A 57,400-nucleotide genomic window follows, 5' to 3' on the forward strand; every position below is an offset into this window, starting at 1 on the left:
CAAAGGGGCACGAAATAACCCCCCCCCCCCCTTGGCGGCCCCGACCCGCAATGGGGGGGGCCCGCCACCCGGCCCCCCCCGCACACCCGCCCCCCCCAATCCGGCGTCGATGCGTTGGATGGTTCAACGGAGGGCACAATGGTAAAGGGAGTCAAAAACACCTTGATCCGCCCCTCGGCCGTGCCATGAAGTGTTTCAATCACGCTTTCCGCACCCGCAAGCATCTGTTCAAAATCCACCGCATGACGCTGCGGTCGTCCACTCTCCCACCGCGTCACCGTTTGCGGCCAGGGCAGGCCTGCAGGACCGACGCAGATGATCTCGCGCAGCCCGAGCTCCGAATAGGCACGCGCATGATTGATGGCAAATTGCGGATCATCGCTGCGCGGCATCGAACTGATGATGCTCGCCGCAGTCGTGACCCCGGCACAAAGCCGCTCAAGACCGGAAACCAGGCCGTCCGCATACCAATAGTCTCGAGTGACATAATGATAATAAGTCGGCGTAACAATCTTCATCCACAACGCATTGGTATCGGCGCCAATGCTGCGGATCAAGGCATGACCCGCATGGCCATGCGCATCGATGAGACCGGGAATGATCAGCTTGCCCGTGCAGTCGATAATCTGTTTGTCCGAATGCCGGGCTGCCATATCCGCTGCCTTGCCGATATCAACGATCCGGTCGCCGTCAATCGCCAGCCCCCCATCCTCGATAATGCGTCGATCGGCATCGACAGTCACGATCGTCCCGTGAAGCAGCAGTAACCCTTGCATCGCGTCCCCCTTTTCTCTGGTTCGGCCCGCTCTGACGTGGTGGGTCGAACATTTCCCTCTGTTGATGTTTTAGATCATAATTGCCAACAATATCGTTGACAATACATAAGAGGATTATGATAGTGCGACAAAATCCGGTGCAACGGATCGATCGTCATTCATGAAGGGAAGAGCATGACGCGTTTCAACAGGTTTCTCATCGCCGCACTCAGCGCCGTGGCCATCGCAGCCCCGCTTGCGGTCTCCTCCGCCGATGCTGCAACCTTGCGCTGGGGAAGCAGGGCCGATATCTATTCTCTCGATCCCGACTCCGTCCCCTCTACCTCGAACCTTGCATTTCTCAACCATATTTATGAGGGACTGATCCGCTACGGACCCAATTTCGAGATCGAGCCGGCCCTTGCTGTGGAATGGAAACTGGTCGACAATAAATTCTGGCGTTTCAGCCTGCGCAAGGGTGTGAAGTTCCACAATGGTGCCGATTTCACCGCCGATGATGTGGTTGCATCGATGAACCGCGTTGCTGACCCGACCTCGCCATTGCGCGGCAATATTCCGCTTTATGTCGGCGTCAAGAAGGTTGATGATTTCACGGTGGATATCGAGGTCTCGGCGCCAACCGCGCTCTTCCTCAATGATATGACCAATATTTTCATGTTCAATGCGCAGTGGCTCACCGACAACAAGGCCGAAAAGCCAACCGATATTGCGTCCAAGACGGAGAATTACGCCACCCACAACACCAATGGCACCGGCCCGTTCAAACTCGATAGCCGCGTACCCGATGCCAAGACGGTGCTTGTCGCCAACCCGCAATGGTGGGATGAAAAGAAGCACAATCTCGACCGCATCGAATATGTGCCAATCTCTTCAGCTGCCACCCGTGTGGCGGCATTGCTGTCGGGCGAAATCGATCTGGTCGATTCCGCGCCGGTCCAGGATCTGCCGCGGCTTGAATCCTCACCTGGCATCAAGGTCGCCAAGCGCACCGAATTGCGCACCGTCTTCATTGGTTTCAACGGCAAGGAAAAGCTCGAGGATGGACGCCCAAACCCGTTTCTGGACGCGCGCGTGCGTCAGGCGGTCGAAGCAAGCATCGATCGCGACCTCATCAACAAGAAGATCATGCGTGGCCTGGCTCGCCCGTCCGGTTCGCTGATTGCACCAGAAATCGCCGGCTATGCCGAGGCACTGGATGTCTATCAGCCGGCTGATCCAAAACGCGCGCAGACATTGCTCGAAGAAGCAAACCAGAAGGGCCTGGCCTTCACCTATCTGTGCATGAATGACGAAAGCATCAATGAAGAGGATATTTGTTCAGGCATTGCAAACATGCTCAAGCGGGCGGGTTTCGAACCCACCATCGATATGGGGCCGCGTGCCGTTCAGCAGCCAAAGCGCACCAATGGCAAGGCCGACATGTTCAATCTGAGCTGGGCCAATGAGCCAACGCTTGATGCCTATTCCCTGCTCTCGCAGGTGCTGTCCACCCGCAGTGGCTCAACCGGTGTTTCCAACTATGGCGGCTGGTCTTATCCAGAACTCGATGAGCTGGTCAAAAAGGCCGCCGAAGAGCCTGACACCGTAAAACGGCTGGCGCTGGAAGAACAGGCACTCAAGATTGCCAAGGATCAGGCAATCCTGATCCCGCTGCATCAGCAACCCATCGCCTGGGGCATGCTGGAAAAAGTTGAGAGCGTGGATTTCCGCGCTGATAACAAGCCGCGCCACTGGCACACGAAAATGGCGGAATAGACCGGCCCGCCGCAGTCACCAAAAAAGAGCGTCTCCCCGCGGGGAGACGCTCTTTTCACATCAAGTGCCAAGGATAACTCTTATGCAAACCTTATCCGACCCGCCGTCCGCGGCCGCGCAATTGCAGCTGGGGCAGCGACCGAAAGGCAAAACACTTTTGACCGCCGAATGGCTGCTCGGCTACCGCGACGGCAGCCATTGCCTGCTGCATAACGGCGAGATCGTCTTCGAACACAATCAAATCGTCTATCTCGGTCCGGCTTTTCAAGGCCAGGTGGACCGCCGCATCGACTTTGGTAAGGCATTGATCAGCCCCGGACTGATCGATCTCGATGCCCTTTCCGATCTCGATACCTATCTGCTGGTGCAGGACAACCAGCCCGGCTGGGCGAGAGGCCGTGTCTGGCCGCGCTCCTATCTTGAACGCGGACCCTATGAAATGTATTCCGAAGAGGAGCTGGCCTTTCAAAAGCGTTTCAGCTTCGGTCTTCTTCTGCTGAACGGGATTACCAGCGCCGCGCCTGTCGCCTCACTCTATTATCGCAAATGGGCGGAAACGGTCACCGAATTCGAAGCGGCAGCTGCGGCTGCCGGCGAACTGGGATTGCGGGTCTTCCTCAGTCCGGCCTATCGCTCCGGCGGCATGGTTCTCGAAGCGCCCGGGCGGATTGAACCGATATTTGATGAGGCGCGCGGCTTTGCAGGCCTGCGCGATGCTATCGGCTTCATCGAGCGCAATCACGGCGGTTTCGGCGGATTGATCAATGGTCTGCTGGCCCCCGATCGGATCGAAACCTGCACGTTGCCCTTGCTTGACCGCACCATGGCGGCGGCACGCGATCTTGACTGCCGGGTGCGGATCCATATGGCCCAGGGGCAGCTTGAGCGTGACACCATGCAGCGCCTTCACAACATGTCGGCGCCGCAATGGCTAGCCAGACATCGCTTGTTGAGCGAGCGGCTTTACGCGCCACATGCTACCCATGCCTCTGGGGACGATCTCAATCTCTATGCCGAGCATGGCGTTTCAATCGCCCATTCACCGCTGGTCTCCGCCCGGATGGGCAGCATGCTTCATTCCTTCGCCGCTTGCCGCGCGCGCGGCATCAATATCGGCATGGCAACCGACACAGCACCCCCCGACATGCTGATGAACCTGCTCGTCGGCCTGATCGCCTGCCGGATTGCAGAAAAGGCGTCGGATGCCGCCTTCTCCCGAGATCTGTTCGATGCGGCCACGCTCGGCGGCGCTCAGGCGCTGGGGCGCACTGACATCGGAGCACTTAAGAGGGGCGCAAAAGCCGACATAGCGGTGTTTCGCCTCGATGATATCTACATGACCCCCAGCGTCGACCCCATCACCACCCTGGTCACCGGTGGTTCGGGCAAAGTGACAGAGGCCGTTTTCGTCGATGGCCGCCTCTCGATGCTGTCGGGTGCGGTCGCCGGCATCGATATGCGTGGCAAGGATAAGAGCACAAAGCCAATATGAGGGGCTGATCCGCAAATATCCCGATCGCAGCTGGCAGCACAAACCGGTCGAAGACATCTTCCAACCCAGCTATCCTTTCTGGACTGATTGATCAGTCGCCAATCCTGCCGCAATTTTTGTCGACATATACGACGCGCAAACCTGCAAATATTGTCAACAATCACGTTGACAACTTTTTGCTAATAGACTTATGTTGGCCTTGGTCCGCAAGCAAAGCCACAAAGGCAGGACCATTGGTGAGGGAGGAAATCACATTCGATAAAAGCCGTGCATGCGGCAAGCGAACGAAACGTCGCCGCACCAATCATGGTGTGGAGATAAAGGAAGAATAGATCCCCGCAAAGGGGGCGCAAATTTCCAGAAGCGGAGCAATCAATGTTGAACAGACTGGGCCTCGCGGCCGTGGTGCTGGCGAGCCTGACTTTGTCGGGCCATGCCGAAACACTGAAATGGGGGGCGTCGCGCGATATCTACTCGCTTGATCCCTATTCCTACGGGGATAGTTACACGCTGTCCTTTCTCAATCATGTCTATGAAGGGCTGGTTCGCTACGACGCCGATCTGAAGATCGAACCAGCGCTGGCAGAATCCTTTGAAAATATCTCCGACACCACCTGGCGCTTTCATTTGCGCAAGGGCGTCACATTTCACGACGGTGCCCAGTTTACCGCAGATGATGTGCTCGCATCCCTCAAGCGGGTCAGTGATCCGGTCTCGCCGCTGCGCGGAAATCTGCCCTCCTATAAATCGGCAAGCAAGGTCGATGATCATACCGTCGATATCCAATTGAGCGGTCCCTATCCGCTGCTTCTCAACGATCTGACCAATATCCACATCTTCGATGCCGATTGGCTGAAGAACAACAATTCCGAAAAGCCCACCGATGTCGGTGCCAAGATCGAGGGCTATGCCACCTACAACACCAATGGCACCGGACCCTTCAAGCTTGAAAGCCGTGTGCCCGATTCAAAAACCGTGCTTGTGAAGAATCCGGCCTGGTGGGACAAGTCGCAATCCAATATCGATCGCATTGAATTCACGCCGATCACCTCTGCCGCAACACGGGTCGCGGCACTGCTTTCGGGCGAAATCAACTTCACGGAAAACGCGCCTTCCCAGGACTTGCCCCGCCTGCAGGCCCAGCCCGAACTCAATGTGCTCGAGCGCACCGATCTTCGCACGGTCATGATCGGCTTCAACCGCAAGCCCGCACTTGCCGACGGCTCCACAAACAAGTTCAATGACCTGCGCGTCAGACAGGCTTTCGCGCATGCGCTCGATCGCGATCTCATCCAGAAGCGGATCATGCGCGGCAAGTCGCGGACAGCCGGCGCGGTGATCGCCCCGGAAATCCCAGGCTACACACCGGAACTCGACACGACGCTTTCCTATGATCCGGCGCTTTCCAAAAAGCTTCTCGCCGAGGCGGGGGCGGAAGACTTTCCCTTCACGCTGGTCTGCACCACCGATGCCTATGTCAACGAGGAGGAATTGTGCCAGGGCATGGTCAATATGCTGAGCCGTGGCGGCTTCAAACCGCAGCTCGACATCGCGCCGACCGCGGCCCAGGCACCCAAGCGGACCGGCGGCAAGGCCGATGTCTATCTGATTGGCTGGGCAACCGAACCGATGCTCGACAGCTATTCCATCCTGTTGCAGATGATCGCCACCAAGTCAGCCAATGCCGGGGTCTTCAACTGGGGTGGCTGGAGCTATCCGGAGATTGACAAGCTGATCAATGCAGCATCCACCGACATGGATCGCGAAAACCGGTTGTCCGTTCAGACAAAGGCGCTTGAAATGGCCAAGGACGAAATTGTGATGCTGCCACTGCACCAGCAGCCGATGGCATGGGTCATGTCGAAGAAAATCGACAGGATCGTGCAATTGCCCGACAACAAGCCGCGTCACTGGCTGACGCATTTTGCCCCATAATCCAATTGTGATGCGCCGGGGGGATGCCTCCCGGCGTACCCCGCTTTTACCGAGGGAATTTTATGCTGGTTTTTATCATTAAGCGCCTGGCAAACGCTGTCATGGTGATGTTGGCTGTCGCCTTGCTCGCCTTCCTGATCTTCCGGCTGGCCGGCGACCCTGTCGAAATGATGGCCAATGAGCAAATGACGCAGGCAGACCGCGATAATCTGCGCGAGCGCCTGGGCCTTAACGATGGCCTGCTGACGCAATATAGCCGCTTTGTGGTCAATGCCGCCCAAGGCAATTTCGGTATTTCCTACCGCAACGGCCAGGACGTGCTGAGCCTGATCGCCGAGCGTTTTCCGGCAACACTGGAACTGGTGTTCGTAGCAACGCTGATCTCCTTGCTGCTCGGCTTGCCGCTGGGCGTTCTCACCGCCATCAAGCGCGGGAAATGGTATACGGAGGGCCTGCAGTTTCTGTCGATTGTCGGGGTCTCCCTGCCAAGCTTCGTGGTCGGCATTCTGCTTATCCTGGTATTCTCGGTCTCGCTTGGCTGGTTTCCAGCCTTCGGGCGCGGCGATGTCATTCAGATCGGCGGCTGGTCCACCGGTCTTCTCACCCCCTCGGGCCGCCTGGCGATCCTGTTGCCCGCCATTGCCCTGTCGCTTTATCAGGTCACGCTGGTCATGCGTCTTGTGCGCGCCGAAATGCTGGAAGTGCTGCGATCCGACTATGTCAAATTCGCGCGTGCGCGCGGCATTCCGCGCTGGCGGATCTATTTCAGCCATGCCCTGCGCAACTGTCTGATGCCGGTGGTCACGATGACCGCGATGAATATCGGCTCGCTGATTGCCTTCGCGCTGATTACCGAAACAGTCTTCCAATGGCCGGGCATGGGCATGTTGTTCATCCAGGCCGTCACATTCCTCGATATTCCGGTGATGGCGGCCTATCTGTGCATCATTTCCTTCATTTTCGTCGTGCTCAACACCCTGGTTGATGTCGCCTATGCAGTCATCGATCCGCGCCTGCGCACCGCTCGCTGATCAAACGGGAGACCAATGTCATGAGCACCTCACAAGCCAATCCCGTCGCGCGCGCCTCGCTGTTGAGCCGTATCCGCAAAAGTGACCTCTGGTGGTCGTTTACCCACAGCAAGACGGCAATGGTCAGTGCAGCCCTGCTGGCAGTGCTGATCCTGACCGCAGTCTTCGCCCCCTTGATCGCGCCGCAAAATCCCTATGATGGGGCAGCGCTCGATATGTGGAAGGCGGAATTGCCGCCGCTCTGGGAGGAGGGCGGTGAATGGCCGTTCCTGCTGGGCACCGACACCCAGGGACGCGACATGCTGTCGGCCATTCTCTATGGAACGCGGATTTCGATCGTCATCGGTATCGCATCGGTTATCCTCTCGCTGATCATCGGGCTGACCGCTGGCCTCATCTCCGGCTATTTCGGTGGCTTCATCGACAATCTGCTGATGCGCTTTGGCGATATCACCTTGTCGATTCCAACCATTCTGGTCGCCATTCTGGTGTCGACGGTTGTCCGTCAGATGTTGCCGGTCAGCCTGCGCGAGATTGGTGCCTCCGCCGTGCTGATCCTGGCCATCTCGCTATCGGCCTGGGTGCAATATGCGCGAACCGTGCGCGCCCAGGCGATCGTCGAAGCCGGCAAGGATTACGTTTCGGCAGCGCGGCTGATCGGGGTGCCGGCACGGCGCATCATGGCCCAGCATATCCTGCCCAATACACTCACACCCATCATGGTCGCCGCGACGCTGAATTTCGGGATGGCGATCCTGACCGAGGCGACACTTTCCTTCCTGGGCATCGGCATGCCACCAAGCCAGCCGTCACTGGGAACCCTGATCCGGATCGGCAATCAGTTCCTGTTTTCCGGCTCCTGGTGGATCGTGGTGTTTCCCGTCATTCAGCTCTGCCTGCTCGTCGTTGCCGTCAATATGCTCGGTGACTGGCTGCGCGACGCTCTTAATCCAAAACTGAGGTAAGCCATATGCACGATCTTTTGCTCCGCAACATCCGCCCGATGGCAGGTGAAAGCTGCGACATGCTGGTCAGGGACGGCAAAATCGCCGGTTTCGGCCAGTTTGAGGCAGAAGCCGGTATGGCGGTCGAAGACGGCGGCAACGCCATCGTTGCACCGGGGCTGATCGACGCCCATACCCATCTCGACAAGACAACCTGGGGCATGCCCTGGCACGTCAACAACCGCGCCGCCGTCCTGCGCGAGCGGATCGATTTTGAACGGGACAATCGCCTTGAAATCGGCCTTGATCCGCACCGACAGTCGATGCGCCATGCCATCGGTCTCGCTGCGCATGGCGCTACCCATATCCGCAGTCACGTCGATATCGACCCCACCCATGGCCTGTCGCTGGTGGAAGGGGTGTGGGAAACCCGTGAGAAACTCAAAGACATCATCGATATCGAGATCGTCGCCTTCCCACAATCTGGCCTGATGGTGATGCCGGGCACAAAGGACTTGCTCGACGAAGCCCTGCGCCAGGGCTGCGAAGTGCTCGGCGGCATCGATCCGTGCGGGATCGACCGTGATCCGAAGGGCCAGCTCGATATCCTGTTCGCCCTCGCCACAAAACATGGGGTACCCATCGATATTCATCTGCATGAAACCGGTGATCTGGGCGCCTTTACCATGGAGCTGATTTTCGAGCGCATCCGCGCGCATGGCATGCAAGGCAAGGTGGCGATCAGTCATGCCTTCGCTCTCGGCATGAACGACTATCTGCGGGTCGGTCAGCTCATCGAACAACTCGCTCTGCTCGATGTTGCCATCCTGACCACCGGCGCCCCGTCGGCCACCGTGCCATCGATCAGGCGGCTCAAGGAGGCAGGTGTGCGCATTGGTGGTGGTTGTGATGGCATTCGCGACACGTGGGGGCCGTGGGGACAGCCCGACATGCTTGATCGTGCCCGGATCATCGGCATGAAGAATGGCGTGCGCTCCGATCATGAGCTGGAACATCTCCTCCACATCGTCTCTGAGGGCGGGGCCGATGTCATGCGGCTAGAAAATTACGGTCTCACCGTCGGTTGCAACGCCGATTTCACTCTGTTGACCGGTGAAACACTGGCGCATGCCGTGGTCGATGTCGCGCCACGTCCGCTGGTGGTCAAGAAAGGTCGCGTAAGCGCACGCAACGGTGTCGCCGTGGTGGAGATGCCATGATGACCCAGGATTTGCAGGCGCTGGTGCTCGGCGAAAGACCAAAAGGGCGCACATGGATCACCGCCGACTGGGTGGTTGGTCACAAGGATGGCGGGCATCGGCTGCTCAGGCGGGGCGAGGTGGTCTTTGAAAACGGGGAAATCCTGTTTGTCGGCCACAATTTTACCGGAGAGGTGGCTCGCCGGATCGATTTTGGCCAGGCTCTGATCAGCCCCGGGCTGATCGACCTCGACGCGCTGTCGGATCTCGATACCACTATTCTTGGTATCGATCATCATCCGGGCTGGGCCAAGGGGCGGGTATGGCCACGCAGCTACGTCGATGCTGGTCCCTATGAAATGTATAGCGAGATGCAACTGGCATTCCAGAAACGCTTCGCCTTCGCGCAACTGCTGTTAAACGGGATCACCACCGCAGCGCCGATCGCCTCGCTGTTTTATCGGCAATGGGGAGAGACGGTCGCAGAATTCGACGCTGCAGCCGATGCTGCCGGCGAACTGGGCCTGCGTGTCTATCTCAGCCCCGCCTACCGCTCCGGTGGCATGGTGCTGGAAGCCCCGGGCCGGATCGTTCCGGTGTTTGATGAACAACGCGGCTTTCAGGGCTTGACCGCCGCAATCGCCTATATCGAGCGCCAGAGCGGCCGGCATGGGGATCTGATCCGCGGCATGCTCGCCCCCGATCGGGTGGAAACCTCGACGCTTGAACTGCTCAAGCGCACCGATGCGGCCGCGCGTGATCTGGGATGCAAGTTTCGCCTTCATATGGCGCAAGGCGCGATGGAAGTGGAGACGGTGCAGCAGCTACATGGTTCAACCGCACCGGTGTGGCTGTCAGAACACCGCTTGTTGAGCGAGCGTCTCATCGCTCCCCATGCGACCAACGCAACCGATCGAGATCTTGATCTTTATGCCGAAAACAGCGTTTCCATCGTCCATTGCCCGCTGGTTTCGGGGCGCGGCGGGTCGATCCTGAAATCCTTCTCCGATTGCCGCAGCCGTGGCATCAACATCGCGATGGGGACCGATACAACCCCGCCCGATATGCTGATGAACCTTCTGGCGGGTCTCATCACCGGACGGGTGGCCGATCAGGCGCCGGATCGTCTGCGCTGCGCAGATCTGTTCGATGCCGCGACGCTGGGCGGTGCAAAGGCTCTGGGGCGGACGGATCTGGGACATTTGTCGCAAGGCGCACGGGCTGATATCGCCGTCTTCCGTCTCGATGACTGTTTCATGGCACCCTCCATCGATCCAATTACCACCATCATCACCGGCGGATCGGGCAAGATCACAAAGGCGGTGTTTGTCGATGGCCGCCTCTCGATGCTCGATCGCAAGCTCGCAGGCTTTGATCTGGTTGCCGCGCGGGAGATCGCGCAAGCGCAATTCGACAGCCTGATTGCCAAATATCCCGAGCGCAGCTTTGGCAATCCGCCCGTCGCCGACATCTTTCCACCCAGCTATCCGCTCGAGGGAAATTCCCATGATTGAGACACAGCAAGCCGTCGTCGAAGTCCGTAATCTTCAAGTTGATTTTCCCGGTCGACGTGGCACCGTGACCGCGCTCTCCGATGTCAGCCTGTCCATTCGCCCCGGTGAGATCCTCGGTGTGGTGGGTGAGTCAGGTGCCGGAAAGTCCATGACCGGTCTGGCGATCCAGGGCCTGCTTGAGCGACCCGGCCATATTGCCGGCGGCGAGGTCTGGCTCGGCCAGCAGCGCATTGATACGCTTGACGACCGCGCCATGGAAAAAATTCGCGGTCGCGAGATCGGCGCTATCTTCCAGGATCCGCTCACCTCGCTCAATCCTCTGTTTACCGTCGGCGCGCAGCTCGTTGAAACCATCCGCAGGCATCTTGGTCTGAACAAGGCGCAAGCCCGCGAACGCGCCGTGCACCTTTTGCGTGATGTCGGCATTCCCTCTCCCGAGGAGCGCGTCAATCATTATCCGCATCAGTTTTCTGGCGGCATGCGCCAGCGTGTGGTGATCGCGCTTGCGCTTGCGGCATCGCCGAAACTGGTCATTGCTGACGAGCCGACCACCGCTCTTGATGTGTCGATCCAGGCGCAGATCATCTCGTTGTTGCGCAAACTCTGCAAGGAAAAGCAGACCGCCGTCATGCTGGTGACCCACGATATGGGCGTGATTGCGGAAGCCGCCGACCGCATCGCGGTCATGTATGCCGGACGGCTCATCGAAGTAGGGCCTGTTGAACAGGTGCTGCACCAGCCGCGTCATCCCTATACCCAGGGATTGATGGCCTCGATCCCGTCACTGGGCGCGCGGGTCGAGAAACTCAACCAGATCGATGGCTCGATGCCGCGGCTGGATGCGATTCCACAGGGTTGCGCCTTTAATCCACGCTGCAAAAGTGCCGGACCACGCTGCCATCGCGAAAGACCGGAACTGATATTTTCTGAAGCGAGCGCCAGCGCATGCTGGCTCAATGCAGGAGGTACCGCATGACGATCCATGCAAAAAATCAACCGGCGCTCACGGTCGAGCGGCTCGTCAAGACTTTCGATGTGTCGGCTCCCTGGCTCAACCGCCTTGTGGAACGCAAGCCCAAGCAATATCTCAAGGCCGTCAATGATATCAGCTTCACGGTGCCGGCGGGCGGCTGTCTAAGTATTGTGGGGGAAAGCGGTTGCGGCAAGTCGACGGTGGCGCGCCTGGTCACCGGCCTTTATCCTGCAACCAGCGGCGGCATGCGTTTTGCACCCGGAAAAAGTGGCAAGCCGCTATCGGCGCAGATGATTTTCCAGGATCCCTACGCCTCGCTCAATCCGCGCTGGCGTGTCAAGAATATCATTGCCGAACCCCTGCGTGAACTCAAGCTGCGCGCAACAGCCTCCGCAATCACCGCACGGGTCGAGGAACTCCTCACCCTTGTCGGGCTCTCGGTTTCCGACGGCGAGAAATTCCCGCATGAATTCTCAGGCGGCCAGCGTCAGCGCATTTCGATCGCCCGCGCCCTGGCCAGCGAGCCGGAGTTTCTGGTCTGCGATGAACCAACCTCTGCGCTCGACGTGTCGGTGCAGGCGCAGGTGCTCAATCTGATGCGCCGCCTGCAGGATGAACTGGGTCTGACCTATCTGTTCATCAGCCATGACATGAGCGTTGTCCGCCACATGTCGGACCGGATTGCCGTGATGTATCTTGGACGCATCGTCGAGGAGGGTGAGACGGAAGAATTGTTTGCCGAGCCGCGTCATCCCTATACCAGGCTTTTGCTGCAGACGATCCCCAATATCGCAGAGCCCAACCGCAATCGTGAGCCGACCACGGGCGAAGTGCCGAGCCCGCTCAAACCACCATCCGGCTGCACCTTCCATCCGCGCTGCCCCTTTGCCATCGAACGCTGCGCCCGGGAAGCGCCGGCAATGCAGCTTCTCCCCAACAAGACCCGCGTGGCCTGCCACCTGGTGGAAATGGAGATTTGAGCGCCCGTCAATCGGGGCCGGCAAAACCGGCTCCGGACCCTTTACGCCAGCGCCGTGCGCAGATCGTAGGACAATTCCCGGATCTCGCTCAGATCAAGCTCGGATTCCACATGCTCAAGATGATGGGCCATCAGATGAACCGCTTTCTCCACCGCCTTGGCAGAAATTGCCTTGACGATTTCAGCATGCTCGTCCGGACCGCAATTGAAACGGTCGGTGTTGCGATAGATCGCGGTGATCAGAGAACTGCGGGAAATCAGATCCCGCATGGTGGCAAACAGGAAGTCGGATCCGGTCAGTTCAGCCAGCAGAAGATGAAAGCCGCCGGACAGCTTGATAATGTCGGTGGTGCTGTCTTCGGCATTGGCAATCCGCTCCAATTCGACATGCGCGCGCAACCGCTTGACACTGTCCTTGAGCTGCGAGCCGCACAGCCGCTCGATAATGCAGCGCTCCACCGCCTGTCGCACCGAAAACACGTCACGGGCTTCCTGCACGGTCGGTTTGCTGACAAAGGCGCCGCGATTGGGAATCATCGTCACAAGCCCATCGCGTTCAAGCACCGTCAGCGCCTGGCGGATGCGGGCGCGACTGACATTGAAGATGGCGGCGAGCTGTTCTTCCTTGAGCTGGATGCCAGGACGCAATCGCCGTTCGGCGATCGAAAGCCAGACTTTCTCAACGATCTGTTCGATCGACATGGCCGTTGCTGCATTCATTAAGACTTCTCCGTGTTGGAATCGACAATCGTCATGTGCGGGAAAAAGTCAACTCGCACATTTAAACAGTTGCTTTATTGTCGACAATAAAAGATAGTTTTGTAGATGATTTTACCACAGTCTGGGCTGCCCATGGAATTTGACTTCGAGACAATAGACCCGCAAAGCCGCTATCGTCTGCTGACCAACTTCATTGGTCCGCGTCCGATCGCGCTGGTCACCACACGCTCGTCTGCCGGACATAACAACGCCGCGCCCATGAGTTTCTTCAACGTTTTCTCGCACGATCCGGCGATTGTCGTGCTGGGCATCCAGCCGCGGCTATCGGGTGAGGAAAAGGACACCATGGCCAATATTCGCCGTTCTGGCGCTTTCGCCGTCAGCATGGTCGACATGGCACTATCGCAACAAATGCTGATCTGCGGTCTGGGGTTTGACACCGAGGTCGATGAACTCAAAATGGCAGGGTTGACCGCGCAGCCCTGCAGCAAGATCGACGCCGCCTATCCGCTGGAAGCGCCCTGCGTCTTTGAATGTCGTGTCGAGCGCCTGATTGATTATCCCCGGCGCACACTGGTTCTGGGCGAGGTGGTGCAGATGCATGTCCGCCGCAATTGCCTGGATGCCGAAGGCCATTATGTCGATCCCCAATTCTACCAGCCGATCGCCCGACTGCACGCCGATAATTACCTCACCTCCGACCGTCAATTTGTTTTGAAAGCCCCGCCGATCGGCAATTTCAGCAAGCCGGACCAATAGACCCGCAGCCAGGCAGCAGAGAATTTCAGCATGCATATTCACTTGATCAATCCCAATTCGACCGCTTCCATGACAAAACAGGCGCTTGACAGCGCCTTGCTGGTCAAGCAGAGCCAGACCCGGATTTCCGCCACCAATCCTTTGGATACGCCGGCCAGTATCGAAGGGGGGGCGGATGAAGCTCTCGCCGTACCCTCCCTGCTTGCGGAAATTCGCAAGGGCGAGAGCCAGGGCGTCGATGCCTATGTCATTGCCTGTTTCGATGATCCGGGCCTTAACGCCGCGCGCGAAGTGGCGACCGGCCCGGTGATCGGTATTTGTCAGGCGGCCATCCAGGTCGCCATGACCATCAGCCGGCGCTTTTCGGTCATCACCACATTGCCCCGATCGGTCGCCATCATCGAGGATCTGGTCACTGCTTATGGCGCCGAGCGGCACTGTCGCAAGGTGCGGGCGATCGATCTGCCGGTTCTTGCCTTGGAAGAGGAGCGCGAGCGGGCCGAGCAATTGCTGATTTCGGAGATCAAACGCGCCAGGGATGAGGATGGCGCCGAAGCCATCGTGCTGGGCTGTGCCGGCATGTCGTCGCTGTGCGCGCGCCTTAAGCACGCCACCGGTGTTCCAGTCATTGACGGTGTAACGGCAGCAATCAAGATGGCCGAAGCCCTGGTCGGAGCCGGCTATGCCACATCAAAAGTCAACAGCTATGACTATCCACTCAGCAAAGGTTCTGCCTTGACCAAACGCATCGCATAGGCGGAAATCACAGCTTTATTGTAGACAATTTTGTCCCCTTTAGCTTGCCATGATGGTTGACTTTTTCTTCTGCAGCGCGCTTGTTGATGCAGAAGGGGAGGAGGGCTCATGGCAGGGCAGAGGGACGCGTCAACACAGCATATTGTCGAGAAAGTCTGGCTGTCGATCGCCGAGCGGCGCCTGCGCCCCGGCGTCCAGCTCAAGGAAGAGGAAATGGCGACCATTTTCAAGGTCAGCCGTGCCCGCATCCGCCAGGCACTCGCTGCCTTAAAACGCGAGGGACTGGTTGATATTCTGCCAAATCGCGGCGCCTTCGTCTGCAAGCCGACCGTTCGGGAAGCGCGCGACGTGTTCTTCGTGCGGCGCACGGTGGAGCGCTGTGTCGTCGAACATCTCTGCCGATCGGCGACCCGCGCCGATATCAAGCGGCTCCAGGAGCATGTTGCCAAGGAACGGCTGGCCAATAGCCGCAATATCACCACCGACATCATCAAATTATCCGGTGGCTTCCATCTGCTGCTGGCCGAACTTGCACACTCCAATTTTCTGTCGCCGATGATGCGCGACCTGGTTTCGCGAACCTCGCTGATCACCGCCGTCTATCGCAACACCGACCAGTTCAACTGCGGACCCAATGAACATGCAGAAATTGTCGAAGCGATCGCCAGCCAGCAACGAGACAAAGCCGTCCACCTGATGTCGCATCATCTCGATCATGTCGAATCCGAACTGGATCTGCGTGATGGCAATGACCAAGCCCATGATCTCAGCGCGCTGCTCGCCTGAAAAGGGCATGGCCCGATCTTCACGCTCAAAGCCATTGTTTCTTCCCGCGAGCCTGATGGCGCTCTGCAGCTAGGACGACGGGATTTGCACCGCATCCAGCAAGCAGGACAGAACCCGGTGTCCTTACACGCAGCACTGAAAAATCCTCCCCCCTGCAAATTGCGGTCGGCAACTTACTACCCCCTCACTTTCAGGGAAGACAAGCACCGGCAAATCGAATAGCTTACCGCTCGAACTGTGGACGCGACAGTTCAGGGCGTAGTAACCCTTCATAGCTAGGCTGGTGCCACCAAATTGGCACTGACTCCTTGACCTTAGGGTCGGGGAGCCTGTGGCGTATGCAACAGGCTCTCTGAGCTAAAGGCCATAGGGCCGCGCTATGCGGTTACTAACTCCCCGATCACCAGGGATCAATGAGCATGCATTCGCGGGGGCGTACCGCCAATGCTCAGGGAGTAAGGACATGACAGAATCCGTGGAACGACTTTATCGTATTACCCATGATCCAGCCGATGACTGGTCCGGGATATTCTTCAGCAATGATCTGGAAGCCGAACGGGCATTCCGGATCATGACCGATGGACTGACCCTTTGTAATCGCCGTCTGTCGCTGAACCTGGAACAGGTCGCCATCGTGCTGCCGAAGTCCAGGAGCGGCTTGGTCGACCTGCTCAATGCCGGGCCACAATCGATCATGCGGGCGCGTCAGACCCTTGAGACGGTTAATCTCAATCTGTGAAGATCGGCGCGGCACTGCGCGCTCGTGATGAGGTGGGGCAGCGATAACAGCCCCACCACAGGCCTGCTGGGCGCGATTGTTGAACTGCTTATATTTTCCCCACCGACTTGCGATTGGCAGCGCTCGCCCGACATGGTTCACTATCAAGGCGTCGGGCTTTCCTCGCAGTTTCCCCCTGACGCAGCACTCTGAACTGAGCGACCGCTTTCATTTGGTTCGGAGTGCTTCTAGCAGGGCCATTGACAGGATGCTTTGTCAACTAATCGGGCCGAAGAGTTTTTGCGTTCAGGAGGCAGCTTTGGTTCGAGGCGATCTGGTGGATTGGGAATGGCAGATCATTGCGCCACTGCTTCCCGCCGAGCGGGGCAGACGCTCCCGCCCTTCTTATGACAATCGCCGCTACTTCAATGGAATGCTCTATGTGCTGCGCTCGGGCTGCCCCTGGCGTGATATGGACCAGCGCTACGGCAAGTGGAATTCGGTTTACGTGCGTTTTCGCCGCTGGGCCGAAGCTGGATTGTGGGATAGCCTGCTTGAAACCTGCGTGGAACTCGGTCTGACAGACGACTGGAAGCCTATCAAATATAGCAGGCGACGGTCCGGCTCCAAAGGTGGATATCTGCGCAAACTGCTGATCAATCAGGCCGCCATGCTCAGACAAAGCGCAGCACCCACAAACTCCATCAAAGACAGCCTTCTCGCTCTCGCCTGAATGGATGTGGATTGCGCATTCCTGCAACAATTGAAAACAGAGCCTCTTGGTAAAAAGCGCAGCTTGTGATCTGGAACCTTTTTGCAAGCCGCTCGTTTTGCGCAATATTTCCAATTCATGGTCTTGCAAGCAGGAGCGCGGCATGCAACCCAATACGGGTAACGGCTTGTCAGACCGGTCACTGGTGGCCCTGGCGGTTCTCAACTTCTTTCTCGCCGATGCGCGCGATGGGCTTGGTCCATTTCTCGACGGATTCCTGGCAACGAAGGGCTGGTCGCCGATGACATTGGGTATCGTTGCCACTTTGGGCGGTGTGCTGGGGATGATCGCCACCCCGCTGTTCGGCGCGTGGGTGGACGCCTCACATCGCAAGCGCACCCTGATCATCATCCCGGTCATTCTGGTCACATTCGCGGCATTATGGACGCTGGCCAGTCCCGGCAATGCTTCGGTATTTGGCGGACAATCAGCAACAGCGATCGTTGGCGCTGTCATTGGTCCTGCTCTGATGGGCCTGACCCTGGGACTGGTGGGGGAGGCGCGTTTTTCCCGGCAGGTCGCGCGCAACGAATTCTGGAATCACGCCGGCAATGTTGTATCGCTTGCGGCGATCTATTTCGCAACGGCCGCCTTTGGTACCAAAGGCATTATCGGACTGATGCTCTTGACGGCGACGGCAACGATTGTCTCAGTGCTCGCGATCAATCCGAAAAACATCGATCATGATGTCGCCCGCGGACTGGCCCATGATGACGGCACGCCTGGTCCGTCCGGCATCACGGTTTTGTTCAGTCGCAAGGGCCTGCTGCTGCTGGCGAGCGTGTTGATGATCTTTCATTTCGGCAATGCACCAATGAGCCGGCTGATCGCCCAGGATTTCTCCATCCAACTCGACACACCGTTTCGCACCACCGCGATTATCACCGGTGTTTCGCAGCTTTCCATGATCGCAATGGCTCTTGCTGCGCCCTTTCTCATCCGCCGCTTCTCCCTTGCCACCGTTTTCATCATCGCCCTGCTCGCCTTGCCTGTCCGTGGCGCGATTGCTGGCTGGTTCAGTTCCTATCCGGTGATCTTCCCGGTGCAGATCCTCGACGGTATTGGCGCGGGCTTGATTGGCATCGCAACACCGGTCGCAGCCGAACAGATCCTGGCAGGCACAGGGCGGTTCAATGTCGGGCTGGCTGCAGTCATGACGGTTCAGGGCATCGGTGCTTCTTTGAGCAATGTCGTCGCTGGCTGGCTGACAAATCATGGCGGTTACGCTCTCGCCTATTGGGTTCACGGGGCGGTTGCGCTGTTCGCCCTGGCGCTTTTTCTGATTGGTCGCAAAGAGATCGCTCCGGTTCGTCAAAGCTAGCAATCAGCCTGGCGCTCCCGCGTTCGCACGCGGATCATGACCTTGAGCTTGGCTTTGATATCAGCCCTGCTCGTATCCGGTCCGACCGATCGCCGTCGCGATCGCAGCTGAACGGCGGTCACAGTCGCATCCGCCGCCGTCACGGCGGGTCTGTGATCCTAAGCCCTTCTCCCTGTAATCTTGACTTGGACCGTGATCCAAACGCCAAGACGAATAAGGAACGCTGATGATCTTCCATGATGATCAAGGATCTAATCTGTAATCTTTCGACCAAAGACCGTTCATTGCGATTGATTAATTATATTTAATGAAGAATCTTTCGCAAAAAAATCGCTTATATTGTAGTGACTTGAAATATAACCCGATTGTAGCGCAATCAATACGATCCAAATGATTGATTTCGATCAAGGGTTATCAAGATCGGATAATTTATATTACCAAACAAGCCTGCTCGTGGCCAATTGTGCCGGGGCATTGACGAAAACCCGATTGAGAACGACCGACTGGCTCATTCAAGCCACAGTTGTTTGGCGCCGACATTCCGCTTATATCCTCTCTGGGCGCTGCATATTTCAATCGTTTGGCCTCTCGGTCGAAAGAGAGCCAAATTAGGCAAAGTGTGCATCGATGAAACATCTAGTCGAAAACGCCGTCGAGACGGCAGCTTTTCCTGATCGCGGGGAAAAATTCCCCATTCTGGGCAAGGACACCTCCCTTTTTGTCACCAGGGAAGTCAAAACCATCCGCAGCAGCCAGAGACATGGCTGGCAGGATCTTTTTGCAGCCCATACGCTCGAACATCCCCATGAATGTCTGCATCATTCGGTGCCATTTTTCTGGCTGAGCATGGGTCTGCGTGAGACCGAGGTTCATCGCAGTATCAACGGTCATGATGAGCTCGCCGTGCTTCCAGCCTATTCCATCAGCATGGCTGAACCGCTGACTGCGGTCGATTGCCTGATCGGAAACCCCACCGAGGCGGTTCATGTCTTTCTGAGGCCAGAACTTCTGCAGGAGACTGCCTATGAGCTTTTTGAGATAGAGCCTGATCGTGTCTCGCTGCTTCCGGTATTCGGACGCACCAGCACCAGTCTGAGCTGGTTGTTGCGCGCCATAAAGCAATCGCTGGCGGAGCCGGCTAATCTTTCCCAATTGAAGATAGACTATCTTGCACGTGCGCTCTGTGCCGACCTGCTGGCGAAATATTCGATTGTCGCGCCCACAGCAATCAAGCCCGAGCAATATGGCGGTCTCACGTCAAGACAGCTGCGGCGGATCGATGACTATATCACCGAACATCTCAGCCGCGATATTCACATCGGCGAGCTGGCATCGCTGTCCGGCATGGGGCGGACGAGCTTTCATCAACGTTTCAAGGCGGCGATGCATATCACGCCGCATCAATACGTCATGCGCGTGCGGGTTCAAAAAGCCAAAGAGATGCTCGGCAGTTCAGTCCTGCCGCTTGCTGAAATAGGCTTCGCCTGCGGTTTTTCGGACCAGGCGCATTTCGCGACGCTGTTCAAGCGGATCGCAGGCACCACACCCGCCTCGTTCCGGCGCAGCGTTGCCTGAACCAGGAAGGCCGCTCAGCGGCCTTTCAATTTCGGAACTCGCTCATTTGCTGCGCAGTCACCCTCTCACGCCCGGCGCCTCGTCAGGCGCGGTTGCAAGTCTATTCACACAGAGCATCCATCCTCCCCATTTCGTTCGAAAACTGCGTGGTCTTCATCCGCTGGAAAGATCGTCACGCTCATATTTTGCCGCAATGAGAATGATTTGCTCAATTAGCGGTCTTTTATAAAAACCACTGAAGTTTTACGCAATTCTCCTGCATCCAGATTGAATACATAGCGGCAGAAATCAAAAAGCAGCTTGCCGCACGCATCGCTTTTTATGCCAATGACCTGACAGGACTGGGGCCCGCCTGCAATTGATTGCAGGCGCGTGCGGTCTTGTTTGGTCTTCTGCATGATCGCAGACATGCCGTGTTTGAGGCAGGTTCTGTGGGCGACGGCGGCTTTCCACCAAGGATGGCCCTTATGTTGTCTCTAAAGCATCGTATTGAATTTTCCGGTTTAAACCGCCACCGGCTGGCATGCCTGTTGGGCGTTTCATCACTGGCGATGGGCCTCGTTCTGACGCCGGCCAATGCCCAGCAGATCAGAGTTGGATCCGGTCAGGAAAGCGTGATCGACAACGGGGAAGCTCATGCGCATACAACCGGTGTCGCGGGTCAGCTTGATGCCGCAGCAGTGTGGGTCACCAATGGAACACTTACTGTCACCAATTCCGATGTCGATTTCCTCAGTGAAGGTCGTGCGGCGGAAGCCTTGCGGGTGGAAAGCTACAGTTCTGCTGCGCCCAGCGTCGTGCGGATCGTCGGTGCGCCCGGCAAGACCGCACGGCTGGTGGCAACCGGCGTCGCAGGCAACGTCGTCAATCTGTCCGGCGACCGCTCTTCGCTTTATCTCGAGAATGTGGAAATCGTCGGAACCGGTGCAGGTCGCCGCGGCATTCTGACGATGGGCGAAAGCCAGCTTTCGCTGATCGGCAGCAGCATAGTTGCAGACGATATCGGCATTTCGATGCAGGGAAAATACGGTTCGACCGCTGCGTCGACACGGGTGGAGAACACCAGCATCACCAGCTTTAATGGTGCCGGAATTTCTGCCATGAGCGGACAGCTCACAGCCAATCATTTCGATATACGCGCAGGCTTCAACACGCTCACCAACACAACGACCACCAGTCGCGGCGCCTATGGGGTCAACGCCAATTCAAACAGCAATGTTATCTTGACCAACGGCCGGATCGAAACCTTTGGCGATTACGGCAACGGCATCTTTGCTGCCAATGACTCAAGTGACACCAGTCAGGTCAGATTGCAGGTGGATAATGTTGATATCATTACCCATGGCATCAACGCGACCGGGATCGAGAACATCCATGTTCGCTCTGTCATCAATGGCGGCTCTATCCACACCTACGGACTGGGTGGGCATGGTGTGGGTTCCAGCAATGGCGGCGTTGCCGCTTGGGCACCTTCGCATGTCACACTCACCGGCACGAGAATTACCACCGAAGGTGAGAGCGCCTACGGCCTTGTCGCGACCACCAAATCGACAATTGACGGGCGCGGATTGATCATTTCGACCAGTGGCGACAGTGCGATCGGAGCCCGCAGCCATGGTACCGGCATGGTGACCCTTTCTCAAGGCACCACGATAACGACCACAGGCGACTACGCCCATGGCGCTGCCGTCACTTTCGGCTCGCAGATGGATATCTCTGACACCACGATTGCGACAACAGGTGAGAATGCGGCCGGTATCTATCTTGTCGGTTACAACACACCGGAAAATGTCACCCCAGTCACCAAGCATGTCAATCGCGTGAACGTCGCAGGTTCAACAATCACAGCGGCGAAAGGGCCGGCCTTGCGGGTGGGTGGCGGTGCCACAAGCACGTTCAATCTCCAAAACAGTCACGTGCGCGGCACAGGCGACGATGCCCTGTTGTTCTCCAGTGCGGATTATATCTATGATGATGGCACCAATGTCATTCCAATGCCGGTCGGTACCGCAAGCGTGAATGCGCAAGGCTCGTTGATGGAAGGCGATATTGTCGCCGGCAGCGGTGTCGTTGATTTCAATCTGCGCGACAAGAGCCTGCTCAAAGGCGCTGCGCGGGTGAGCGACACCGGTGGTATTCTTGATCGTTTGGTGATTGACGCCACCAGCGGTTGGGAGATCACCGGCGCCTCGACTATAAACGATCTGCAAAGTGCTGGTACGATTTCATTTGCCGCCCCCGGTTCGGCAGGTTTCAAGACCCTGACGGTCAGGGGTGACTTCACCTCGACCGACGGCCTGTTTGTGCTCAACAGCAAGCTTGGCGATGATGGCTCGGAAACCGATCGACTGATCTTTGAAGGCAATGTCAGCGGGACAAGTTCCGTCAGTGTCAACAATGCGGGAGGCCTTGGAGCGCTCACCGTCGGCGACGGCATCATGATTGTGGATGCCGCAAAGGCCAGCAATGACGCCTTTGTCCAGCAGGGGCGCATCGCAGCCGGCGCTTATGATTACACGCTGTTTGCCGAGGACCGCTCCGGCAATTTCGATGGTAAATGGTATCTTCGCTCAAGCTACAATCCTGCTCCGACGCCCGATCCCGATCCCAACCCGGAACCAGACCCAAATCCAAATCCTGGCCCCGATCCCAAGCCGGAGCCTGAATTGCCCAATTATCGGCCTGAAGTTCCACTCGATATGGTCGCACCCGTTCTGGCAAACCGTTTCGGACTGGCGATGCTCGGCACCTATCACGACAGGCGCGACACGCTTGATCCCAACCTTTCAGCCTTCTGGTTGCGCGGCTTTGGCGAACACGGTCACGCGGGATCAGCCTCCGGTAATGCGCAGGACTATCTCAATGATTTTTATCGGGATGGGCCGTCCTATGACTTCACCCTTGGTGGGTTTCAGGGGGGAGTTGACCTCTATCGCCGTGAACAGGAAAACGGATCGCGCGATCTGGCGGGCCTGTTTATCGGGGCAGGGCGGGCTGAAGCCAATGTCGATCGGGTCTATGGCGGCAATGCCGGTCAACTGACGATGAACGGCTATAGTTTTGGTGGTTACTGGACGCATCTCGACCAGGCAGGCTTTTATACGGATGCCGTCATCCAGGGTACCCGCTATGACCGGGTCGAAAGCAGTTCTGCCGACCAGATTGCCATGCGCACAGCAGGCTGGGGCTTCATATCCTCGCTCGAAGGCGGTTACCGTCATGGGCTGGGCAATGGCTGGACGGTCGAACCGCAGGCGCAACTGATTTATCAGCACCTCTCGCTCGACAACACATCGGATCGGTTTGGACGGATCGCGTTTTCCGACACCGACACGGTCTATGGCCGGGTCGGAGCGAAGATTGGCCGCCAATGGCAGGCCGAAAGCGGGCGTCGCTACGCGGCATGGGTACGGTTAAATCTCTGGCACACAATCGGTGGGGAGGCGAAGACCAGTTTCTCCAATCTCCAAGGTGAAAACCGCGTCTCGCTCGCAAGTGATGCGCAAGGCAGCTGGGGGCAATTCGGTCTCGGTTTCTCCGGTCAATTGACCGAAACAGTCTCGCTGTTTGCCAGCGGCGATTACAGCCACAGCCTTGGACATAACGGGGTCAAGAACGACAGTCTGGCCGGTCGTGTCGGTTTGAAGATGAAGTGGTAAATCCACCTATTCCTGCATCCAGCAGCGCCCCCGCAAGGGATGCAGGGATCGTCTCCTTCGCGCAAATGGCGAAGGAGACGCCTTTTTGAGGATCATATTTGTGAACCTGTTCAGAAAAACACTGATCACCATGGGTACAGGTCTTGTTTTGACCATGTCGGCGCAAGTGGGATTACTGTTTGCGGCCGGGCTGCCGCGCGAGGAAATCGCAATCGTTTCGGGAATTCTGCCCCTCGTCTGCGCAGCTGCAGCGTGGCTGTGGTTTGCGGATGATGTTTCATTCAGACGCAAATTGTCGGCGGCTCTGAAGAACCGTGAACTGGAAGTCCATTACCAGCCATTTGTTAGGTTGCGTGATCACAGGATCATGGGCGCCGAGGCTTTGCTGCGCTGGCCAGGCTGCAAGACCAGCATTGAAAGGCTCGTCGCGCGGGCTGAGGAAACCGGCATGATTGGGGTCCTCACCGATTACGTGATTGCGCGCGTTGCCGCTGACTGGCCATCTTTTCAGGCAATGGACCGTGATTTTCGCATTAGTATCAATATTTCCGCACCGGATCTTGCAGCTGGCGCGCTTTGCGATCGGTTGAAGCGGCTTGCTTTGACGATGCCTGCGCACGCACTGGCATTGGAAATAACCGAAAGGCAGTCCGCATCGCTCGAAGCGGTCGCGTTGCATCTCTCGGAGCTGCGGAACCTGGGCTACCAAATCTATTTCGATGATTTTGGCACCGGCTTTTCCAGCATGACACGCTTGCTGCACTTGTCCGTCGATGGCTGTAAACTTGATGCATCATTCCTTAAAATGCATGCCGCCGCCGCTGCGATCAGCGCAATGCAGATATTTGCGCAGGCAAGCGGCGTTGAACTCGTCGTTGAAGGCGTGGAAACCGTGGCACAGCAAAACATGCTGGCAGAAATCAATCCTGACTTGATTGTTCAGGGCTGGCTATTCGGGCGAGCCGCAAAAAAGTCGGAGCTGATCGAACGGCTAAAAAATCAGCAGCGGACCTTGAACTCGTCTTTGCGCGCCTCTTCAATAATCCGGTTTGTCGGCGGCCGGGCATAATCGTTCGCTAAAACTGCACGCCGACCAAGCGATATCGTAATCCGCGGCGAGGTTGCAAGGCGCTCTGCGGCAGACCAAATTGTGTAGTGGGCCTCCTGTCGCAGTCCTTGTGAAACGCCAACGATCAGTGACAGCGCGGTGGTTACCGTTGCACCGGTCTCAGACCCTTTTGCTGTGTTCTCCAATTTACGGTCGACGCTCTGCATGTCTCTGGGTCGCAGGCATGTTGGATGTATGTTTGGGTGGCGCTGGCTGCACCGCACTTTTGCCAGACGCCATGGCAATGCCTCCGGGTCAGGAATGTTTAAGGTTTTGCTGCCATCGCCAACACCATAGCAACCGCCGATCACGTTAACGAGCCGTGCGAAGGCCGTGCGAGAAACAGCCTGACCCTTACAATAGATGCAGTCAGGCGGCACGATAGGAGCGGCAACCGCAAAAATCAGACCGGCAGGAATGCTCTGAGTTTGGGTCGGGTTGAACATGAACCAGCCGCCTGCATTGTCAGCAAGTGCTGAGCAATAAACGAAGTCGTAAATGCCGCCCGCCTGTATCTGAACCGCTTCCTCGTTAGGTTAAGAGAACACACCTATGCAGCTATTGCATCAATCGCGTGGCTTCCCGATCAGGAAGTTTTGCAGTTCAGAACTGCACACCCTCCCAATCGGTAAGTTTTTCTGAAATTCACAGTTCTCTTCCTGTACGGTAAGCTGGATAATACGGAGGATTCCACATGATCCGATCTGCCGCGGAATTCGGGGCGCTGATCCGGGAACGCCGCAAGACACTGGGCTGGACCCAGATTCAGCTAGCCGAGCGATGCGGAACTGGTGAGCGCTTCATTGTCGACCTGGAGAACGGCAAGCCTAGCTGCCACCTGGAAAAATCGCTGATCGCCGCTCGCATGGTCGGCATCGATCTCGGTGACGTGAAATCCGCGACGCTCTCACCGGCCCCGGGGGCCGACGACGATCTCGGTTACCTGCCACGCTTTTCCTGATCGGGTGCCGCCGTGACGACGATCTACTACGAGTACTGGCCCGTCGCCCGCCTGGCAGATCAGAATGGTCTGTCTGTCACCTATGACGCCGCATGGGAGAAGCGTGCCTCCGCCTTCCCGCTTTCGCTCACCATGCCCCTGCGTGCCGGAAGCCACGGCCCCGAGCAGGTTATGCCATGGCTCGCCAACCTCTTGCCGGAAACCCACCTCTCGGAGATCGGCCAGCAGGTCCTGTCCTACCCGGCTTCGAACCGGGAATTCGGCTCCAGCCTCGCCTTTCTCGTGAAGAAGCGGTGCCGGCGGATAGAGCGGCAGATCGCGGGCTGAACCCAGCAGTCCGGGACCGATTGATGCACGTTATTAGTGTTCCATTTTTGGGCGTGGGAAAAAGGTTTCTGGAAATTCCAGTCCTTGAAAATATTGGTGGAATCGCAGAAAAAACCGCGAAAGCGCAATTTATAAATATATATCAATTATTTAGTTAAAGCGATTGTAATGCGTTTTCTAAACTCATGTCATTATTATCTCACGTTCGCTTATGAAGGCCGGATGAAAATAGCGACAGGAGGCATACAGTAGCGTCTGCTCCATGCAGTTGGAATACAGACTTAGCGAGGTCAATACCAATTATTGCGGCGCTTTCCATCAACACGTCTCCTGTGCCAGATAGCCCGCAACCGCAGTATGCCTGATCTGCCTACGATCGGGGAAGGGTATCCACACCATCCGTGTTCGAACTGCTTACGTCTGGCGACCGTGTCCGGCCGGTGCAAGATGCTGATTTCCGGCGGAAATTGACGCCCGTGAAGGCGCCTGGCTTGACGTGGGAGTCGTTTGGCACGGCGCTCAGGCAGTTATTTCCAAAGCCGTTCTTTGCAACCATCAGCGGAATACACAAACTGATAGATCGTTTCATGACCGACAGAGAATGGATGGCGTTCTAACCGCATTCTCCCGGCAATCTGTTGCGGCGACCGCCCATCACTGATGTGCTGGATCACGGACCTGCAACCCGCGGCGCAATGTCGGGGTTCATGCCGCGATGATATGCGGCCTACCTGATGTATTGTTCAATCGGGATCATTCTTTCTCCATGAAAGAATCCGCCTCAATAGAGGGCGATATGTAATTTTTATTTGACATCCGCTTCAGTGTAATATAAACATTACACATGATCGAAGTTCGCCAAACGGATCAATTCAAGTCGTGGTTCGAAGACCTTAAAGATGTGCGCGCAAAAGCACGGGTTCAAACTCGCATCGACCGCTTGTCTCTTGGCCTGTTTGGCGATGCGAAGTATTTCGACGGAATAGGCGAAGTGCGTATCGACTACGGCCCCGGCTATCGGCTTTATTTCGTGAAGCGCGGCAACACGGTGGTTGTCCTGTTATGTGGAGGCGACAAGTCTACGCAGAAGAAAGATATCAAACACTCCATTGAAATATCGAAGGGAGTTTAAAATGACCACTAAAACCTCTCCATGGGATGCAGCAGACTATCTGCATAACGACGAAGCCATTGAAGCATACCTTGAAGCCGCTTTCGAAGATGGCGACACGAAAGTCATTGCTGTTGCACTCGGTAATATTGCGAGAGCCAAGGGCATGACCAGCATTGCAAAAGAAGCTGGCATTACCCGTGAGGCACTTTACATATCTCTCAGTGAAAAGGGCGACCCGAAGCTCTCCACACTTCTCGGAGTGATGAAAGCTCTCGGCCTGCAACTCACTGTGCAAACCGAAAAACACGCAGCTTAATTACCCAGCTCCTAGCGATACCTATTAGGAGTGCGAAGACATACATTCCAGCCTTTCATTAAACGACCATGGTTCGAATAAACGATGAGTAGTGACGACAATGATATTACGACGATTGGTTGGAACGCAGATCGACTTATAATCAGTTAAAATGCGGCCTAGACAAGATTGATGATCGTCTGCGGGATATTTACGAAGCCGTATATTTCAGCTTGCGCGTCTCTCACGATAACAGGTGTAGATTTATCAACCGAGGGTTTCTCGCCAGTTCCAACAATGCTCCCAAATTGTCGTTGTTGATGAGATCAATGCTTTCAACACTTCGAATATGAATGGCTTTATTGCTGATAATCTCGATTAAAATCACCATTCTTTGATCGGCATACAATCGCACTACTTTCTAGCTACACTAATTAGCGACAGCAAAACACTGCATTCCTCTCAAGATGAAGATCTACGCGATCCTTTACGTTGTCGCTGTCGCTATCATGGCGCTCATCATGCACGTCATCAGCATTGGAGCAGTTACCCTCCATGACTTTTTGCACCTGCGGAACGCCTGCTTTCATGTTCTGCATCAGGTTGATGGCTTTAAGAGTGGCAGGCCAATTGCCTGTGCAATCTGAGTGTTTCTCTTTTCAATGGCTTGTTGCCGGATCAGCTTCATGACTTGTGCAAACGGCTTCACGTCAGCAACTCGCAACGCCACCAGTGACCATTGTGCAAAGTACGCCTCCTTTACACCGAAGGCAGGCAGGGCAAGCTCATTCTGAACTGATTGCCGTGTAGCTATTGTCCACGACATCATGTTTCGTCTTGGCAAACAATGCGTCCCTGTCGAAAAGATCAAGCGCATTTTTCGTACGCTCCTGACTTAACAACATTCCGAGGCGGTCGCGGCTCCAATCGCCTTCACCTTTCACCACATTCTTGAGCGCAGATTTCATACTGCCGTCTGGCTGCATTGCCCTGCCGCCTCCAGCAATCGTCGGCCCGACCGTTCCGTCGTTAGTGAAGGATTGATTTCCGCCCACCTGCTGCAAGCGCAGACGCGCGGAGGCCATTGCTACGGCGCGTTTCTCTTCAAGTGTCATTTCGTCCATAATGCTTTCTCCTCTGGCATCATCATGCCCCATATATGCGGGTCAACGCATTGTGGAGCTTGCGGCTGCGCCTTGCTTTCCATGCCAGGGACTTTCTCATCCGCGCCAAGCGGCTTCCCTGAGAATTATCAGAACTGTATGGCGGAGAGGGTGGGATCCGAACCCGCGGTGGAGTTACCCCCACGCCGCATTTCGAGTGCGGTATTTATTAGATGAACGGGTGGATTGCTCCCTGTTACGCAGCAACTCCATCATGCGTGATGGTCGCGGACTTGGTTTCAGCCCAAAACAGGATCGTTGATTGCGCGGTTTCATTGTGTGGAGCACCTGGCCCTTTGCCGCGCGCCAGGACAAGTTCGCGCATCAGATGTTGACAATATCAATTAAAATATGACAAACGCAGTTAAGTATTGTCTGGGCTGTGATCTCAAACCTTGCCTTGAGGCTTTCAAATCGCAATCACGGCATCAAAGTCTCACCAGTGCAACAGGTACGTCAGACGGTCCGTTCCTTGACTTCCTGGCTGAATAGCCTGTTTCGTCTTCATAACCGGGAAGCGGTGCGCTTCGCTGCCCGATTGGTTGGCAGTCGCGATAATGGCGAGGAAATTGTTCAGAATGCCTGGCTCAGACTGTGCGCTCGAACCGATACCACACAAATCGAGCATCCCCGGTCCTATCTTTTTCGTGCCTGCCGCAATGTATTTCAAACTGCGTCCGGTCGCTTCCTGGTGAGATCAGACGTTGAAAGCTCCGCGCGGCATCAATGGGATGCAAGCCAATCACTGAGCTGCGAGAGCGATCGTCCGTCTCTTGGATTGATGAAGGCAAAGCGCCGCGGGTGCAGCGCTTCAGGCTCAGTTGCGGCGAACCTTCTTTTGCGCCTCGCGTGGGCTCATTCCGAATTGACGCCGAAACGCTGTGGCGAAGTTTTCGGGACGCGTATAACCCGCCAGAAAACTTGCGCGTGAAACAGGCATGTCTCCTGAAACAAGCGCATGATAGGCCGTGTCGAGCCGAGATCTGCGGATATAGTCGAAGACGCTTGCACCCTCGCAAAGGTGAAACAACCGCTGCAGCCCGCCTGAATTGATACCGGCTGCGCGCGCTATTGCCGGCAAATTAAGCGGCTCTGCAAGGTTCTCGGCAATGAAATCTTTTGCGCGCGCCAGCCGTACCCGGTCAAGCCGGTTCAAACCAGCTGCCGACGGCTCCTGCGGTGCTGCCCGGGTAATCGCGCAAAGCGCCTCTGCCACGATTTCAACCGCGCGGCTTTCAAAAAACAGCTTGCGCAAAGCGGGCGTGAATTGCGGTGGCATGACAATCTGCTGCAACAATTCCAGCGTCCGCGGCGTTACCGTCCAGCGATGACTGGCAAGATGATCGCGTAAAAGATTGGCGGTTCCGGCCTCAGAGGCGGTTTGAAATCCGTCGATATCAAGCCATTCCGGTGTTGCAGAAACCACCAGATGCCGCAATCGCTGGCCGCCCGGCGAACTGCGCTGAAAGCTGTCTGCGCGGGCATTCATGATCGCTGTACCCTTCAGAGCTTCAGCATTGCCTTCAAAATGGAAAGCCCTTTCGCCCATTTTCATGTCGACTGCGCCGTCGAGAAAGAAGATACAGGAAAGACCGGCCGGCAAATGTGAGGAGGCTGTAAATGCCCGTTCCTCCGATGCATCGCTCACATGCAAAAAAAGACCGGGCCGCAATTCTTCATGAATGAATTGTCCCTCGATCAAGGTGTCTTCCGGCGAAAGCCGGTCGTCCGGACTTTCCAATGTCACGCCATCACGCTGCAGAAAATCACGAACCCGCAGCTTCTTATGGCTTGCGTCCACAGATGATACGGGAAGTGCGCGTTGCGGCGATGTCATCAAAAAGACCCTTCAATGCGATTGTTACACCCGATGATGCAACCCGTCTGACCCTGTCGTGAGCTGCATTTCGCCTTGTCTCAACGCAGCCTCACGTTTTTTGCCGCTGGCAAAGGTTTTTCTGTCTTTGCCAAAGCTTGGCAACTTGCGCGCAGCTCTATGCTTTCTTTATTCGTAACTTAATATGATTTTAAAGGTCAAGTTTAATCGGTTGTTGTTGCAACCGAGTTGTCTGCGGCTTTGACCAAGCATCAGGATGAGGTTTTCGTGACACAGTGGATTGCTGGCTATCATAACATCAAAACGGCCGCGGTATGGCATCGCGCCGCACAGTCACCGCTTCTTGTGCTTTCGACAGCCATCGGATTGATGGCAACCCATCCAGCACTGGCGCAACAACAGGACGAAAGCCCGACGGTGCTCGGAACGATCACCATTAATGCTGAAGGCGACAGCCCGACGGGTCCCGATCATTCGATCGTCGCCAAGAGAAGCCGCGCCGCATCGAAAACCAGCACCGCTCTTCTGGAAACGCCGCAGGCTTTGAATGTGGTGACCCGGCAACAGATGGACGCACAGGGCGCGGACAGCGTGCCGCAGGCGCTCCGCTATACCCCCGGCATTCTTTCGGAAGCCAATGGCTATGACATCCGCTACGACTGGCTCAATATTCGCGGCTTCAGCACCTATGGCACCATCTGGATGGATGGGCTGGCGCTGCCGGGTGACCCAAGCAGCTACGCAACACCCAGCGTCAATCCCTACGCACTCGAACGCATCGAGGTTATCAAAGGGCCGGCATCCGTCCTCTATGGACGGACGATGCCGGGTGGACTTGTCAACTATGTCAGCAAACGCCCGCAGCCGACAGCGAGAAATGAAGTCGTGATCGGCACCTCAGCCTTTGGCGGTGTTCAAACGTCCGTGGATTCAACCGGACCGGTCACCAAGGACGGCGATTTTCTTTATCGCTTTGTCGGCCAGTGGCGCAACATGCACACCCAGATCGATCAGGAACGCGATCGATCCTTCATGCTGGCGCCCAGTTTGACATGGAGCCCTTCAACCGATACTTCGCTCACCCTGAGTGGCTATTACCAGCGGGATCGGGCCATCTTCAATCCTCGCTTTTATCCAGCGACAGGGACATTGCTCAAAAATCCCAACGGACAAATCCCCCGCGATCTTTATCTTGGTGATCCGGAAGCCAATCAATTCAATCGCGATTTTTATACGCTCGGCTATGAATTCTCGCATCAGTTCAACGACAGTTGGAGCATCCGACAGAACCTGCGCTACAGCCGGTCGAGCCAGGACATGTTTCTTGTCCTGGTCAATCCCGCCTTTGCCTACCAGCCCGACGGTCACACGCTTAATCGCGCTTCGGGCGCCTCGGAAGATACGCTAAGCGCATTCACCGTTGATACCCAGGCGGAGGCCCGGTTTGAGACCGGTCGCCTCGACCATACGCTGCTGTTCGGTCTGGAATATATCAATGCCAGCTCTGATCGCAATTTCGGCAATGCAACCGCAGGCGTGCCGCCGCTCGATTATCTTGATCCGCATTATGGTGGCGTCTCCATTGCCTATCCCGCCTACACAGCCTCTGCCCTGCAGAAGCAGCGTCAGCTCGGTGTCTACCTACAGGATCAGATCCGCTACAATCGGCTGATTGCCACTTTGGGCTTGCGTTATGACCGGTCGGAAATCTCCACCTATAACAGGCGTGCAAAGCCGGAACAGGCCTTTGTCGAGAATGAGGAAGGCCAGGTTTCAGGTCGGGCTGGGCTCAGCTATCTCTTTGACAATGGGTTTGCGCCCTATCTGAGCTATTCCACCACATTTACGCCTTTGCTGGGTGTGGATGCGTTTGAAACGCCCTATAAGGCCCAACAGGCCGGGCAGTTCGAAGTGGGGATCAAGTATGAACCGGTTGCCTCCAACGCCATGCTGGCAATATCGCTTTTTAATCTTGATATCAAAAATGCGCTGACGCCCTATCTGACAAGCGGAATTCAGACGGGCTATATCCAGTCAGGTCGGCAACGGGTCCGCGGCGTCGAACTTGAAGGCAAGATGGAACTGAGCCAGGAAATCGAACTGCTGGGCTCCTATGCCTACTCGCATTCCGAAATACGTGAATCCAATCTCGCCGTCGAACGAGGCCGGGAAATCCTCAGATTGCCGGAACATCAGGCAAGCCTCTGGGTCCGCTATAGCCCGGTCTTTGTTCCCGGCCTCTCGCTTACTGCCGGCATTCGCGGCTGGTCTTCCTATCAGACCGATAGCAAATATCTTGAAAAAATGCGCATACCCGGGCAAACCCTGGTCGATCTTGGCGCTGAACTTGATTTTGGCGCTGTCAGAAAGGAGCTCGACGGCATGACGCTGCGGGTAAACGCCACCAATCTGTTTGACAGGAAATATGTTTCCCATTGTCTCAACGACACGGGCGGAAGCTGCAATTACGGAGCAGGCCGGGCGATCAATGCCAGCCTGAAATATAGCTGGTGAAGACGCTCTACACCCCTGCCGCATGCCGCGGGCTTCTCGTCAGGCTGGGGCTTGCCTTTGCAGCCCTCGCTCTGTTGCTGTCTCAGCCGGCATTTGCCGGGATAGTCCTCACCGATGCTGCCGGCCGTATTGTGCGGCTGGAAGCCCCTGCAAAACGCATCGTCACCAATGAAAGCCTGCTGCTGCTGTCACTGGCGTTGATCGATCCCGATCCTGTCTCGCGGATCGCCGGCTGGGCCAATCCGCAACGGATCGACCCGGGAATGTTTGCGGCGTTTCGCGCAAAATTCCCCGCTATCGATGCGATCCCGACGGTCGGTGCGCTGCAGCCCGCGCAGACATCCGTCGAGAGCATCCTGAGTGCCAGACCGGATCTGTTGGTTATCCATCAGTGGCAACCGGGCTGGCAGGAGATTGTCGATCTGCTTGCTTCCGCAGCTGTTCCCGTGATCTTCCTGGATGGTCCGGTCAATGACCAGCGCTTGCCACAGGACGCCACCGCTTTTTCCATTGAGCTGCTGGGCAAGGCGATTGGTCGTGACGCATCTGCGGCGGACTACGCAAAATTCGTGCGCGATCACTATGCAGCGATCACCGACCCATTGCAAAATGCCACCAAACGACCCAGGGTGCTGGTGGATGGATTTGCCAGTGCAAGCTGCTGCTCCACGCCCGGACGCGATAATCGCATGACGCAAAACATCGCTCTTGCCGGCGGGATCAGCATCGGTGCCCGTGCTGTTCCGGGCTATGAAGGTCGACTGAACCCTGAATATGTGTTGGAAACCGACCCCGTGGTCTATATCGCCACCGGCGTGCCACAAACATCGTCGCAAGCCAGTCTGATAATCGGTGCGGGTGTCTCAAAAGATGTGGCGCGCACCACGCTCAAGACGATTATCGATACGACAATCCGGCGCGATCTGAATGCTGTCGCGCAAAAGCGCGTCTATGGAATCTCCCATCAAATGTCGATCTCCGCATTGAATGTGGTGATTTTCGAGTGTTTCGCGAAATGGATTAACCCCGAACTCTTTGCGAGCATTGATCCGGAGAAGACGCTGGCTGAGATCAACAAGCGATTTCTGGCGGTAGAGCTTGATGGTACCTTCTTCATCTCCTTGTCTGATAAACCGTGACAGCAAATCGCAACAATTCCTGAGGCCAAAACGCTTCGCTATTGTTTCAGCGCGGTTTCGGCTCGACCAATCGTGCCAGACGCATGCTGCTTCACATCCACCCGGTGCGTTTTCGCTGGCCATTCTCGCCGCGTTCTGGGATGATCGCTGGCGCTATCAACAGAGCCTCGCTCTTGCGGTCGTGCAGCCCCGGTCAGGTCGCGCGCTGACCTCCGGGGTTTCCTTTATTTCGCCACAGATGCGCTTGCCATCGTGCAGGCCGAGGATCTGACGCGGCCAAAGCCTGCGCCGTCTCGACAAAGCGTGTCCGTCGCGCTTTTTTGATGTGGGTTAGTGGCGTGTTCACCTGCTTTTATCGGCGCAGGACAACCCATGCAGTGACAGAAGAAAAATCGCGACGACAACGCGATTGAATTGGTGCTGGCCTGTCAAAAAAGAGATGCGCTGCCTGCAGACGCGGACAGTTGGGACCAGTAGAGCGGGGGCAGCACCGACAAAAGTCTGCCCCCGGACTGTCATTGTCAGCCGGCAAAAGCCACCTCGCGCGACACAATCCCAACCAGGCAATTAAAACGCGATTGGATTGGCAGAAATGCCAAAATGTCCATCCACGATTGCTCCGGTCTGGAACAATATGGTGCGGTTTCAGTTTACTATCTGAGACAATGTAAGGAGCTCTGATGTTTAAAAAATCCTGGATTGCGGCTTTAAGTTTTGCTGTTGCGGCAACCTCATTCACCCCCGTATTGGCCTCGCCCCTTCATCCAACCTCGGATGCAGCTTTCAATTCATCACAAATCCAGCAGGTCCAGCACCGAAGAATTATCGACGAACGACGTAACAACTGGAAACGGTCGCATCGCGACGGCTGGCACAATGGTCATCGTGGATACCGCGAGCACCGTCGTGGCTATAAGCGCCATTCAGATGGTTGGTGGTATCCACTGGCGGCGTTTGGAGCGGGCGCGGTGGTTGGTGGCGCGTTGAATAATCAGCGGCCAGCAGCGCGCGGTTATGACAACCGTCATTATCAGTGGTGTTCTTCGCGCTACCGCACCTATCGCGCTTCCGATAATACTTACGTCCCAAGTGTCGGTCGCCGTGCCGTCTGCAATTCGCCATATAGCTAAGCGCTTATGTAGTGCCCCAATGCCTCACGATGAAACATCGTGAGGCATTTTTTAACGATGGCTCTGTCCTCAATGAAATCTGAATATCTTTGCGCTCTCGTCTCCTTGGAGTGGCGCATATAAATCTCTACACGCACCCGATGGCGCAGGAGGCAATGCGCCGTGACGGTCTCCCCTCACGACCCAGCCCGCTGCTTCAGTTGGCAGATGGGGAGAGTGAATTGGCTTCGCTGCCATGGCGCATACCGCCCCCAATCGCTAAACACCGAAGTTGATACCGGCCATCACGATCTCCAACTGTGAGGATAATTGATTGGTTGATGGCGCTACAAGCCCTGCGACAAACGCCGACAGGACGCGAGAAATCCACTTTTCAACGATCGTGCATTTTGATAAATTAGGCCTGCGCCGCGTGGAGGAATACGGGTCATGCCCACGTGCGCAGCCCCGTGACGTTGGGAGACGTGCCGGGGCTTTTTTTCCAGTCTAACAAAGCTTGACGCATGATGGTGTCCGCCATGATTGGCTTGCGCGATGATTTTTCGCGCGTAAACAGTCTGGGCCGCGAGAAACTGGCGCTCGACCACGCTATCCTACATTACTTTGCCGGATTTCTGTGCAATGATGATTGCGCGCGAAGACCGTCTGCCAATTAACGCCGAGCGCAAAGCCTCGGCTTGATCCCTCTCGTCGGGGCTTCCTTATGCCCTGAGAAAACCCGGCCTTTGGCGTCCTTCCTCTGATTGATGCAAAGAAAAGAGCCAGCACTGCCTCTGCAATCACCCGCGATCAGCGAGGACAATGCAGCTGGTTGTAGATTCGCTATTAATTAACTGTAAAATGTGGCGAGACGGTTGCCGTTAGGAGGATGAGGTTGGACTGGATCAGCATGATCACCATGGCTTTGTTAGCTTCGGCGGTGGGGTTTGGCCTGTTGTTTATCGTTATTTTGTGGGTCCAGAAAGATTGAGCCTGTCTCCACTTGCTCGGCTACCGGTGCGTGTCGTTTTCGCCCTTATGAGAGGATGCCAGTGCGTGTGAACGCCTCATAGGCATAAGCCCAGCGCATTAACCATAGCCGGAAGATGGCACTTTCACTGGACGCCGATTGGCGCAGACAAGCAGCGCGCTCGTTCAAAATGCTTCACCCGCTCTGAGCCAAGCGTGTGTGGCACCTGTGCGTATCCCGGTCATGGCTGCCCGCCTGTCGGGTTTTTTCTTTGCCAAAGGCCTTTAAATCACAATGCGCTGCATCACCGCTCATCCGGTTCAGACCCCAAGCTGAGGGCGCGCGAATTCGACGCGCAGTTCGATCTTTTGTGGGAACATCAATGCGAAAGGCGCAAAGACTGAAGGCAGCGAACCTGCGGCTTGATCAGCGGATCCAGTCCTGATGCCTGGGAAAAAATAAGGGGGCACTCTGGTAAACTGTGATTGCTTGGAGGCAAGTATAACCAGAGTGCAGCGCTCACAAAATGAATAAAAGCAAGCGTTGGCTGCTTAGACCATATTCGGCTGATGCCAACAACCGTAATAGTGTGGGAGGAATATTAGGGCCAATTGGGTCTGCTCTTGCCCAAAGCGATGTGCCAGGCGCAGGCGGCTTGCCGGGGCAGCTATTCGGGCAAAAGGAAATTCACTGATCGGGCAACGGCGCAAGGATCGTAACGAAACAAGCATCGAGCGCTGCATCGGATCGAAAACCGCAACCCCAGCATTGATCGCCGAGCAGAAAATTGGCCCCGATGCTCCCATTAAGCACCGGGACCGATGCGCCTCCGCATCGCCACAAGAGGCAGCATTCGAGCCGTGCATGGCTGACTGGTCTTTCCACGAAGACCCCCGCCGAAGCCGGAGTTAACGCGGGAAAGATGCTCGACTGTTCTCAGCCTGCACGGAGAAAAATTTAAGTGCAAATCGCTAATTATTGGGTGTTCAAAGGCTTGCCGAAGATGAGACGAGCGCATAGGCAAAGTTGAGAGCACTGACAATCGCCCAGAGATGTCGTGGACCGATGCAAGGTTCAACCGACGCAGAATGCGCCTGGGCATGGCGAGGTTATGCTCGTCTTAACTGTCTCAACATCAAGGAGGGGCCTGCGGGTGAGCGTATAGACAAGGATGGCTGCGGCAATCGTTGAAGGATCATCGCCGCGGGTGCTTCCTCAAGGCTCACTCGACCTTTGGGCCGCTTTCCTGCTTCTTGAACTCCATTGTATATCCCAGCCGAAACAGGACCAAACCGACATATCTGATTGAAGGATTCGTACCATCCATGAAGAGCTGACTTATGCGGGATCTCGATACACCAAGCAGTTCAGCCAGATCGGAATGCGACATTTCCTTCTCTTTGAGCGCGGCTTTTAGAACCGCCTGGAATGCGAGAACATAGTCTTCTGAAATGTATCTTTCGACGTCATCCCATCGCCGCATAATTCTTTTCATGTGCTCCTCCAGCAGACTGTTTGATTAAGATGATGAAACGCGCGAGGGTCTGATCCAAACGCACTGGCGTCTTGATCAGGTACTTGCAGGACCGGGGAGCGATAACAAGTGAAACTCCGCCGAACTGTGCTGGAAAAGATAGTCTATCCTTCGCGGAATGGCTTGCCTGGTGTTCAGCCAGGCCTCTGGCAAGTTTAGCAAGCTATAGGATGTCCCGCAGGATGCCATCATAGTCCTTGATGATGGCATTTGCCAATCCGCTTCCTCATGCTGACAGCTGCTTTGCATCCGCATTTTCGCAGCAAATGAAGAATACTGTTTGCTTCTCTGCAATTCTTCCGCCGCGTACCCGATGCTCGCTTGTTTGACAAGCACATCCCATCCGTACGGATCTGACGGCAACTTCATTTGTAATTTGCCTCTGAGATCATGCGAGCCGCAGAAGCGGGACTTCTTTCGAGATAAATAAAACCTATCAATGGGGGGACCTCTCAAAATATTCGCCTGCGTGCCGCTTTGAAACACGGGACACGGACTCGACAAAATGACGGTCGCTGAAAGCTTTTCGGTGCTTTCGCAAAGGGCAGGATCGGTCCGAGGCGAAGGAACAACCTGCGCCGCTAGACGTTTCATCTCTTTATGGAGAATTGGATGCGAAAGTCTGTTGTGTTTTTTGTGTTAGCCGTCGCAGTTGTGCTGGCATTCATCGTCGCAACGCCCTATTACTATGCTGCGAGCCCGCAGAACAAAGGGGAACAATCGGCGCCTGCAGATTAGCCGACAAGCCCCCCCCAAAAAAAGCTCCCAGTAAGCTCAAACTCTCACAGGCGACTCTTTGCCGAGAGTCATAAAGCCAGTTGGATCAACAAGATGAGCCTGTACTGACGCGCTCGGTTGACATCTTGGGCGGCCGTTTTCTCATGGGCTTGCTGCGCCTCTGTCGATGCAGTGGTTCCATCGACAAGACCCTCGAAAGCTCCGTTGGACCCGAGGCTTTCGAGGGCAATGGCTACGGCAGTCGCCGCGTGTGGTTCCTGTGATATTTGATCTCTTTCCAAGCGAGCTTTGTCACGAGATAGCTCAGAGCCGCGATAATCGTTCCTTCGATTAACAGAAAGCAGAGCATCACCCACTCCTAGGCTTGAACCCTTCCGCCGCCGGATTTCTTACTGCTCATCCAGGGGATCGCGACTTCTGGCCTTTCGAGTATCCCGCGCTTTTTGGCGAAACCGCGAATGCCGCTCTCTGCTGCTTCGACTGGTTTGATGCCGTCGTGCGCATCGCAGCACGCTTTCCACGCTGTCTCGTAAATCAGATCGCGGTCGTGCTCAGGCCATTCATAGAGAAAATCAATAGCATCTCCGATACTGGCAATCTCGCGGATAAGCAAAGGGCCGTCCTTCACAAAGACAGGACTGTCAAACAAACGGTCGCTCATCGAAACCTCCATTTGATCGAACGCGTTGGGTCGGGATGACTGTCTCGATTTAGTGAAGCGTTTTAAAGTTTCAAGAGATCAGTTCATCAAAATCGAACGCGAAACCGGAGCGGGCGGTAAAGTCCAGCAAGCCATGTCTGGCAGGCTGATGAAGCCCATTGCCCTCGATAACAATCCCAACATATATCTGCCGGCCGGATGATCATTCCCCTGTTGCATGAACCGTGATGCGTTGTACCTGCCTGCAAAAAGCGCTTGACCCCCAAGGTCCCTTTTTTCGTCAACAGGTCTCCCTTTGAAACGGCTGAGGCTGCGCGTCTCTCCCTTACAAAAAGACGGGCCCCGACACGAAGTTTCAAATCGGGGCCTTGCGCTTGACAGGATTTGCCAGGCCGACTTAGCAGCCCGTTCATTGCCCCCCAAACGCAGGAAATGGCGCAGGAAACGCCAATGCATTTTGCCGCTGGCGAGCAAAGGACGACATGGTCCAGCCATAGACTGCCAGAGCGGCGCCACCGACTGCGCCGATCACAGACCAGCCAAGCACGCCAATAGCCATAAAACTGTGATGGGTCGCATAGGAAATGCTTCTACCCGGCAATCGGCATAGCGCCTGGTCCGCCCGGCACGCCTGTTCTGCACAGCTTGCCAGCGATGCTTCCGCAGGATTTGCTTCTTGATGCCGTGTTTTCACAATCTTTGTTCGAACGCGGATCGAATTCGGCATGCAAGACGTCTGCAACATAATATGCTGTTTAATGCGCAGTATCCTGACATGAAGTGGTTGTTATGAACGAAATAGAGATCCTTGCTGCCTTGGTCGGCTTTCCATCCGTCGTTGGGACAAACAACAATGCAATTGTCGAATGGATCAGCGCCTTTGCAAAATCTGCCGGTGCAGACGTATCCGTCCTGACCGGCCCGGAAGGGGACAGGGCAAATCTGTTGCTCAGCATCGGTCCCCGGGATGTGCCGGGCTATATTCTTTCGGGCCACACAGATGTTGTTCCTGCGCAAGAGGTGGAATGGACAAGCGATCCATTCCAGCTGCATAGGGACGGCGACAGGCTTTACGGACGCGGTACTACGGATATGAAGGGCTTTCTGGCCTGCGCGCTTGCCGCGCTGCCCATGCTCGGCGCAACCGCATTGAAACGACCGATCCATCTGGCCTTGTCTTATGACGAGGAAGCGGGTTGTCGCGGCGTTCCACATCTGCTCCAAGCACTTCCCGAACTTTGCGCAAAGCCGGTCGGAGCGATAATTGGCGAGCCAAGCCGAATGCAGGCCGTCCGCGGCCATAAGGGGAAGGCTGCCGTGCGGCTTGAAGTCATTGGACGATCAGGCCATTCGTCGCGGCCCGATCTGGGATTGAACGCCGTGCATGCGATGGCAGGCGTGATTTCCAAAGCGGTCGCCTATGGACGCATGTTGGAAGCCGGACCGCTTGATATGGATTTTGAGCCGCCCTCATCCACTTTGCAGTTTGGTGTCATTACCGGCGGGCAGGCGGTGAATATTATTCCTGATCGCTGCTCCGCCGATATCGAGCTGCGGTCCATTCCTGCGGTTTCACCCACCGCCTTGCTTGAACCTGTAAAGGCAGAATTACAAGCTCTGCGCGACAAAGGTTTTGAGGTGCTGTGGCATCCATTGAGCGCTTATCCGGCTTTTTCGATCCCGGAGCACAATCCACTCGCGCAATTGATGGTCGCGTTGACGGGGCAACAGACGGTGCCGGCCGTCAGCTATGGAACGGAAGCAGGTCTATTCCAACAGGCAGGCATTGACGCAATCATCTGTGGGCCTGGCGATATCAGTCGAGCGCATCGTCCAAATGAATATATTGAAATGGCAGAGATGCAGGCCTGCAAGCAAATGATCGCCAAGCTTGCCGCGCGTCTCGTCGCCTGAATCCGCAAAGCGATGGAAGTCACGCCATTTTTCTTGCTTGAGATGCATCTCGCTGACCGTTGATTCTTGAATGCGCCAGATTATTCAATTCAGTTGCAAAGCGCAGCTCGGAAGCTTGGATGCATTTCACACTTGCACGCATGCTGAGGCCGTCGCTTGCAGAATAATCCGCCGCTTTACCCCGTTTGACGCAATTGCCGTCTATAAGCCGGCTATTTTCAACCGAAAATGCGGCGCGCCTTGCACTAGGCTTGATGAGACAAATACGAGGTGAGCCATGACATTAAGCTTCGACCCCAAAACGCTTGAACTGCCGGTTTATCATTTTATCGGGGGGGAACGTCTGGATGCGACGGGCGGGATAGAAATACACCGACCGTCAGATGGTAACCTTTATACCAGCTGCCCGGTTGCCGATGAGTTGCTGGTCGATCGCGCGGTCCGAAACGCCAAGGCCACTTTGAAATCAAGCGGTTGGGCGGATAGTCGCCCGCGTGAACGGCTGAACGCCATGCACCGCTGGGCAGACCTCATCCAACAGCACGCGCTTATCCTGGCGCGGATGGAAGCCGTGTCCTCGACACGGCCGATCGCGCAGCTCATTGAAGGCGACATTGCCGTGACAGCGGAACAGATCCGCTTCTTTGCGGAATTTGCAGACAAGGAAGGCAGTGACGTTGTCCCAACCAGTGCCAAAAGCTTTGGCATGACGCTAACCGAGCCCTACGGTGTGATTGGGGCTATCACACCGTGGAACTTTCCGATCTCAATGGCGGGCTGGAAGCTTGGGCCAGCCCTCGCGGCCGGCAATGCGGTTGTTCTGAAGCCGTCAGAGATGACACCCTTTACGACGCTTTATATGGCAGAACTTGCCGTTGAGGCGGGCATTCCCGCGGGCCTTATCAATATTGTGCTGGGTGATGGCCCCACCACTGGCAATGCCATCACTGGTCATCCCGATATTGCCAAGATCAGCTTTACCGGTTCAACAGTGGCGGGCGGGGCGATTATGGAAAACATCGCACGCTCCGGCATCAAGCCGATGACGCTCGAATTGGGCGGGAAAAGTCCGCAGCTGGTATTTGCCGATGCTGATCTCAAACTCGCGGCTGCTGCCATCACGCGTGGAATTCTCAGCAATGCAGGACAGGCATGCGTCGCCGGTTCGCGTCTGATCGTGGCAGAAGAGATTGCCGATGCTCTGGGCGATGCCATCGCCTGTCATATGGAAAATGTCAAACCGGGCGTGACCTGGGACGAGCAGACGCAATATTCGCCGATAATATCTGAACGCCAGCTCACCCGTATCGACGAAATCGTGCAGAGGGCCGTCGGATCTGGCGCTGATACGGTTGTGGGCGGTAAAAGGATGGATCGCGACGGCTATTTTTATGAGCCAACACTGCTTCGCGGTGTTGATGAACGCTCTCCCGCGGTTACCGAAGAAATCTTCGGTCCGGTTCTGACGATTCAGACATTTCGCGAAGAAGAAGAAGCTTTAGCGCTTGCCGATCATAAAACTTACGGATTGGCAGCGGGTTTGTTCACACGGGACTTATCGCGTGCAATTCGGGTCACCAAGGCTTTGCAGGCAGGCACGATCTGGATCAATCGCTATGGCCGTTCGCGTGATCATATTTTGCCGACCGGCGGTTATAAAAGCTCAGGCATTGGCAAAGATCTCGGACGCGATGCCTATCTCGCAAATCGCAAGTCCAAAAGCGTGCTCATTGACCTCTAGAGATTTGACCGACACAGAATCTGCCCACAGATCAATGGCAATGCAATGATCGGTTGAAGACGGTGTGAGTGCTGATTGTACTCTTCCTCCTCGACCGCAACAATGATCGTCTCCCCAATCTCCAAAACTCAGCCTGTAAATGCTGCATCGGGTACCACCGCCCTTTGCTAGTTACCGGTGGGTTGCGTGGCGCCGGGTACATGGTCGGTCGGGATAATACTCCGACCTTGCTCATATCGGGCGATCATCACAAGAGCACCCAGCGCGGCGATTACCGGTATTGCGATGCATAATACCCGCAGAACCGCGCCGATTATTTGAAAGAAACTGTGCGATCCCTGTTTCATGCGGCAATCCTAACAGCAAAGTCGTTAACTGAACACAAACCAGGTCTTTAACCATAAAGGACGATGAGTACGGCGCAACCTGACCTCGCATAAGGCGAACTCGCGGTTTCACACTGCTGCTATTCTGATCTTTATCAAAGCTGAGAGAAATTCACCGCGCGGCGGATTTGGAGCGCGCGATCGCCATGCGCCGCCAACCCCAATGCAGCAAAGCGCTGCAGATTCTGACGCGGAGGTAAGTCTCTGATTACGATCCTGTCTGCGCTGTAACACGCACCTTCAAAAAGCAGAGGGGAGCGCAGCGATTGCGGATCATCTGGAATGAGCCGATGGGTTGGATTGCGCGCAAAAGGCCTCGTCGAGCGCCTGTTTCGCTTGGTGTGGAAAAAAGCGCGTCTGAGGGCTCGTAGTTGCCTCGATCAGAGGCTGATGTCCGCCAGTCTGTTTGGAGAGCAGCGGCGACCCTTACAAGATTTGCTTCCTATTCTCCGGAAGAGCTCAACCGCTCGGCTTGTTCCTGTCGGCTTGAGCAACGCACATGTCCCGCACTCTTTGAGCAATCGAAGCTCAACCTCTGTGAAGCAAGGTTGCAGCGATGATTGTCCGTTGCTGGATAGAAAAAGCCGCCCGGATTGCTCCGGACGGCTCTCGAACTCTGTCACCGTGGTGATTAGAACTTGTAGGCAACGCCAAGACGAACTTCGTTGGTCTTGAACTTGTCGCGGACGCCTGCATCCGGAACGCCGAAGTCGAAATCCTTGTGACCGTAATCGGTATAACGATATTCGAGACGCACGATGACATTGTCGGTTGCCGCGTAATCAACGCCTGCGCCAGCCGTCCAGCCGGTCAGCGTCTTGCTCTGCGACACGCTGACTTCGTCAATGCCATCTGTCGAAGACAAGGTGTTCTTCACGCTACCAAATGCAACACCACCCGCGATGTATGGCAGGAAGCGATCCATCGCAACACCGGCACGCGCGCGAACGGCACCGGACCAGCGCAGCTTGCTCTCAAGGCTGTCGGTCACACCAAAATCCGTTTCCGAATAGCTGTCCTTGAGGTTGTTGTAGGTCACGTCACCGTCAATACCCAGCACGAAGCTGTTGCCGAGGTCGAAATTGTAACCGGCATAAAGACCACCGAGGAAACCATCTGGCTTTACGTTGATCGCGGTAAATTCATTGCTGAAACGCGACTTGCCCCAGCCATAACCGATCTGGCCACCAAGATAGCCGCCCGTCCAGGAAAACACTGGAGCAGCAACCACTGGCACTGGCTCTTCATACTGAATGGCATCGGCAGCCTGTGCGCCAAATGCACCAGCGAGAAGAACGGTCGAGGCAAGAAGAATGGACTTCATATTCATTTCTATCTCCCAGCTCCCTTAAGAGCCCAAATTGATCACTCATCTCAAGATAGTGCACTGCGCAGGAATGTCTGTAGCAACATGGCAACACCCACCCCTCAAATGTGCGGTTTGTTTTTGGCTTTGAGAAAATGTCCCTCTGGGCTCAAACAAGCTATTGCCTTGAGGTAGAGGCAGCCCATGCGCGTGACTGCTTTGAGCAAAAGCGCAGGGCTCAAGCCCGCATGCAAGCGGTCTGGCGCGCGTTTTACTTGTGGCGTTTGCGGGGCGACCCAGCCCCGCGACACGCAGCGTACCGCGACAGTGGCCCAACACGACCCTTGGGCTATTCGCGCGACCCCACGCCGGACATGCTCTGCGTCGACGTCAGAGCACCGGAAAAGAACGCCAGATTTGCGGCGGCAATCAATGCGGCCGTGTGCGCATCCGTCTGCGCCAGCCGGGCGTCAAGCAGCCCATTATTGGTCTCGTTGACCGTGGTGATGGTCCCAAGCCCGTTGCGATAGGAATCCAGTGCCGCATCAAAGGCGGTGGCCGAGGTCGAAACCAGCACCAGCGCCGCCTTGTTGGCGGCCAGCGCCGTCTTCAGAGCATTGGAAGCCAGCACGATTTCGGCAACCGCATCAAGCTGGATCTTGCGGAAGGTTTCACCCGCGGCATTTTGTGTGGATTGCGCCTGTTTGAGCTGCGCGGCCCGCAGGCCACCGTCATAAAGCGGCATCGTGGCGCCGATCAGAATGCCCGCACCCGACGACTGATTGCCGATCGACGGCAGACTTCCGGCATCAAAGCGGTTCGAACTGGATGACAGCGCAGCCGATACAAAAACCTTCGGCAGGAATTCCGCCTGCGCCGCCTGGATGCCCGCCTTGCTGGCCTTTAACGCTGCATAGCTTGCAATCACATCCGGACGCCGTGACAAGGCGCTTTCCAGCATCCTTTGTGTGACGCCGTCAAATGTCGCCGGCAGCGCACGGCGTGTGGAGCCGTCAATATTGATTTTCAGCATGGCATTCACGCCCATGGCAGCCAGCAGCGCCTGATAGCTGTTGTCCTGCTGTCCCTGCGCCTTCACCAGACGCAGTTCAGCCTGCGCAACCTGCTGGCGGGCAAGCGCCAGCTCGATCGTGGTGGCGCGTCCTTCATTCAGCCGCGCCTGCACCGCAGACAGCACCGACTTGGCGTTGCGCAGGGTCTGTTCGGCTATCCGGTGACCAGCCACCGCCGCCCCATATTCATAATAGGTGCGGGTGACATCAAAGATAAGTTTCTGATGCATCGCATTGAAGGTCACATTGGCCGCAAACGAGCCCTGTCTTGCGACCTCCACCAGCGCTTGGCGCTGACCAAAATCAAACACCAGCCATTGCAGCGCCAGCGCCGGGGTAACGCCTTTCAGCGTCGTATCCACGTCGCGTCGCCCAATCAGCGGAACCTCGACCGGCGTGGTGGTCTTCTGGACGCCGCCAATCACATTGGCGCTGAGAACAGGCAACAGCGTGGCTTCCGCCATCCCGACCGCAAGCGCTGCCTGACGCGCCTTTTCCCAGGCATTGCGCGTGACGGGATTGCTGCGTTGCGCCAGATCAATCAGCTGCGCGAGATCATAGGAGGGCCGGGTGTCGACAGCAACCGGACTTGCAATCAGCGCCAGTTCGGGATTGGCCGGCACACTGAAATCCTTCCGCTCGGCCAGGGACTGTGACGCGGCGGTCTTAGGACCCGGCGCCTTTGCGGCTTGCCAGGGTTGATCGGCTGCCGAAGGCGCAAGCTTGAGGGCATCCACCGCGCATCCCGCAATGCCAAGGCTCGCACTCACAGCCCATCCCACCAATAAGAGCCTGGTGCTGCCTTTCATGCCGGTCTCCCCGCAACCAGTGCTTCCAGACGTTCGAGACGCGTGCCGATCTGATTTTCCCCCGGATCCCGCGTCAAGCCCTCTGCAGCCTGCGATGTGTTAAAAATTGCAATCTCGTTGAAAGCCGCCTGTTCAATGCGCAGCGCCAGCGCTTCGAGCCGCTTGGCACTGTCATCAGCCACCCCCTCACAGAAATAGACGTCCTTGTTGAGCCAGGCAAGTTGATCGGTCAGGCTCTCAAAGGTTTTTTCCATGGCCTCCGATGGTCGCAATCGCAACGGTTCGAACGGCAGCAGATAAAAGCAATAACGCACTTCCCCCAAAAGCTGCTCCACTTCGGCTGCGGTGGTGATCATCTCCATGCGGGTCGCGGCAGGGCAGGCGGCAATCTGTGCGATTTTTCTCGCGGCCTGTGCCAGATGCTGCCGTATGACAGTGACAACCGGTGCCGGCCAGATCAGGGTCGAGACGAGATAGACTGCAAGATTTCCGACCAGAACGCCAAGAATGCGGTCACGCGCCGTATCCATATCGGTGGTGGGACCAAATCCTTGCAGGACCGTCAGCGTGAAGGCGAGGCCGATTTGAACCCCCGCATAGGACAGCTTCTCGCTTCCCCCTGCAACCCAGGCGGCCAACAGGGCGACGAAGAACACCAGCAGCATCAGGCCGCCAACGCTTTCCATCTGCGGCATCAGGAAGATGATCGAGGCGACGCCAATCACCGCGCCAATCAGACAACCGGCGATCCGCAGCGCAAGCTTGTGCAGCGTGTCGCCGGCAGTACCCAGCGAGGCGACATAGCAGGTCACCATCGCCGTGTGAATGCCCTGCCAATTGATTGCGGCATAAAACATATAGCACAGAATTGCCGCCAGCGTGGTCTTCAGCGCAAAGCGTTGATACGCGGGATTTGTGAAGGCATCGGCGGCGAAAAACCGCTCGCCAGCCCCCTTTTTGTAGTGGGGCTCTTGCTGTCCTGCCAGTGTGTTCAGCGCCTGCCGGATGGCCTTGGCTGCTCCACCAGTCAGCGCGTCCTCGGCAAGCTGTGGCGGCGGCAGTGGCGCGCCGCGGTCAAGTGCATCCACCATCGCGTCAATCTGACCGGCCATTGATTGCCGGCCCTCGACGCTTGCAGATTGGGGAAGGGCGCTGACCGCAAACAACAATTGATAGGAGGCGGGAATATCCGCCTTGATCCGTGCGGCATTGTGCTGCGAGGTCTGATGCAGGATCTTCACCAGCATCGCCCGCTTGCTTTCCGCGTCATTGCCTTTAGCCAGCTTGTCGGTAACAATTGGCGTGGGGCCATTGAGCAGGGCTTCTCGCGCCAGCAGCAATCTGTCCCGCAATTCCTGGCGCAACAGCGAGACACTCCAGCCCCCAAAATACAGGCTGAAAACCGCAATCACCAGCATCGGCAGGATCGCCATTTCCCAGGCATAGCGCAGGGCAATCGAAATCACCCCATTGACCGGCACCTCGTTGACCAGCGTCAGAATGAAGGCGATGATCAGCGCCACGATGCTGCCGCCCTCACCAAGCTTGCTTGCCGCGCCCAGGAATATGAAGGCGAATGACACCGCGATCATGATCACAATGCGCAGTGAGGCCGATTCCACCGTCCATTGGATGATCGGGATCATCAGGGCAATCAGCAGGGTAATGGCCAGGGTCGCGGCGATGGCAACCACCATGTTTTCTGCGCCATCGGCCTTCATCAGGAAAATTACCAGATAGCAACTGATCGCCGATTCAGGGATGTTGAACATCATCGCGATCCCCGCAACCAGCGCACAGACGGCCGCCACCCGCCAGGCCGTCGCCAGTCGGCCCGGGAAGGGCGCAAGGTCGCTCACTGTCTCGCGAAGGGCGGCGCTCAGCCCCCGTCTAGCAGGTGCTGCCATCATGCACTGTCACCACAGCCGAGGCGCCCGCTCGCGTCAGATCAGCAGGCGGATCGATCAGTTTCACCCGCACAGGAAAACGCTGCGCGATCCGCACCCAGTTCAGATTTTTCGGCACATAGGGCAGATTGCGCGGAATATTGATCAGCTCCTCCGAGGTGACACCCCAGCCAATGCCTTCCACCCGTCCCTTGATCACCACGGCACTATCGGCAAGAATGCGCACATGCGCGCAAGCGCCGACCTTGATGCCGCGCAATTCCGTCTCCGGAAATGTCGCTGTCGCATACCAGCTGTCGGTGTCGATCAGTGTGAACACCGATTGACCCGGCGCGATGATCTGTCCGGTGCCATTGGTGATCCCGACCACGCGTCCTGCATGCGGCGCACGCACCACCGCATTGTCGAGATTATGCTGCGCCAATGCCTGGGCCGCGCGCCTGGCCCGTACCAGAGCTTCGGCGCTGTCAAGCGATCCGACCAGTGTATTGGCAGCCTCCGCCTGTTTGACGGCTTGTGCCAGGCTGATCTGGGCATCATTGCGCAGCGTGGTTGCGTCATCGACCTGCTGACGGGTGACATAGCCTTTGGGGCTGAGCGCCGTCAGGCGCTTCAGCGTGACCTCCGCGAGATCAAGATTGGTCCGTGCCCGCGTGACCTGCTGATCGGCGATCAGCGCGTTTTGTGTCTCGGCCTTGGTGGCCCGACGCTGCGTCTCAAGCGCTGCCTGCGCGATTTCGAGATCGGCGGTCGTCTGCTCCACCAAAAGACGCAAGGGTTCAGGATCAAGGCTGAACAGCATCTCGCCCTGTTTGACCGCCTGGTTCTCGGCAACATCGATCGACAGAATCCGACCCGGCACGCTTGCAGCAATATTGACAATTGTCGCGCCGATCACCGCATCATTGGAGAGCGGGTTGTCATGAGCCTTGCGCAGATAAAGCCAGGCCATCAGGGCAGCGATGATCACAATGATGATCAGGATCACAATACCGGCAAGGCTCAAGGGCTTCTTACTGTAAGCGTTGGTTTCCATACTCACCGACCATAGACGAAAAGAGCGAGACCACAGGCGATCGCAATCACCATCCCCGTATAGGTGATCAGGCGAAAGACCAGAATGTCGTCAAGGCCGGTGCGGATGAAAACCACCCGCAGCACCACGGTCACGATAATCGCGATCGCAAGACACATCATCCAGGATGGGAAATAAGCCCCGAATAAAGAAAATGATGGACCTGACACGGCTTGCGGTCTCCATTGTCCCTGCTGCGCGCACCATGCGCGGCAGCTTCCTGCCCAAGACCATGATTACGCAATGCGGGCGCGCGCCGCAAGCCACCCAGTTTCGTTTCAGAAACTACTTAAGTACCCGGCACTAAACAGGGATTCTGCTGTCTTGAACAGCCTGTGATCAGCTGATACCTGTTGAGCAACGGGCCTAGCTGTGACGCGTCTGATGTTTCAAAGGGGAAAAAAATGTCTTTGCTGTCAAGTCTTCTACCACTGGTTTCCGACCTCTCGCCCTTGCAGGCGCCGCATGATCTCTTTTTTGCATGCACCGCTCTTTTGCTGCGGGACGCCAATGCTGGTGCCTATGCCGGGCGGACCATGGAACTGTCGATGGAACTGCCCTATGTGATCGCCTCCATTCCCAAAGGCCACGCCTTCGCTTCAAGCGCCGATGGTCATCAACCCCTGCACTTTGTGAGCGACTACGCGATCTTTGCGATCGCTGTACCCAATGGCAGCGTGGATGACCTCAAGATCGTCGAAGGCGTCAATGAACAGGGATTGAGCTTCAGTGTGCTCGCCTATGCGGGTGCCTCAGGTCCCGCAGACAATGCCGAAAAGACCAAAGCCATGTTGGCGGCAATCGATCTGGGCGCCTTCGTGCTCGGACAATGCGCCACGACAGCGGCAGTCAAGGCGAAACTCGCCGAAAACCAGGTCCTGTTAACCGCACTGGCACCGCTGCACGGAGCGACAACGCCGTTTCATTTCGTCGTCCATGATCGCGCCGGACAATCGCTGGTGATCGAATTCTCCGAACACCAGCAAAATGTCTATGACAATCCGGTTGGCGTGATGACCAATGGTCCTGCATTCCCCTGGCATCTCACCAATCTCAACAATTACACCTTTCTGAGCAATCGCGATCAGTCGACCGGAAAATTTGGAGCGCTGAGCGTCACTCAGCCCGATTCCGGCATTGCAACCGCAGGCCTGCCTGCCTCCAATACCTCGGTCGGTCGCTTCGTGCGCGCAGCCTATTATGCGACTTTTGCGGAAAAGACCGAGCCGGCGCGAGCGGTGCGCAGCCTCGCTCATGTCATGAATAATTTCGATCGTCCGCGCGGCATCACCATTGATCCGCCCCAGTCGGGTGGCCTTGACATTGAAGGCATTTCCGCAGCACCCGGCCAGGCCTACAAGACCGAATATACCTCATGGACGGTGCTGGCCGATCTTGGCAATGATCAGTTTTATGTGCGCACCTATGATGCCTTGAATTACATCCGCTTTGACCTCAAACGCATTTTTGCCGCGGCAGCATTCAAGGTTGTGCCGCTTGATCAAGTCGCCCAGATCGAAACACTGGATGCAACCGAGGCCTTGTTGCCGTAGTGCCGGTTGCCTTGGCTGCCTTCGGGCAGGCCTGGACCGCCTGCGGTCTGCTGGATGGGGCGGCTGCGAGGGGTGCAGCAATGCATCTGCATCTGCAAGGCGCCGGGCTAGGAGCAGTTGTGATCAATCATCGGCGATGAAACATCGGCTTTGAATTGATTTTGAATTGATAAAGCGTGATGGCGCCAGCCGATCCCTCGCTTCCGGCGATCAGTCGGCAGCGTCACCTGCGATCTCCGCCTCGGTTCGTCTGGCCAAAGCGGTGAGATCGACGGTCTTGCCACCCAGTTTGCCAATCGCTGCCATCACCAGATCGCGGGCGACATGATCGGACTTGTGTCCCAACCCGCCGATGACATAAAGCTCCGCGCCCGCAATCGCCCGCGCCAATGGCCTGGCGTGAACGTCGATGGAAACAATCTCGTCGCTATCACCGCTAATGATGATACTCGGCGCCTTGATCTGAGAATAATGCGGCGATGCACTTGCAGCCCAGGCACTCAGCGCGCCCAGTTCGCGGGCATTATGCCTGAACTGGCGCGGTCGCAACGCCTGCCAGGCCTTGCTTTTTTCGATATAGAACTTCGGCAGAGGATTGGGGTCGAATACGGACCTCGTCGCCTTGCGCAGCAGCAAGGCGCCAAAGGGAGGGGCGATGCAAAAACTGAACAGAGCCCCCAGCACCGGCATCCGCGCCACCTTGTTGAACCAGGAAATTCCGCCAACCCACGGATAGGCCGCAGGCGACAAAAAAACCAGTCCGGAAACCCGTTGCGGATGCCGGACTGCCAAGGCTAGAGCCACCGCACCGCCATAGGAATGGCCGACAATGATCGCCTGCTCGATCCCGCATCGATCCAGCAAAAGCGCAAGCCGATCCGCCTGGCCATCTGGAAGCAGCATCGAGGCGGGGCCAAATTCCGACTGGCCATGGCCGGGCCGGTCGACGAACACCATTTTCATGTCCGGCGGACACAGCGTTCCAAAGGTGAAAAGTGGGTCGAGCAGGCTGCAACTGGCTCCATGGATGAACACGACCGTCACCTTGGGGCTTTGGCCGGCAATCACCACGCTGCGAAGACGAAAGCCGCCGACATCCACGTGCTTTTCTACGTAATTCATCGCCGCATGCTCAATTGATCGCGCTGCAGCCGACGAAGCCTGCGCGCCGCCGGCGCGTGTTCTGCTGCGCATTTACGATGACAGCCGCATATGCTGGAGAATATGCGCCATATCATAGGGCTTTGCATAAAAGGGAACCGGTGTGTCGAGCATCAATTGCGGGGTGGTGGACAATCCGGAAACAAGGATGACCCTGATGGCCGGATAGCGGCGCTGGACAAGTTTTGCCAGCGCAACTCCGTCGATGGCCCCCGGCATGTCGATATCGGTGAACAGGAAATCGATTGAGGGTTGCGCGGCCAGGATCTCGAGCGCCTGGCTGCCATTGCACGCTTCAAGCGCGATCATGCCGGCATCCTCGATATCCGCGACCGCGACAAGCCGCAGCACAGGCTCGTCTTCAACGACCAGAATTGTCTTTGGCCTTGGCGTATCAGTGCGCATGTCGAATTCCTAGGCTTGCGTTGGATGATGCATTATCATCGCCAATGGTGCACGAAACGTTGCCAACAGACCGGTTGGCCGATAATCGAGCTCGGCCTGGCCCGTGCCGCCCAGCCCCAAGCGGATCAATCTCGACCCGAACCCGGTCTTGTCGGGTTCGGTGATCTGCGGCCCGAACCGTTCTTCCCAGACCAGCTGCAAATGGGGATCGCTGCTGTCGGCATCCTGCAAGCTCCAGGAGATATGAACCTCTCCCAGATCATTGGAAAGGGCGCCATATTTGAGGGCGTTGGTGGCCAGTTCATGCAGCAGCAAGGCGATCGAAAGCCCTGCCTTCGGACCCAGCATGGTTGGTGGGCCGCTTAAAAATACCCGCGCTGTGTCCGCGTGAAGATACATCGCCTGCTCGATGACCTGCCGCAATTGCGCCGAGGACCAGGACTGCTGCAGTAAAAGTTCATGGGCGCTGCCCAGCGCCTGAATGCGGCCGGACAGAGCGTCCACCGCATCTCTTTGTGTAACGCCTTTCAGGGTCTGGCCGATCAGCGCGTGCACGATCGCCAGACTATTTTTCATCCGGTGGCTGAGTTCATGATTGAGAATGCGCTGCTCGGCCTCGGCATGAAATTTGGCGATCGCCGCATAGGTGCGATCGGCAACGCCAGCGGCAAAATCGAGCTCGGCCTTGCTCCAGAAATGCAGCCGCTCGTCATGGGCAAACAGCACACCAACCAGTCTTTCATCCCTGATCAGCGGTACCTTGATGAAGGAGCGGATATTCAAATCACGATAGATCGCCGCTTCGCCTTGCAGAAACGCTTCGCCATGGGTATTGGCGACCGCCACCAGCCGGCCTTCACCAAGCCGGGCGATCGTGTGCGCATAATCGGTGGTGTTATGGCTCTCCCCATGCGGCGCTATCCCCGTCCGAACATGCTCATATTCGATTTTTATCGATTGCCCGCTTGTGTCAATGCTGGCATAGCCGGTCCGATCAACGCCCAGGCCCTCACTGAGAATTTCAGACGCAATCCTTCCTATATCGTGCAGCGAGCTGGCAAGACTGAGCCGATCGCCCAGTGCCAGCAATGCCGCCACCCGGGCATCCTTGCGCTTGGCATCGGTGACATCAATCGCCACACCCACCATTTTCAGCGGCTTGCCGTCATCGTCCGCGAGAAACTGGGCCCGCCGCGCGATCCAGCGCAGGCGCTGATCGGAGGCCCGCCTTATCCGATATTCGACGTCAAGAACAGCCGATGCGCGGTTGCGGCTTTCGCTTGTTGATGCATGATGACGGTCTTCAGGCAAGATCAGATCCTCAAACACGCCAGCCGGGTAGCTCCGGGCTTCGTCGACGCCATAGATACGGCAGAATTCGCTTGAAACCGTAATCGTGTTGAGCCTGGTATCCACCTCGAAAATACCGACACCTCCCGCAGCCTGCGCGGCCGCGTTGCGCTGGTCATCTTGTTTGAGCTGTTCGAGCCTGGCGTCGGTGCTGGCGACGCGGAGCTGTCTTTTGGAAGCCAGACGGCGTTCCACCGTCAGATCATAACTGAGCTCCGCAATCCGCCGCCGCAACTCGAGCTGCGAGATCGCCTGACCCGCCAGCACCTTCAACGCAAATGCCTGCTCCTCGGTCAGGGTCTGGGGTTGATGCCCGAGCACACACAGCGTCCCGATCGGATAGCCGTTTTCTGATTTCAGCAGCGCACCCGCATAAAACCGGATATATGGCTCTCCGGTCACCAGCGGATTGCAGTGAAACCGCGCGTCGCTTGTGGCGTCGGGAACCAGCAGAAAATCCTCTTCCAGAATTGCCTTGGCGCAAAATGAACTGTCCAAAGGTGTGGCGCGCAGCCCCAGTCCCACCTCGGCTTTAAAAAACTGCCGATCACCGGCGATGAAATTCAGCACGGCAATCGGCGTGCCGCAGATCCTGGCAGCCAGCGCCGCAATATCATCGAATTCCTTCTCCCGGGGCGTGTCGAGAATGTCATAGGTCTGCAGCGCCGCGAGCCGCAGCGCTTCCCTGTTCCGATCATATCGCTTCATCTGATCCATCAAATCTTGCACCGGGGCGTGAACATATTGCGAACAGGGTAGCGGATTGTCATCGCTCTGGATATAGATGAATAAAAATATAAAAACTTCTCCCAATGTATACTTGTGGACATTGGGAGAAAAATACTCTTATTTACTTCGTCACCAGCCTGTCAGTATTGTGCTGATTGACCCATTATTCCTGAATAAACGCAAGAATATCCTGGTTCAGGCGCTCCGCTGCCGTGGCAAACAAGCCGTGAGGCTCGCCGCTATATTCAATCAGGCGGGCGCCCGGGATCGCTCGGGCGGCTGCGCGTGCCGACGGCTCGATGGGAACCGTATTGTCGTCCGTGCCGTGAATGATCAGTGTCGGCATGGTAAAGGCGGCGAGATCGTTGCGGAAATCGGTTCTGCCAAATGCGTCGATACAGTCATGGGTGGCTTTCGGGCTCGCCATGATGGCCAGGGCGAAGCTCCAGTCCAGCAGCGCCTGGCTGACCGGGCTGGTGACGAACCCCACCCCGTAAAAGGCCTTTGCGAATGATTGCAGAAAGGCAAAGCGGTCCTTCCTGACCTGGGCTTTCATATCCTCAAAAATATCGGGTGCCACCCCGTCGGGATTGCTGTCATCCCTCAACAGATAGGGTACGACGGACGCGACAAGGGCCACCTTGGCCACCCGCTCGCTACCATGTCTTGAAAGGTAGCGGGCAATCTCACCGCCGCCCATCGAAAATCCCACCAGAATGACATCATCGAGTTCAAGGTTTTCCAGCACCGCCGCAAGATCGTCGGCAAACACATCATAATTGTAGCCCTCGGCCGGATGCGACGACTGCCCGAAGCCGCGGCGGTCATAGGTAATCACCCGATAGCCTGCCTCAAGCAGCGCCATTGTCTGAAATTCAAACATGTCGCCGGTCAGCGGCCAGCCATGAATGAGGATCACAGCCCTGCCATGCCCGATATCCTTGACATGAAGATTGGTCTGATCGGCGGTCTGAATGAATGGCATCTCCGGCTCCTTTGCAACGTTTTCTAACAATGCCGGCACCGGCGTTAAGGTTCCTTGGCATGGCTGAAAAACCGCACCGATCTCGATTTCAGCGCGCGGAGGTTGGGGAGGCGATCCGGCATGGCTTTCTCTGCGAGGGGTGGCTTGGCTGCTTGAAAGGTCTGTGTTGACGCATAGCTCTGGCGGTTTTAGATATGTGCTGAGCTCTGCCAGTATCGATCCCGACATCCAACGGTTCGCAGTGATCGCGACCGGCCCTTTGGCCTTCGCCGCAACGCAGCCCATCCTTTTCTCCCACCAAGAAGTGCGTGAAATGCCGCAATCACAGTTGTTCAAGCCTCTCAAAATCCGCAATCTCGAACTGGAAAACCGGATCACCATCGCACCCATGTGCACCTATTCGGCCGTCGACGGCTGCATGACCGACTGGCACCTTATTCATCTGGGTCAGCTGGCTCTCTCGGGTGCGGCGCTGTTGACCATCGAAGCAACCGCCATCGTGCCGGAAGGCCGGATCAGCTATGCCGATGTCGGGCTCTATGACGATGCCACCGAAGCGGCGATGAAGCGCGTCCTCGACGGACTTCGTGCCTGGACACCGATGCCGATCGCCATCCAGCTTGCCCATGCCGGACGAAAGGCATCGACCGATCTTCCGTGGCTCGGTGGCGGACAGATCGCTGCGGATCACCCACACGGCTGGCAGCCAGAGGCCCCTTCGGCCGTAGCATTCAATCCCGGGGACCCGGCGCCGACCGCGCTGAGCCGCGCGCGGATGGATGAAATCCGCGATGCTTTCGTCGCTGCTGCGCTGCGCGCCGCGCGGCTTGGTATCGATGCGGTCCAGCTGCACGCCGCGCATGGCTATCTGCTGCATTCCTTCCTGTCGCCACTCTCCAACCACCGCGATGATGTCTATGGCGGCAGCCTTGAAAATCGGATGCGATTTCCGCTGGAAGTCTTCGATGCGGTGCGGGCGGCCTTTCCGCAGGAAAAGGCCGTTTCGGTTCGAGTCTCGGCGACCGACTGGACGCAAGGCGGCTGGAGGCTTGATGACACCATTGCCTTCGCCCAGGCGCTGGAACAGCGCGGCTGCGATGCGCTCAATGTTTCCACCGGCGGGCTGCATATCACGCAGGATATTCCGCTTTCGCCGGGCTATCAGGTGCCTTTTGCACGCCGGATAAAGGAAGCCGTCACCATGCCGGTTGTCGCGGTTGGCCTGATCACCGAGCCCGCGCAGGCGGAGGCGATCATTGCTACCGGCGATGCTGATCTGATCGGCCTGGCAAGAACCATTCTTTTTGATCCAAGATGGCCATGGCATGCAGCCGCAGCCCTTGGAGCAACAGTCACCGCAGCCCCGCAATATCTGCGCAGTCAGCCCGCCACCCTCAAGGGCTTGTTCAAGTCCTGATGGATCGACCATGCTGTTCAAGGCCGTGTCGCCTGCCTGGCCGGGATCGGTACAGGCGCCCCCCCCCAAAAAAGCCGGTGATCCTGCGCTGCGGCACCCCACCAATATCGATTGCCGGCTTGCCGCAAGCCCCTTTCTGACTAAGTCGGGAAATGTCTGAAGCACGCCGCAGACAGATGCAAGGCAAGAGCTTTCAGCGCAGCCGGGCGCAAGTCGCGCCACCTCAAATCGATGGATGTCAAAAGCAAGGTTTTATGCTATCTGTTGAGGGCTGATCATCGACATTGGGAGGAGATCGAGATGAGAACGGCTATCTATGGCGCATTGATGACATCAGTCATCGCCCTTTCTTTGACAGCTTGCACCACCGATGAAAGGCGAACGGCCGGCTATGGCGTTGGCGGCGCTGCGGTCGGCGCACTGGCCGGTGGTGCGATCGGCGGCAATGCACGTGG

General features: G+C 56.7%; 51 protein-coding genes, 1 tRNA gene and 3 pseudogenes (1 of these 55 cut by a window edge). 32 read left to right on the forward strand and 23 right to left on the reverse strand.

Annotated elements, in window-relative coordinates; genetic code table 11:
• Window positions 1–776: amidohydrolase family protein (locus ABWV94_RS19040; protein ID WP_353414934.1), on the reverse strand; the 776-nt coding region annotated here is incomplete at its 3' end.
• Window positions 777–950: 174 nt separating this feature from the next.
• On the opposite strand from ABWV94_RS19040, the gene ABWV94_RS19045 reads away from it, so the two are divergent.
• From ABWV94_RS19045 to ABWV94_RS19085, 9 genes and pseudogenes are all read left to right on the forward strand, one after another.
• Window positions 951–2,531, forward strand: coding sequence for an ABC transporter substrate-binding protein (locus tag ABWV94_RS19045; protein ID WP_353414936.1), 1,581 nt, complete (start codon window positions 951–953; stop codon window positions 2,529–2,531).
• Window positions 2,532–2,613: 82 nt separating this feature from the next.
• Window positions 2,614–4,114 (forward strand): annotated as a pseudogene (locus ABWV94_RS19050) (amidohydrolase family protein).
• Window positions 4,115–4,398: 284 nt separating this feature from the next.
• Window positions 4,399–5,958 carry an ABC transporter substrate-binding protein gene (locus ABWV94_RS19055; RefSeq protein ID WP_113497628.1) on the forward strand — a complete coding sequence of 520 codons (1,560 nt, stop codon included), beginning with the start codon at window positions 4,399–4,401 and terminating at the stop codon, window positions 5,956–5,958.
• Window positions 5,959–6,020: 62 nt separating this feature from the next.
• Complete coding sequence (locus ABWV94_RS19060) at window positions 6,021–6,989, forward strand: ABC transporter permease (protein ID WP_353414939.1); 969 nt, start codon at window positions 6,021–6,023, stop codon at window positions 6,987–6,989.
• 20 nt (window positions 6,990–7,009) lie between these two features.
• Entirely contained in the window at window positions 7,010–7,954 is a 945-nt protein-coding gene (locus ABWV94_RS19065; protein WP_353414941.1) for an ABC transporter permease, read from the forward strand.
• Window positions 7,955–7,959: 5 nt separating this feature from the next.
• Window positions 7,960–9,153: an amidohydrolase family protein gene (locus ABWV94_RS19070; RefSeq protein ID WP_113497622.1), complete on the forward strand. Its 1,194-nt coding sequence runs from the start codon at window positions 7,960–7,962 to the stop codon at window positions 9,151–9,153.
• Entirely contained in the window at window positions 9,153–10,646 is a 1,494-nt protein-coding gene (locus ABWV94_RS19075) for an amidohydrolase family protein (protein WP_353415093.1), read from the forward strand. Before ABWV94_RS19070 ends, ABWV94_RS19075 begins: the two co-directional genes overlap by 1 nt.
• The gene (locus ABWV94_RS19080; RefSeq protein ID WP_353414943.1) at window positions 10,639–11,622 is read left to right on the forward strand and encodes an ABC transporter ATP-binding protein; all 984 of its coding nucleotides are present in this window, start codon (window positions 10,639–10,641) and stop codon (window positions 11,620–11,622) included. The genes ABWV94_RS19075 and ABWV94_RS19080 overlap by 8 nt, the downstream gene beginning before the upstream one ends.
• On the forward strand, window positions 11,619–12,599 hold the full coding sequence (locus tag ABWV94_RS19085) for an ABC transporter ATP-binding protein (protein ID WP_353414945.1): 981 nt from the start codon (window positions 11,619–11,621) through the stop codon (window positions 12,597–12,599). Before ABWV94_RS19080 ends, ABWV94_RS19085 begins: the two co-directional genes overlap by 4 nt.
• Window positions 12,600–12,640: 41 nt before the next feature.
• Here the strand turns inward: ABWV94_RS19085 and ABWV94_RS19090 are convergent, their stop codons facing one another.
• Window positions 12,641–13,318, reverse strand: coding sequence for a GntR family transcriptional regulator (locus ABWV94_RS19090; protein ID WP_113497615.1), 678 nt, complete (start codon window positions 13,316–13,318; stop codon window positions 12,641–12,643).
• 132 nt (window positions 13,319–13,450) lie between these two features.
• On the opposite strand from ABWV94_RS19090, the gene ABWV94_RS19095 reads away from it, so the two are divergent.
• The 6 genes and pseudogenes from ABWV94_RS19095 (at window position 13,451) to ABWV94_RS19120 (ending at window position 18,430) form a co-directional block, all read left to right on the forward strand.
• Window positions 13,451–14,077 carry a flavin reductase family protein gene (locus tag ABWV94_RS19095; RefSeq protein WP_113497613.1) on the forward strand — a complete coding sequence of 209 codons (627 nt, stop codon included), beginning with the start codon at window positions 13,451–13,453 and terminating at the stop codon, window positions 14,075–14,077.
• 30 nt (window positions 14,078–14,107) lie between these two features.
• Window positions 14,108–14,833 (forward strand): aspartate/glutamate racemase family protein, encoded by a 726-nt coding sequence (locus tag ABWV94_RS19100; RefSeq protein WP_113497611.1) that lies wholly within the window; start codon window positions 14,108–14,110, stop codon window positions 14,831–14,833.
• 108 nt (window positions 14,834–14,941) lie between these two features.
• Complete coding sequence (locus ABWV94_RS19105; protein ID WP_353414948.1) at window positions 14,942–15,619, forward strand: GntR family transcriptional regulator; 678 nt, start codon at window positions 14,942–14,944, stop codon at window positions 15,617–15,619.
• Window positions 15,620–16,082: 463 nt separating this feature from the next.
• Window positions 16,083–16,358, forward strand: a complete 276-nt coding sequence (locus ABWV94_RS19110) for a hypothetical protein (RefSeq protein ID WP_113497607.1) — start codon at window positions 16,083–16,085, stop codon at window positions 16,356–16,358.
• Window positions 16,359–16,656: 298 nt separating this feature from the next.
• A pseudogene (locus ABWV94_RS19115) lies at window positions 16,657–16,932 on the forward strand (transposase); the annotation flags it as partial.
• 280 nt (window positions 16,933–17,212) lie between these two features.
• Entirely contained in the window at window positions 17,213–18,430 is a 1,218-nt protein-coding gene (locus ABWV94_RS19120; protein ID WP_353414952.1) for an MFS transporter, read from the forward strand.
• A 636-nt stretch (window positions 18,431–19,066) separates the two neighbouring features.
• Here the strand turns inward: ABWV94_RS19120 and ABWV94_RS19125 are convergent.
• On the reverse strand, window positions 19,067–19,321 hold the full coding sequence (locus tag ABWV94_RS19125; protein WP_353414954.1) for a hypothetical protein: 255 nt from the start codon (window positions 19,319–19,321) through the stop codon (window positions 19,067–19,069).
• A 12-nt stretch (window positions 19,322–19,333) separates the two neighbouring features.
• On the opposite strand from ABWV94_RS19125, the gene ABWV94_RS19130 reads away from it, so the two are divergent.
• The gene (locus ABWV94_RS19130; protein ID WP_353414956.1) at window positions 19,334–20,005 is read left to right on the forward strand and encodes a helix-turn-helix domain-containing protein; all 672 of its coding nucleotides are present in this window, start codon (window positions 19,334–19,336) and stop codon (window positions 20,003–20,005) included.
• Window positions 20,006–20,217: 212 nt separating this feature from the next.
• Here the strand turns inward: ABWV94_RS19130 and ABWV94_RS19135 are convergent, their stop codons facing one another.
• On the reverse strand, window positions 20,218–20,403 hold the full coding sequence (locus tag ABWV94_RS19135; protein WP_162761714.1) for a hypothetical protein: 186 nt from the start codon (window positions 20,401–20,403) through the stop codon (window positions 20,218–20,220).
• 69 nt (window positions 20,404–20,472) lie between these two features.
• Here ABWV94_RS19135 and ABWV94_RS19140 point away from each other — a divergent pair, with 69 nt between their 5' ends.
• On the forward strand, window positions 20,473–23,664 hold the full coding sequence (locus ABWV94_RS19140; protein ID WP_353414958.1) for an autotransporter family protein: 3,192 nt from the start codon (window positions 20,473–20,475) through the stop codon (window positions 23,662–23,664).
• A gap of 100 nt (window positions 23,665–23,764) precedes the next feature.
• Window positions 23,765–24,733: an EAL domain-containing protein gene (locus tag ABWV94_RS19145; protein ID WP_353414960.1), complete on the forward strand. Its 969-nt coding sequence runs from the start codon at window positions 23,765–23,767 to the stop codon at window positions 24,731–24,733.
• On the opposite strand, the gene ABWV94_RS19150 is transcribed toward ABWV94_RS19145, so the two are convergent.
• Window positions 24,664–25,218 (reverse strand): tail fiber protein, encoded by a 555-nt coding sequence (locus ABWV94_RS19150; protein ID WP_353414962.1) that lies wholly within the window; start codon window positions 25,216–25,218, stop codon window positions 24,664–24,666. The two genes, ABWV94_RS19145 and ABWV94_RS19150, sit on opposite strands and share 70 nt — an antisense overlap.
• Before the next feature lie 248 nt (window positions 25,219–25,466).
• Here ABWV94_RS19150 and ABWV94_RS19155 point away from each other — a divergent pair, with 248 nt between their 5' ends.
• Together ABWV94_RS19155 and ABWV94_RS19160 are read left to right on the forward strand one after the other, a co-directional pair.
• On the forward strand, window positions 25,467–25,733 hold the full coding sequence (locus ABWV94_RS19155) for a helix-turn-helix transcriptional regulator (protein WP_353414965.1): 267 nt from the start codon (window positions 25,467–25,469) through the stop codon (window positions 25,731–25,733).
• A gap of 12 nt (window positions 25,734–25,745) precedes the next feature.
• On the forward strand, window positions 25,746–26,060 hold the full coding sequence (locus tag ABWV94_RS19160; RefSeq protein WP_353414967.1) for a HipA N-terminal domain-containing protein: 315 nt from the start codon (window positions 25,746–25,748) through the stop codon (window positions 26,058–26,060).
• A gap of 392 nt (window positions 26,061–26,452) precedes the next feature.
• Here ABWV94_RS19160 and ABWV94_RS19165 read toward each other — a convergent pair.
• Window positions 26,453–26,740 (reverse strand): annotated as a pseudogene (locus ABWV94_RS19165) (IS30 family transposase); the annotation flags it as partial.
• 164 nt (window positions 26,741–26,904) lie between these two features.
• Here ABWV94_RS19165 and ABWV94_RS19170 point away from each other — a divergent pair.
• Both ABWV94_RS19170 and ABWV94_RS19175 read left to right on the forward strand, forming a co-directional pair.
• On the forward strand, window positions 26,905–27,192 hold the full coding sequence (locus tag ABWV94_RS19170) for a type II toxin-antitoxin system RelE/ParE family toxin (RefSeq protein ID WP_113497591.1): 288 nt from the start codon (window positions 26,905–26,907) through the stop codon (window positions 27,190–27,192).
• A 1-nt stretch (window position 27,193) separates the two neighbouring features.
• Window positions 27,194–27,490 carry an addiction module antidote protein gene (locus ABWV94_RS19175; protein ID WP_079210621.1) on the forward strand — a complete coding sequence of 99 codons (297 nt, stop codon included), beginning with the start codon at window positions 27,194–27,196 and terminating at the stop codon, window positions 27,488–27,490.
• A gap of 764 nt (window positions 27,491–28,254) precedes the next feature.
• Here ABWV94_RS19175 and ABWV94_RS19180 read toward each other — a convergent pair.
• The 4 genes from ABWV94_RS19180 to ABWV94_RS19195 form a co-directional block, all read right to left on the reverse strand.
• Entirely contained in the window at window positions 28,255–28,593 is a 339-nt protein-coding gene (locus ABWV94_RS19180; RefSeq protein WP_353414970.1) for a hypothetical protein, read from the reverse strand.
• Window positions 28,594–28,732: 139 nt separating this feature from the next.
• A tRNA-Ser gene (locus ABWV94_RS19185) sits at window positions 28,733–28,843 on the reverse strand.
• Window positions 28,829–28,957, reverse strand: coding sequence for a hypothetical protein (locus ABWV94_RS19190; protein WP_353414972.1), 129 nt, complete (start codon window positions 28,955–28,957; stop codon window positions 28,829–28,831). The genes ABWV94_RS19185 and ABWV94_RS19190 overlap by 15 nt, the downstream gene beginning before the upstream one ends.
• 111 nt (window positions 28,958–29,068) lie before the next feature.
• A complete protein-coding gene (locus ABWV94_RS19195; RefSeq protein ID WP_353415101.1) occupies window positions 29,069–29,260 on the reverse strand; it encodes a hypothetical protein in 192 nt (63 codons plus the stop codon).
• Between ABWV94_RS19195 and ABWV94_RS19200 the strand changes: the two genes are divergently transcribed.
• Window positions 29,171–29,563 carry a hypothetical protein gene (locus tag ABWV94_RS19200; RefSeq protein ID WP_353415094.1) on the forward strand — a complete coding sequence of 131 codons (393 nt, stop codon included), beginning with the start codon at window positions 29,171–29,173 and terminating at the stop codon, window positions 29,561–29,563. The genes ABWV94_RS19195 and ABWV94_RS19200 overlap by 90 nt on opposite strands.
• Here ABWV94_RS19200 and ABWV94_RS19205 read toward each other — a convergent pair.
• A complete protein-coding gene (locus ABWV94_RS19205; protein ID WP_353414974.1) occupies window positions 29,450–30,469 on the reverse strand; it encodes a helix-turn-helix domain-containing protein in 1,020 nt (339 codons plus the stop codon). The genes ABWV94_RS19200 and ABWV94_RS19205 overlap by 114 nt on opposite strands.
• A 267-nt stretch (window positions 30,470–30,736) precedes the next feature.
• Here ABWV94_RS19205 and ABWV94_RS19210 point away from each other — a divergent pair, with 267 nt between their 5' ends.
• The 3 genes from ABWV94_RS19210 to ABWV94_RS19220 all read left to right on the forward strand — a co-directional run bounded on the left by ABWV94_RS19210 (window position 30,737) and on the right by ABWV94_RS19220 (window position 35,252).
• Complete coding sequence (locus ABWV94_RS19210) at window positions 30,737–32,983, forward strand: TonB-dependent siderophore receptor (protein WP_353414976.1); 2,247 nt, start codon at window positions 30,737–30,739, stop codon at window positions 32,981–32,983.
• On the forward strand, window positions 32,980–34,122 hold the full coding sequence (locus ABWV94_RS19215; protein WP_353414978.1) for an ABC transporter substrate-binding protein: 1,143 nt from the start codon (window positions 32,980–32,982) through the stop codon (window positions 34,120–34,122). The genes ABWV94_RS19210 and ABWV94_RS19215 overlap by 4 nt, the downstream gene beginning before the upstream one ends.
• Before the next feature lie 680 nt (window positions 34,123–34,802).
• Window positions 34,803–35,252 carry a BA14K family protein gene (locus tag ABWV94_RS19220; RefSeq protein WP_079210638.1) on the forward strand — a complete coding sequence of 150 codons (450 nt, stop codon included), beginning with the start codon at window positions 34,803–34,805 and terminating at the stop codon, window positions 35,250–35,252.
• Between the two features lie 2,171 nt (window positions 35,253–37,423).
• On the opposite strand, the gene ABWV94_RS19225 is transcribed toward ABWV94_RS19220, so the two are convergent.
• A complete protein-coding gene (locus tag ABWV94_RS19225) occupies window positions 37,424–37,696 on the reverse strand; it encodes a helix-turn-helix domain-containing protein (RefSeq protein ID WP_113497583.1) in 273 nt (90 codons plus the stop codon).
• A 651-nt stretch (window positions 37,697–38,347) separates the two neighbouring features.
• Here ABWV94_RS19225 and ABWV94_RS19230 point away from each other — a divergent pair.
• Window positions 38,348–38,473: a hypothetical protein gene (locus ABWV94_RS19230; RefSeq protein ID WP_282097873.1), complete on the forward strand. Its 126-nt coding sequence runs from the start codon at window positions 38,348–38,350 to the stop codon at window positions 38,471–38,473.
• A 358-nt stretch (window positions 38,474–38,831) separates the two neighbouring features.
• On the opposite strand, the gene ABWV94_RS19235 is transcribed toward ABWV94_RS19230, so the two are convergent.
• Window positions 38,832–39,134: a DUF982 domain-containing protein gene (locus ABWV94_RS19235; protein WP_353414982.1), complete on the reverse strand. Its 303-nt coding sequence runs from the start codon at window positions 39,132–39,134 to the stop codon at window positions 38,832–38,834.
• Between the two features lie 409 nt (window positions 39,135–39,543).
• The gene (locus tag ABWV94_RS19240) at window positions 39,544–39,735 is read right to left on the reverse strand and encodes a hypothetical protein (RefSeq protein ID WP_353414984.1); all 192 of its coding nucleotides are present in this window, start codon (window positions 39,733–39,735) and stop codon (window positions 39,544–39,546) included.
• A 188-nt stretch (window positions 39,736–39,923) separates the two neighbouring features.
• Here ABWV94_RS19240 and argE point away from each other — a divergent pair, with 188 nt between their 5' ends.
• Entirely contained in the window at window positions 39,924–41,048 is a 1,125-nt protein-coding gene (argE, locus tag ABWV94_RS19245) for an acetylornithine deacetylase (RefSeq protein ID WP_353414986.1), read from the forward strand.
• 277 nt (window positions 41,049–41,325) lie between these two features.
• A complete protein-coding gene (locus ABWV94_RS19250; RefSeq protein WP_353414988.1) occupies window positions 41,326–42,789 on the forward strand; it encodes an aldehyde dehydrogenase family protein in 1,464 nt (487 codons plus the stop codon).
• 1,017 nt (window positions 42,790–43,806) lie between these two features.
• Here ABWV94_RS19250 and ABWV94_RS19255 read toward each other — a convergent pair.
• The 5 genes from ABWV94_RS19255 to ABWV94_RS19275 form a co-directional block, all read right to left on the reverse strand.
• Window positions 43,807–44,505 carry an outer membrane protein gene (locus ABWV94_RS19255; RefSeq protein WP_079210647.1) on the reverse strand — a complete coding sequence of 233 codons (699 nt, stop codon included), beginning with the start codon at window positions 44,503–44,505 and terminating at the stop codon, window positions 43,807–43,809.
• A gap of 325 nt (window positions 44,506–44,830) precedes the next feature.
• Window positions 44,831–46,363 (reverse strand): TolC family protein, encoded by a 1,533-nt coding sequence (locus ABWV94_RS19260; RefSeq protein ID WP_353414991.1) that lies wholly within the window; start codon window positions 46,361–46,363, stop codon window positions 44,831–44,833.
• On the reverse strand, window positions 46,360–48,273 hold the full coding sequence (locus ABWV94_RS19265) for an FUSC family protein (RefSeq protein WP_353414993.1): 1,914 nt from the start codon (window positions 48,271–48,273) through the stop codon (window positions 46,360–46,362). Before ABWV94_RS19265 ends, ABWV94_RS19260 begins: the two co-directional genes overlap by 4 nt.
• Window positions 48,254–49,306 carry a multidrug transporter subunit MdtN gene (gene mdtN / locus ABWV94_RS19270; protein ID WP_353414995.1) on the reverse strand — a complete coding sequence of 351 codons (1,053 nt, stop codon included), beginning with the start codon at window positions 49,304–49,306 and terminating at the stop codon, window positions 48,254–48,256. The genes ABWV94_RS19265 and mdtN overlap by 20 nt, the downstream gene beginning before the upstream one ends.
• 2 nt (window positions 49,307–49,308) lie before the next feature.
• Entirely contained in the window at window positions 49,309–49,515 is a 207-nt protein-coding gene (locus tag ABWV94_RS19275; RefSeq protein WP_113500223.1) for a YtcA family lipoprotein, read from the reverse strand.
• A 234-nt stretch (window positions 49,516–49,749) separates the two neighbouring features.
• Here ABWV94_RS19275 and ABWV94_RS19280 point away from each other — a divergent pair, with 234 nt between their 5' ends.
• Window positions 49,750–50,898: a linear amide C-N hydrolase gene (locus tag ABWV94_RS19280; protein WP_353414998.1), complete on the forward strand. Its 1,149-nt coding sequence runs from the start codon at window positions 49,750–49,752 to the stop codon at window positions 50,896–50,898.
• A gap of 210 nt (window positions 50,899–51,108) precedes the next feature.
• Here the strand turns inward: ABWV94_RS19280 and ABWV94_RS19285 are convergent, their stop codons facing one another.
• The 4 genes from ABWV94_RS19285 to ABWV94_RS19300 form a co-directional block, all read right to left on the reverse strand.
• Window positions 51,109–52,092, reverse strand: a complete 984-nt coding sequence (locus ABWV94_RS19285; RefSeq protein WP_353415000.1) for an alpha/beta fold hydrolase — start codon at window positions 52,090–52,092, stop codon at window positions 51,109–51,111.
• A complete protein-coding gene (locus ABWV94_RS19290) occupies window positions 52,093–52,464 on the reverse strand; it encodes a response regulator (RefSeq protein WP_353415002.1) in 372 nt (123 codons plus the stop codon).
• A 9-nt stretch (window positions 52,465–52,473) separates the two neighbouring features.
• Window positions 52,474–54,531, reverse strand: coding sequence for an HWE histidine kinase domain-containing protein (locus ABWV94_RS19295; protein ID WP_353415004.1), 2,058 nt, complete (start codon window positions 54,529–54,531; stop codon window positions 52,474–52,476).
• Window positions 54,532–54,706: 175 nt separating this feature from the next.
• A complete protein-coding gene (locus tag ABWV94_RS19300; RefSeq protein ID WP_353415095.1) occupies window positions 54,707–55,528 on the reverse strand; it encodes an alpha/beta fold hydrolase in 822 nt (273 codons plus the stop codon).
• 313 nt (window positions 55,529–55,841) lie between these two features.
• Between ABWV94_RS19300 and ABWV94_RS19305 the strand changes: the two genes are divergently transcribed.
• Both ABWV94_RS19305 and ABWV94_RS19310 read left to right on the forward strand, forming a co-directional pair.
• Entirely contained in the window at window positions 55,842–56,945 is a 1,104-nt protein-coding gene (locus ABWV94_RS19305) for an NADH:flavin oxidoreductase/NADH oxidase (protein WP_353415006.1), read from the forward strand.
• Between the two features lie 300 nt (window positions 56,946–57,245).
• Window positions 57,246–57,400 carry the 5' portion of a YMGG-like glycine zipper-containing protein gene (locus ABWV94_RS19310; RefSeq protein ID WP_113500265.1) on the forward strand. 130 nt of this gene lie beyond the right edge of the window, so the window shows 155 of its 285 coding nt (coding positions 1–155); the start codon lies at window positions 57,246–57,248; the stop codon falls past the right edge of the window.

Source organism: Brucella sp. NBRC 12953, from assembly GCF_040369775.1.
GTDB lineage: Bacteria > Pseudomonadota > Alphaproteobacteria > Rhizobiales > Rhizobiaceae > Brucella > Brucella pseudogrignonensis.

What these genes read in the sequence shown, in the direction of transcription:
- ABWV94_RS19045 (WP_353414936.1), top strand. Translation starts at nt 951, where the DNA reads ATGACGCGTTTCAACAGGTTTCTCATCGCCGCACTCAGCGCCGTGGCC.
- ABWV94_RS19055 (WP_113497628.1), top strand. Translation starts at nt 4,399, where the DNA reads ATGTTGAACAGACTGGGCCTCGCGGCCGTGGTGCTGGCGAGCCTGACT.
- ABWV94_RS19060 (WP_353414939.1), top strand. Translation starts at nt 6,021, where the DNA reads ATGCTGGTTTTTATCATTAAGCGCCTGGCAAACGCTGTCATGGTGATG.
- ABWV94_RS19065 (WP_353414941.1), top strand. Translation starts at nt 7,010, where the DNA reads ATGAGCACCTCACAAGCCAATCCCGTCGCGCGCGCCTCGCTGTTGAGC.
- ABWV94_RS19070 (WP_113497622.1), top strand. Translation starts at nt 7,960, where the DNA reads ATGCACGATCTTTTGCTCCGCAACATCCGCCCGATGGCAGGTGAAAGC.
- ABWV94_RS19075 (WP_353415093.1), top strand. Translation starts at nt 9,153, where the DNA reads ATGACCCAGGATTTGCAGGCGCTGGTGCTCGGCGAAAGACCAAAAGGG.
- ABWV94_RS19080 (WP_353414943.1), top strand. Translation starts at nt 10,639, where the DNA reads ATGATTGAGACACAGCAAGCCGTCGTCGAAGTCCGTAATCTTCAAGTT.
- ABWV94_RS19085 (WP_353414945.1), top strand. Translation starts at nt 11,619, where the DNA reads ATGACGATCCATGCAAAAAATCAACCGGCGCTCACGGTCGAGCGGCTC.
- ABWV94_RS19090 (WP_113497615.1), bottom strand. Translation starts at nt 13,318, where the DNA reads ATGAATGCAGCAACGGCCATGTCGATCGAACAGATCGTTGAGAAAGTC.
- ABWV94_RS19095 (WP_113497613.1), top strand. Translation starts at nt 13,451, where the DNA reads ATGGAATTTGACTTCGAGACAATAGACCCGCAAAGCCGCTATCGTCTG.
- ABWV94_RS19100 (WP_113497611.1), top strand. Translation starts at nt 14,108, where the DNA reads ATGCATATTCACTTGATCAATCCCAATTCGACCGCTTCCATGACAAAA.
- ABWV94_RS19105 (WP_353414948.1), top strand. Translation starts at nt 14,942, where the DNA reads ATGGCAGGGCAGAGGGACGCGTCAACACAGCATATTGTCGAGAAAGTC.
- ABWV94_RS19110 (WP_113497607.1), top strand. Translation starts at nt 16,083, where the DNA reads ATGACAGAATCCGTGGAACGACTTTATCGTATTACCCATGATCCAGCC.
- ABWV94_RS19120 (WP_353414952.1), top strand. Translation starts at nt 17,213, where the DNA reads ATGCAACCCAATACGGGTAACGGCTTGTCAGACCGGTCACTGGTGGCC.
- ABWV94_RS19125 (WP_353414954.1), bottom strand. Translation starts at nt 19,321, where the DNA reads ATGACCGTTGATACTGCGATGAACCTCGGTCTCACGCAGACCCATGCT.
- ABWV94_RS19135 (WP_162761714.1), bottom strand. Translation starts at nt 20,403, where the DNA reads ATGCAGAAGACCAAACAAGACCGCACGCGCCTGCAATCAATTGCAGGC.
- ABWV94_RS19140 (WP_353414958.1), top strand. Translation starts at nt 20,473, where the DNA reads ATGTTGTCTCTAAAGCATCGTATTGAATTTTCCGGTTTAAACCGCCAC.
- ABWV94_RS19150 (WP_353414962.1), bottom strand. Translation starts at nt 25,218, where the DNA reads ATGTTCAACCCGACCCAAACTCAGAGCATTCCTGCCGGTCTGATTTTT.
- ABWV94_RS19155 (WP_353414965.1), top strand. Translation starts at nt 25,467, where the DNA reads ATGATCCGATCTGCCGCGGAATTCGGGGCGCTGATCCGGGAACGCCGC.
- ABWV94_RS19170 (WP_113497591.1), top strand. Translation starts at nt 26,905, where the DNA reads ATGATCGAAGTTCGCCAAACGGATCAATTCAAGTCGTGGTTCGAAGAC.
- ABWV94_RS19175 (WP_079210621.1), top strand. Translation starts at nt 27,194, where the DNA reads ATGACCACTAAAACCTCTCCATGGGATGCAGCAGACTATCTGCATAAC.
- ABWV94_RS19180 (WP_353414970.1), bottom strand. Translation starts at nt 28,593, where the DNA reads ATGGACGAAATGACACTTGAAGAGAAACGCGCCGTAGCAATGGCCTCC.
- ABWV94_RS19190 (WP_353414972.1), bottom strand. Translation starts at nt 28,957, where the DNA reads ATGCGCGAACTTGTCCTGGCGCGCGGCAAAGGGCCAGGTGCTCCACAC.
- ABWV94_RS19195 (WP_353415101.1), bottom strand. Translation starts at nt 29,260, where the DNA reads ATGCTCGATTTGTGTGGTATCGGTTCGAGCGCACAGTCTGAGCCAGGC.
- ABWV94_RS19205 (WP_353414974.1), bottom strand. Translation starts at nt 30,469, where the DNA reads ATGACATCGCCGCAACGCGCACTTCCCGTATCATCTGTGGACGCAAGC.
- ABWV94_RS19220 (WP_079210638.1), top strand. Translation starts at nt 34,803, where the DNA reads ATGTTTAAAAAATCCTGGATTGCGGCTTTAAGTTTTGCTGTTGCGGCA.
- ABWV94_RS19225 (WP_113497583.1), bottom strand. Translation starts at nt 37,696, where the DNA reads ATGAAAAGAATTATGCGGCGATGGGATGACGTCGAAAGATACATTTCA.
- ABWV94_RS19230 (WP_282097873.1), top strand. Translation starts at nt 38,348, where the DNA reads ATGCGAAAGTCTGTTGTGTTTTTTGTGTTAGCCGTCGCAGTTGTGCTG.
- ABWV94_RS19235 (WP_353414982.1), bottom strand. Translation starts at nt 39,134, where the DNA reads ATGAGCGACCGTTTGTTTGACAGTCCTGTCTTTGTGAAGGACGGCCCT.
- argE (WP_353414986.1), top strand. Translation starts at nt 39,924, where the DNA reads ATGAACGAAATAGAGATCCTTGCTGCCTTGGTCGGCTTTCCATCCGTC.
- ABWV94_RS19250 (WP_353414988.1), top strand. Translation starts at nt 41,326, where the DNA reads ATGACATTAAGCTTCGACCCCAAAACGCTTGAACTGCCGGTTTATCAT.
- ABWV94_RS19255 (WP_079210647.1), bottom strand. Translation starts at nt 44,505, where the DNA reads ATGAATATGAAGTCCATTCTTCTTGCCTCGACCGTTCTTCTCGCTGGT.
- ABWV94_RS19260 (WP_353414991.1), bottom strand. Translation starts at nt 46,363, where the DNA reads ATGAAAGGCAGCACCAGGCTCTTATTGGTGGGATGGGCTGTGAGTGCG.
- ABWV94_RS19265 (WP_353414993.1), bottom strand. Translation starts at nt 48,273, where the DNA reads ATGATGGCAGCACCTGCTAGACGGGGGCTGAGCGCCGCCCTTCGCGAG.
- mdtN (WP_353414995.1), bottom strand. Translation starts at nt 49,306, where the DNA reads ATGGAAACCAACGCTTACAGTAAGAAGCCCTTGAGCCTTGCCGGTATT.
- ABWV94_RS19280 (WP_353414998.1), top strand. Translation starts at nt 49,750, where the DNA reads ATGTCTTTGCTGTCAAGTCTTCTACCACTGGTTTCCGACCTCTCGCCC.
- ABWV94_RS19285 (WP_353415000.1), bottom strand. Translation starts at nt 52,092, where the DNA reads ATGCGCAGCAGAACACGCGCCGGCGGCGCGCAGGCTTCGTCGGCTGCA.
- ABWV94_RS19290 (WP_353415002.1), bottom strand. Translation starts at nt 52,464, where the DNA reads ATGCGCACTGATACGCCAAGGCCAAAGACAATTCTGGTCGTTGAAGAC.
- ABWV94_RS19295 (WP_353415004.1), bottom strand. Translation starts at nt 54,531, where the DNA reads ATGGATCAGATGAAGCGATATGATCGGAACAGGGAAGCGCTGCGGCTC.
- ABWV94_RS19300 (WP_353415095.1), bottom strand. Translation starts at nt 55,528, where the DNA reads ATGCCATTCATTCAGACCGCCGATCAGACCAATCTTCATGTCAAGGAT.
- ABWV94_RS19305 (WP_353415006.1), top strand. Translation starts at nt 55,842, where the DNA reads ATGCCGCAATCACAGTTGTTCAAGCCTCTCAAAATCCGCAATCTCGAA.